At 62.0% G+C, this 56,093-nt stretch carries 56 protein-coding genes and 1 riboswitch (2 of these 57 cut by a window edge); of the genes, 17 read left to right on the top strand and 39 right to left on the bottom strand.

The window, feature by feature from the left end; genetic code table 11:
• Positions 1-218 carry the end of a DEAD/DEAH box helicase gene (locus QLG02_RS19080; RefSeq protein WP_282465905.1) on the top strand. 2,926 nt of this gene lie to the left of the window's left edge, so only the last 218 of its 3,144 coding nucleotides appear in the window; the start codon falls outside the window, past its left edge; the stop codon is at positions 216-218.
• Between the two features lie 41 nt (positions 219-259).
• Here QLG02_RS19080 and QLG02_RS19085 read toward each other — a convergent pair whose 3' ends face one another.
• The 4 genes from QLG02_RS19085 to QLG02_RS19100 form a co-directional block, all read right to left on the bottom strand.
• On the bottom strand, positions 260-847 hold the full coding sequence (locus tag QLG02_RS19085) for a histidine phosphatase family protein (RefSeq protein WP_282465906.1): 588 nt from the start codon (positions 845-847) through the stop codon (positions 260-262).
• Between the two features lie 141 nt (positions 848-988).
• Entirely contained in the window at positions 989-1,642 is a 654-nt protein-coding gene (locus tag QLG02_RS19090) for a PAS domain-containing protein (RefSeq protein ID WP_005299461.1), read from the bottom strand.
• Positions 1,643-1,700: 58 nt separating this feature from the next.
• On the bottom strand, positions 1,701-2,990 hold the full coding sequence (locus tag QLG02_RS19095) for an L-serine ammonia-lyase, iron-sulfur-dependent, subunit alpha (RefSeq protein ID WP_135320131.1): 1,290 nt from the start codon (positions 2,988-2,990) through the stop codon (positions 1,701-1,703).
• 22 nt (positions 2,991-3,012) lie between these two features.
• Positions 3,013-3,396, bottom strand: a complete 384-nt coding sequence (locus tag QLG02_RS19100) for a Rid family detoxifying hydrolase (protein ID WP_005299455.1) — start codon at positions 3,394-3,396, stop codon at positions 3,013-3,015.
• A gap of 248 nt (positions 3,397-3,644) precedes the next feature.
• Here QLG02_RS19100 and QLG02_RS19105 point away from each other — a divergent pair, with 248 nt between their 5' ends.
• The 3 genes from QLG02_RS19105 (at position 3,645) to QLG02_RS19115 (ending at position 7,707) form a co-directional block, all read left to right on the top strand.
• The gene (locus QLG02_RS19105; protein WP_041218311.1) at positions 3,645-4,940 is read left to right on the top strand and encodes an amino acid permease; all 1,296 of its coding nucleotides are present in this window, start codon (positions 3,645-3,647) and stop codon (positions 4,938-4,940) included.
• Positions 4,941-5,128: 188 nt separating this feature from the next.
• Complete coding sequence (locus tag QLG02_RS19110; protein WP_282465907.1) at positions 5,129-7,135, top strand: methyl-accepting chemotaxis protein; 2,007 nt, start codon at positions 5,129-5,131, stop codon at positions 7,133-7,135.
• 281 nt (positions 7,136-7,416) lie between these two features.
• A complete protein-coding gene (locus tag QLG02_RS19115; RefSeq protein WP_282465908.1) occupies positions 7,417-7,707 on the top strand; it encodes a hypothetical protein in 291 nt (96 codons plus the stop codon).
• A 74-nt stretch (positions 7,708-7,781) separates the two neighbouring features.
• On the opposite strand, the gene QLG02_RS19120 is transcribed toward QLG02_RS19115, so the two are convergent.
• Together QLG02_RS19120 and speA are read right to left on the bottom strand one after the other, a co-directional pair.
• Positions 7,782-7,970, bottom strand: coding sequence for a hypothetical protein (locus QLG02_RS19120; RefSeq protein WP_042065358.1), 189 nt, complete (start codon positions 7,968-7,970; stop codon positions 7,782-7,784).
• A gap of 285 nt (positions 7,971-8,255) precedes the next feature.
• Complete coding sequence (speA, locus tag QLG02_RS19125; RefSeq protein ID WP_017409891.1) at positions 8,256-10,157, bottom strand: biosynthetic arginine decarboxylase; 1,902 nt, start codon at positions 10,155-10,157, stop codon at positions 8,256-8,258.
• A gap of 27 nt (positions 10,158-10,184) precedes the next feature.
• Here speA and QLG02_RS19130 point away from each other — a divergent pair, with 27 nt between their 5' ends.
• From QLG02_RS19130 to QLG02_RS19140, 3 genes are all read left to right on the top strand, one after another.
• Positions 10,185-10,442, top strand: a complete 258-nt coding sequence (locus QLG02_RS19130) for a hypothetical protein (RefSeq protein ID WP_043160732.1) — start codon at positions 10,185-10,187, stop codon at positions 10,440-10,442.
• Positions 10,443-11,224: 782 nt separating this feature from the next.
• Positions 11,225-12,448, top strand: a complete 1,224-nt coding sequence (gene pepT / locus QLG02_RS19135) for a peptidase T (RefSeq protein WP_282465909.1) — start codon at positions 11,225-11,227, stop codon at positions 12,446-12,448.
• Positions 12,449-12,589: 141 nt separating this feature from the next.
• Positions 12,590-14,290 (top strand): lysophospholipid acyltransferase family protein, encoded by a 1,701-nt coding sequence (locus QLG02_RS19140; RefSeq protein ID WP_282465910.1) that lies wholly within the window; start codon positions 12,590-12,592, stop codon positions 14,288-14,290.
• Positions 14,291-14,376: 86 nt separating this feature from the next.
• On the opposite strand, the gene QLG02_RS19145 is transcribed toward QLG02_RS19140, so the two are convergent.
• From QLG02_RS19145 to QLG02_RS19160, 4 genes are all read right to left on the bottom strand, one after another.
• Positions 14,377-14,688, bottom strand: coding sequence for a SelT/SelW/SelH family protein (locus QLG02_RS19145; RefSeq protein ID WP_029303416.1), 312 nt, complete (start codon positions 14,686-14,688; stop codon positions 14,377-14,379).
• A gap of 37 nt (positions 14,689-14,725) precedes the next feature.
• The gene (locus QLG02_RS19150) at positions 14,726-15,847 is read right to left on the bottom strand and encodes an adenosylhomocysteinase (protein ID WP_077095545.1); all 1,122 of its coding nucleotides are present in this window, start codon (positions 15,845-15,847) and stop codon (positions 14,726-14,728) included.
• 186 nt (positions 15,848-16,033) lie between these two features.
• Positions 16,034-16,771 carry a hypothetical protein gene (locus tag QLG02_RS19155; RefSeq protein ID WP_282465911.1) on the bottom strand — a complete coding sequence of 246 codons (738 nt, stop codon included), beginning with the start codon at positions 16,769-16,771 and terminating at the stop codon, positions 16,034-16,036.
• On the bottom strand, positions 16,771-17,331 hold the full coding sequence (locus tag QLG02_RS19160) for a YceI family protein (protein ID WP_011705502.1): 561 nt from the start codon (positions 17,329-17,331) through the stop codon (positions 16,771-16,773). The genes QLG02_RS19155 and QLG02_RS19160 overlap by 1 nt, the downstream gene beginning before the upstream one ends.
• Before the next feature lie 110 nt (positions 17,332-17,441).
• Between QLG02_RS19160 and QLG02_RS19165 the strand changes: the two genes are divergently transcribed.
• Complete coding sequence (locus QLG02_RS19165; RefSeq protein ID WP_017409884.1) at positions 17,442-18,344, top strand: LysR family transcriptional regulator; 903 nt, start codon at positions 17,442-17,444, stop codon at positions 18,342-18,344.
• A gap of 31 nt (positions 18,345-18,375) precedes the next feature.
• Here the strand turns inward: QLG02_RS19165 and QLG02_RS19170 are convergent, their stop codons facing one another.
• Positions 18,376-18,792, bottom strand: coding sequence for a hypothetical protein (locus QLG02_RS19170; protein WP_282465912.1), 417 nt, complete (start codon positions 18,790-18,792; stop codon positions 18,376-18,378).
• A 66-nt stretch (positions 18,793-18,858) separates the two neighbouring features.
• On the opposite strand from QLG02_RS19170, the gene QLG02_RS19175 reads away from it, so the two are divergent.
• Positions 18,859-20,589 (top strand): formate--tetrahydrofolate ligase, encoded by a 1,731-nt coding sequence (locus QLG02_RS19175; RefSeq protein ID WP_282465913.1) that lies wholly within the window; start codon positions 18,859-18,861, stop codon positions 20,587-20,589.
• 132 nt (positions 20,590-20,721) lie between these two features.
• Here the strand turns inward: QLG02_RS19175 and QLG02_RS19180 are convergent, their stop codons facing one another.
• Positions 20,722-22,377, bottom strand: a complete 1,656-nt coding sequence (locus tag QLG02_RS19180; protein WP_029301350.1) for a methyl-accepting chemotaxis protein — start codon at positions 22,375-22,377, stop codon at positions 20,722-20,724.
• 411 nt (positions 22,378-22,788) lie between these two features.
• Entirely contained in the window at positions 22,789-23,445 is a 657-nt protein-coding gene (gene folE, locus QLG02_RS19185; protein WP_011705496.1) for a GTP cyclohydrolase I FolE, read from the bottom strand.
• Between the two features lie 305 nt (positions 23,446-23,750).
• Here folE and moeA point away from each other — a divergent pair, with 305 nt between their 5' ends.
• Positions 23,751-24,977, top strand: coding sequence for a molybdopterin molybdotransferase MoeA (gene moeA / locus QLG02_RS19190; RefSeq protein WP_282465914.1), 1,227 nt, complete (start codon positions 23,751-23,753; stop codon positions 24,975-24,977).
• A complete protein-coding gene (locus QLG02_RS19195) occupies positions 24,974-25,729 on the top strand; it encodes a molybdopterin-synthase adenylyltransferase MoeB (protein ID WP_252376868.1) in 756 nt (251 codons plus the stop codon). The genes moeA and QLG02_RS19195 overlap by 4 nt, the downstream gene beginning before the upstream one ends.
• A 76-nt stretch (positions 25,730-25,805) precedes the next feature.
• Here QLG02_RS19195 and QLG02_RS19200 read toward each other — a convergent pair whose 3' ends face one another.
• The 20 genes from QLG02_RS19200 to moaA all read right to left on the bottom strand — a co-directional run bounded on the left by QLG02_RS19200 (position 25,806) and on the right by moaA (position 41,591).
• A complete protein-coding gene (locus QLG02_RS19200; protein ID WP_017410450.1) occupies positions 25,806-26,096 on the bottom strand; it encodes a Bor family protein in 291 nt (96 codons plus the stop codon).
• A 174-nt stretch (positions 26,097-26,270) separates the two neighbouring features.
• Complete coding sequence (locus QLG02_RS19205; protein ID WP_017410449.1) at positions 26,271-26,564, bottom strand: Bor family protein; 294 nt, start codon at positions 26,562-26,564, stop codon at positions 26,271-26,273.
• Positions 26,565-26,597: 33 nt separating this feature from the next.
• Positions 26,598-27,416 (bottom strand): hypothetical protein, encoded by an 819-nt coding sequence (locus tag QLG02_RS19210; RefSeq protein WP_282465915.1) that lies wholly within the window; start codon positions 27,414-27,416, stop codon positions 26,598-26,600.
• Positions 27,409-28,452, bottom strand: a complete 1,044-nt coding sequence (gene parM, locus QLG02_RS19215) for a plasmid segregation protein ParM domain-containing protein (protein ID WP_175393749.1) — start codon at positions 28,450-28,452, stop codon at positions 27,409-27,411. The genes QLG02_RS19210 and parM overlap by 8 nt, the downstream gene beginning before the upstream one ends.
• Positions 28,453-28,555: 103 nt before the next feature.
• Positions 28,556-29,332 carry an alpha/beta fold hydrolase gene (locus tag QLG02_RS19220; protein WP_017781785.1) on the bottom strand — a complete coding sequence of 259 codons (777 nt, stop codon included), beginning with the start codon at positions 29,330-29,332 and terminating at the stop codon, positions 28,556-28,558.
• A gap of 64 nt (positions 29,333-29,396) precedes the next feature.
• Entirely contained in the window at positions 29,397-30,473 is a 1,077-nt protein-coding gene (gene modC, locus QLG02_RS19225) for a molybdenum ABC transporter ATP-binding protein (protein WP_282465916.1), read from the bottom strand.
• Positions 30,470-31,150, bottom strand: a complete 681-nt coding sequence (gene modB, locus QLG02_RS19230; protein ID WP_203092068.1) for a molybdate ABC transporter permease subunit — start codon at positions 31,148-31,150, stop codon at positions 30,470-30,472. The genes modC and modB overlap by 4 nt, the downstream gene beginning before the upstream one ends.
• A 223-nt stretch (positions 31,151-31,373) precedes the next feature.
• Positions 31,374-32,102 carry a molybdate ABC transporter substrate-binding protein gene (modA, locus tag QLG02_RS19235; protein WP_282465917.1) on the bottom strand — a complete coding sequence of 243 codons (729 nt, stop codon included), beginning with the start codon at positions 32,100-32,102 and terminating at the stop codon, positions 31,374-31,376.
• 103 nt (positions 32,103-32,205) lie between these two features.
• Positions 32,206-32,679, bottom strand: a complete 474-nt coding sequence (gene moaE, locus QLG02_RS19240) for a molybdopterin synthase catalytic subunit MoaE (RefSeq protein WP_043118877.1) — start codon at positions 32,677-32,679, stop codon at positions 32,206-32,208.
• A gap of 2 nt (positions 32,680-32,681) precedes the next feature.
• Complete coding sequence (moaD, locus tag QLG02_RS19245) at positions 32,682-32,927, bottom strand: molybdopterin synthase sulfur carrier subunit (protein WP_016350256.1); 246 nt, start codon at positions 32,925-32,927, stop codon at positions 32,682-32,684.
• Positions 32,924-33,448 carry a cyclic pyranopterin monophosphate synthase MoaC gene (gene moaC, locus QLG02_RS19250; RefSeq protein WP_016350255.1) on the bottom strand — a complete coding sequence of 175 codons (525 nt, stop codon included), beginning with the start codon at positions 33,446-33,448 and terminating at the stop codon, positions 32,924-32,926. Before moaC ends, moaD begins: the two co-directional genes overlap by 4 nt.
• 9 nt (positions 33,449-33,457) lie before the next feature.
• Positions 33,458-33,964 (bottom strand): molybdenum cofactor biosynthesis protein B, encoded by a 507-nt coding sequence (gene moaB / locus QLG02_RS19255; protein ID WP_011705486.1) that lies wholly within the window; start codon positions 33,962-33,964, stop codon positions 33,458-33,460.
• Between the two features lie 262 nt (positions 33,965-34,226).
• Positions 34,227-34,817: a cytochrome c3 family protein gene (locus tag QLG02_RS19260; RefSeq protein ID WP_011705485.1), complete on the bottom strand. Its 591-nt coding sequence runs from the start codon at positions 34,815-34,817 to the stop codon at positions 34,227-34,229.
• Positions 34,818-34,828: 11 nt separating this feature from the next.
• Positions 34,829-35,284, bottom strand: a complete 456-nt coding sequence (locus QLG02_RS19265) for a nitrate reductase cytochrome c-type subunit (RefSeq protein ID WP_005299342.1) — start codon at positions 35,282-35,284, stop codon at positions 34,829-34,831.
• Entirely contained in the window at positions 35,284-36,159 is an 876-nt protein-coding gene (gene napH / locus QLG02_RS19270; RefSeq protein ID WP_011705483.1) for a quinol dehydrogenase ferredoxin subunit NapH, read from the bottom strand. The genes QLG02_RS19265 and napH overlap by 1 nt, the downstream gene beginning before the upstream one ends.
• Entirely contained in the window at positions 36,156-36,890 is a 735-nt protein-coding gene (napG, locus tag QLG02_RS19275; protein ID WP_282465918.1) for a ferredoxin-type protein NapG, read from the bottom strand. Before napG ends, napH begins: the two co-directional genes overlap by 4 nt.
• 16 nt (positions 36,891-36,906) lie before the next feature.
• Entirely contained in the window at positions 36,907-39,396 is a 2,490-nt protein-coding gene (napA, locus tag QLG02_RS19280; protein ID WP_282465919.1) for a nitrate reductase catalytic subunit NapA, read from the bottom strand.
• A gap of 148 nt (positions 39,397-39,544) precedes the next feature.
• Positions 39,545-39,808: a chaperone NapD gene (locus tag QLG02_RS19285; RefSeq protein WP_024943776.1), complete on the bottom strand. Its 264-nt coding sequence runs from the start codon at positions 39,806-39,808 to the stop codon at positions 39,545-39,547.
• A 13-nt stretch (positions 39,809-39,821) separates the two neighbouring features.
• The gene (napF, locus tag QLG02_RS19290) at positions 39,822-40,346 is read right to left on the bottom strand and encodes a ferredoxin-type protein NapF (protein WP_282465920.1); all 525 of its coding nucleotides are present in this window, start codon (positions 40,344-40,346) and stop codon (positions 39,822-39,824) included.
• Between the two features lie 249 nt (positions 40,347-40,595).
• Positions 40,596-41,591 (bottom strand): GTP 3',8-cyclase MoaA, encoded by a 996-nt coding sequence (gene moaA / locus QLG02_RS19295; RefSeq protein ID WP_282465921.1) that lies wholly within the window; start codon positions 41,589-41,591, stop codon positions 40,596-40,598.
• Positions 41,579-41,718, bottom strand: a riboswitch (molybdenum cofactor riboswitch). Its footprint overlaps the gene before it by 13 nt.
• Positions 41,719-41,797: 79 nt before the next feature.
• Between moaA and narQ the strand changes: the two genes are divergently transcribed.
• The 3 genes from narQ (at position 41,798) to QLG02_RS19310 (ending at position 44,828) form a co-directional block, all read left to right on the top strand.
• Positions 41,798-43,510, top strand: coding sequence for a nitrate/nitrite two-component system sensor histidine kinase NarQ (gene narQ, locus QLG02_RS19300; RefSeq protein ID WP_016350249.1), 1,713 nt, complete (start codon positions 41,798-41,800; stop codon positions 43,508-43,510).
• Positions 43,510-44,148 (top strand): two-component system response regulator NarL, encoded by a 639-nt coding sequence (gene narL, locus QLG02_RS19305; RefSeq protein WP_011705476.1) that lies wholly within the window; start codon positions 43,510-43,512, stop codon positions 44,146-44,148. Before narQ ends, narL begins: the two co-directional genes overlap by 1 nt.
• A gap of 104 nt (positions 44,149-44,252) precedes the next feature.
• Positions 44,253-44,828: an LON peptidase substrate-binding domain-containing protein gene (locus tag QLG02_RS19310; protein ID WP_011705475.1), complete on the top strand. Its 576-nt coding sequence runs from the start codon at positions 44,253-44,255 to the stop codon at positions 44,826-44,828.
• A gap of 227 nt (positions 44,829-45,055) precedes the next feature.
• Here QLG02_RS19310 and QLG02_RS19315 read toward each other — a convergent pair whose 3' ends face one another.
• Positions 45,056-47,152: an ATP-binding protein gene (locus QLG02_RS19315; RefSeq protein ID WP_282465922.1), complete on the bottom strand. Its 2,097-nt coding sequence runs from the start codon at positions 47,150-47,152 to the stop codon at positions 45,056-45,058.
• Between the two features lie 18 nt (positions 47,153-47,170).
• Positions 47,171-48,355 carry an FIST N-terminal domain-containing protein gene (locus QLG02_RS19320; protein ID WP_065476784.1) on the bottom strand — a complete coding sequence of 395 codons (1,185 nt, stop codon included), beginning with the start codon at positions 48,353-48,355 and terminating at the stop codon, positions 47,171-47,173.
• A 113-nt stretch (positions 48,356-48,468) separates the two neighbouring features.
• On the opposite strand from QLG02_RS19320, the gene yvcK reads away from it, so the two are divergent.
• Positions 48,469-49,380: a uridine diphosphate-N-acetylglucosamine-binding protein YvcK gene (gene yvcK / locus QLG02_RS19325; protein ID WP_282465923.1), complete on the top strand. Its 912-nt coding sequence runs from the start codon at positions 48,469-48,471 to the stop codon at positions 49,378-49,380.
• 51 nt (positions 49,381-49,431) lie between these two features.
• On the opposite strand, the gene QLG02_RS19330 is transcribed toward yvcK, so the two are convergent.
• From QLG02_RS19330 to lpcA, 3 genes are all read right to left on the bottom strand, one after another.
• The gene (locus QLG02_RS19330) at positions 49,432-49,767 is read right to left on the bottom strand and encodes an Hpt domain-containing protein (RefSeq protein WP_282465924.1); all 336 of its coding nucleotides are present in this window, start codon (positions 49,765-49,767) and stop codon (positions 49,432-49,434) included.
• 321 nt (positions 49,768-50,088) lie between these two features.
• Positions 50,089-50,868, bottom strand: coding sequence for a class II glutamine amidotransferase (locus QLG02_RS19335; RefSeq protein WP_029301368.1), 780 nt, complete (start codon positions 50,866-50,868; stop codon positions 50,089-50,091).
• Between the two features lie 139 nt (positions 50,869-51,007).
• Positions 51,008-51,586 carry a D-sedoheptulose 7-phosphate isomerase gene (gene lpcA, locus QLG02_RS19340; RefSeq protein WP_011705469.1) on the bottom strand — a complete coding sequence of 193 codons (579 nt, stop codon included), beginning with the start codon at positions 51,584-51,586 and terminating at the stop codon, positions 51,008-51,010.
• A 244-nt stretch (positions 51,587-51,830) separates the two neighbouring features.
• Here lpcA and fadE point away from each other — a divergent pair, with 244 nt between their 5' ends.
• On the top strand, positions 51,831-54,287 hold the full coding sequence (gene fadE / locus QLG02_RS19345) for an acyl-CoA dehydrogenase FadE (protein ID WP_282465925.1): 2,457 nt from the start codon (positions 51,831-51,833) through the stop codon (positions 54,285-54,287).
• A 166-nt stretch (positions 54,288-54,453) separates the two neighbouring features.
• A complete protein-coding gene (locus QLG02_RS19350) occupies positions 54,454-55,971 on the top strand; it encodes an HD domain-containing phosphohydrolase (RefSeq protein WP_201354359.1) in 1,518 nt (505 codons plus the stop codon).
• Between the two features lie 81 nt (positions 55,972-56,052).
• Here QLG02_RS19350 and QLG02_RS19355 read toward each other — a convergent pair whose 3' ends face one another.
• Positions 56,053-56,093: the 3' end of a TIGR03503 family protein gene (locus QLG02_RS19355; RefSeq protein WP_259241855.1), read on the bottom strand. The gene runs 1,225 nt beyond the window's last position; only the last 41 of its 1,266 coding nucleotides appear in the window; its start codon lies beyond the right edge, outside the window; the stop codon is at positions 56,053-56,055.

The raw sequence follows: 56,093 nt of genomic DNA on the forward strand, positions 1-56,093 counted from the left end.
TGAGTTACATAAACCACAGGGCAGAGGGTAAGCGCGTGTTTCTGTTCGTTCGTGAACAGAGCAAAGATGAATTTGGCCGCACCCTCGGCTTTGTGAACTTTGGTGAGGTGGAGTACGTATCCCACACTGGCAGCCAACCGATGAACATTAAATGGCGTCTCAGTACTCCGATGCCGCCATTTATGTGGAAGGATGCAGCAAAATTGGCCGTTGGCTAAACAACAAACGGCTCGCCAATGGCGAGCCGTTTTGGTTGGGGTCAGCAGGGGATCCGCTCGATGCGGCCGCCGCTCAGTTTGAAGAAGGCATCTTGCGGCAGCTCCTGCAGCCAGGTGGTGGTGTAATCCAAGTCCGCATAGGCGCCGCGCAGCATGGCGCCGAACAGGCCGTGGGAGACCACGATGGCCCGCTCGGCGATACGCTCATCCTGCAGCCAGCTCAGGGCCCGGCCTCGAATGCTCTGAAAACTCTCCCCCTCGGGGGCTTGCAGATACCAGTCTGGCTGCTCCAGATCCAGCTCGGGGTGGGCCGCCAGCAGCTCGGGCACCCGGCGACTCTCCCACTCCCCCATCCCCAGCTCCACCAGCCGCTTGTCCCAGACGATACGCGCTTGGTCCAGGCCAAGCTGCTGGCACACCCGCTCCGCCGTCTGGCGCGCCCGGCCGAGGGGGCTGGCGTAAAGGGTCCAGTCGGCAGGCTCGGCCAGGAGCTTGGCCAGGCGGGAGCCCATGGCGAGGGCCTGGGCTTCCCCCTTGGCGGTCAGTTCGGAGTTGCAGCGCCCCTGCAGCCGCAGTTCGGCGTTGTAACGGGTCTGGCCGTGGCGCAGCAGATAGAGGGTACGGGACATGGTTTCTCCAGCAGGCTCAATGAGATAACAAAAACTGAAGAGGCATGATAACAGATGCGCCGGGGCAGCCAAGACGCAGGCGGGGGGCGGAAAAAACAAAACGGGTCAATGCTGACCCGTTAATGCTGGCTGGCGCCGTGCTCAGCCCTTCTTGATCTCCCGCAGATAGCGGTAGATGGAGTGAACCGAGATGCCGAGCTGGCGGGCCGCTATCTGGGCGCTGTCCTTGAGCTCGAAGATGCCGAGCTCGTGCAGCTGGTTGACCATGACCCGGGTCTTCTGGGATGGGGGCACCGCCTCGTTGCCGCGCACCTCGGCACTGACGGTGTCGATGGTGCTGTTGAGGGCCTCGTCGATGTTGCGGGCAAACACCTCCGGGGTGGCATGACCATCGTGGCCGTGCAGGCACTCCGGCATCATGGTGCGCAGCACGGATTGCAGCGGGGCATCCATGTCGGTGTTGATGCAGAGCAGACCGATGGCCTGCCCCTCGCCATTGCGAATGACGGTGGTAAGCGAGCGCAGCGTCTTGCCGGTGGCGCACTTGGTCATGTAGGGGCTGGAGATATCCTGCCCGCTCTTGAGTTTCATCATCGCCAGGTTGGTGATGGGGGCACCGACGCTGCGCCCCGTGATATGGCCGTTGGCAATCTTGATGATCGACGGATTGCGCGCATCCAGGCTGTGCAGCAGCACCTCGGTGTGCTGACCATACATGGCGGCGATGCCGTCCACGATGATCTCCATCGCCTTGAGGATCTCGAAATCGGTCTGACTCAGCTCTTGCAGCTTCACATTGAAACCTTATAAAAGGGCCGCCGACCCGGACAAGGGCGGCAGCCGACAGGGACACTCAGGCGGACATGATATCAATAATGGTGCTGTCTGTGGCAGACATGCCGTCTTTGACCATCTGGCCCACGTTGCGAATGGTCTGCTCCACGTTGCCCGCCACGATCCCCTGCCCCGACACTGCATGGCTGTTGAGCGCCATCAGGAAGCCGCGCACCGCCGCCCCGGAGGAGGTGCTCACCTTCATGGCGCAGGAGGCCTTGGCGCCGTCGCACACCATGCCGGCGCTGTCGCTCAGCACGTTCTGGATGGCGTGGCAGGATTGCTCGAAACTGCCGCCCGCCAGATAGACCATGGCCATGGCCGCCGCCGCGCTGGTGACCGTGTTGCCGCAAAAGGCCGACAGCGGCGGATAGTGGGACTTGATGTAGATGGCCCCCAGGTGGCTCATGATGAGGGCGCGGGCCAGCTGCTCTTCGCTGGCACCGAAGCGCTCGGCGATGACCACCACCGGGATGGTGGCGGCGATGCCCTGGTTGCCGCTGCCGAAGTTGCTCATGGCCGGCAGGCTGGCGCCCCCCATGCGGGCATCGGAGGCCGCCGCGGTGCGCATCACGATGCGGTTCATCACATCCTCGCCGATGAGACCGGCCTGGATGTTCTGCTGCATGGTGCGGCCGATCTCGAGGCCGTAGGGGTTGTTCATCCCCTCGTCGGAGAGTTTGCCGTTGAGCTCGGAGGCCTGCAGGATAAAGCGGATCTGCTCGAACTCCACCTGGGTGGCGAACTCATGAATGGCGGCGATGCTGATGTCAACCCCATCGCAGATGGCGCCGGTGGCGCCACCCTGGCCTTGCTCGGCCGTGAAGGTCACTTCATCATTGCGGCGCTGCTCGACGATGCGGGTATGGCCACCGCACAGGGTCACCTCGGCGCTGTGCTCGGTGCCCTCTGCATCAAGGCCCAGCAAGCGGACCCGGCAATAGATGAACTCGGGGGCCGAGGTGCGGCTCACCTGCACCTGGCCTGCATCGATCAGCTCCTGCGCCTCTGCGACCTGGGCCGGCGTGATGGCGGCCAGCACCTCCAGTCCGACCTCGGCGTTGCCGCCGATGGCGCCGGCGGCAGCGGCAATGGCCAGCCCAATCTTGCCGGTACCCGGCACATAGACTCCCATGGAGTTTTTGTAGAGGTTGTCCGACACCACCACCTCCAGCCGGACGGGCTTGCAGCCCAGTTGCCGGGCGGCGACGGCGGCGGCATAAGCGGCGGCGATGGGCTCGGTACAACCCAGCGCCGGTTTGACAACCTGTTGAATAATCTGCAGATACTGCTGCCACGCTTGCTTCATCAGAACACCCTTTCTATCAACATTAACCAGCGATGTGAGCGATCGCTTCCACTTCCACCCTGACACCCATCGGCAGATCCTTCACGGCAAAGCAGCTGCGGGCCGGGCAATCTTTCAGGAAATAGCGTTTATAAACCTCGTTGAACGCGGCAAAATCACTGATCTCGGCGAGATAACAGGTGGTCTTGAGCACGGTATCCAGGTTGCCGCCGGCGGCCTCCAAGACATGCTTGAGGTTCTCCAGCGCCTGACGGCTCTGGGCTTCGATTCCCCCTTCCACCACGCCGCCCTGCTGTTTGCACACCGGCAGCTGGCCGGAGGTAAAGATGAGGTCGCCATAGGCAGTGCCATGACTGTAGGGACCGATGGCATCGGGTGCGGCATCCGCCACGATGATCTTTTTCATATCGCCACTCCTTAAAATGCAATTATTTTTGCAATCAATAGTCTCGTCTTGTTCAACATTATTTGCTTATTAGGCATTCCGTTCAACTAAAACCTGCAAAAACAGCGATAAATTCGGTAGCAGGCGCAAATTGAAAGCGTGATCTGTCTCCCTCTTTAGGTAGAAGAGCGATAAAAAGCATTGTTTTGCCGCTTTTTATTCAACTATATTTGCGCCTGATTTTTACCCCTACAAAAACAAGGTATTTTATGGACGCGCACAGTACGACACTCACCCGGCCCGTGATGGGCACGCTGGAATGGAAAGAAGCGGTTCGTTTTGACAGCACCGACTGGGGCTGGGTCATCATGAGCATCGGCATGGCCATCGGGGCGGGGATCGTCTTCCTGCCGGTACAGGTTGGACTGATGGGGCTGTGGGTGTTTCTGTTGTCGGCGGTGATCGGCTACCCGGCCATGTACATGTTCCAGCGCCTCTTCATCAATACCCTGGCCACCTCGCCCGAGTGCAAGGACTACCCCAGCGTCATCAGCGGCTACCTCGGCAAGAACTGGGGCGTGCTGCTTGGTGCCCTCTACTTCGTGATGCTGGTGATCTGGGTGTTCGTCTACTCCACCGCCATCACCAATGACAGCGCCTCCTTCCTGCAAAGCTTCGGGGTCACCCAGCAACTGCTCTCCGAGAATCCCTTCTACGGGCTGGTGCTGATCTGCGCCCTGGTGGCGCTGGCCTCGCGCGGCGAAAACCTCTTGTTCAAGATCTCCACCTTCATGGTGCTGACCAAGATCAGCGTGGTGGCGGTGCTCGGCCTGATGATGGTGGGCAAGTGGGATGCCGCCAACATCACCGCCATGCCGGCCAGCGGTGACTGGCTGAAGGATGCCATCGTCATGCTCCCCTTCACCCTCACCTCCATTCTTTTCATCCAGAGCCTGAGCCCCATGGTGATCTCCTACCGCTCGCGGGAAAAGTCCCTGGAAGTGGCCCGCTTCAAGGCGATGCGCGCCATGAACATCGCCTTCGGCATCCTGTTCGTGGTGGTGTTCTTCTACGCCGTCTCCTTCACCCTCGCCATGGGCCACGAGCAGGCGGTCAAGGCCTCCGAGGAGAACATCTCGGCGCTGGCCATGGTGGCCCAGGGCATGCCGGGCCAGACCCTCAAGCTGCTCAGCCTCACCCTCAACATCTTCGCGGTGATGACCGCCTACTTCGGCGTCTATCTGGGCTTTCGTGAAGCCTGCCAGGGGCTGGCGATGAACCTGCTGCGCCGGGTGATGCCGGAAGATCGCATCAACAAGGGGCTGGTGGGCAAGGGCATCATGCTGTTCACCGTGCTGCTCTCCTGGGGGGCCATCGTGCTCAACGCCCCGGTACTGAGCTTCACCTCCATCTGCAGCCCCATCTTCGGCATGGTGGGGTGCCTCATCCCGGCCTACCTGGTCTATCAGGTGCCGGCGCTGCACAAGTACAAGGGAGTCTCCCTCTACATCATCATCGTCACCGGCCTGCTGCTCTGCGTCTCGCCCTTCCTGGCATTCAACTGAGCCGCGACCTTCTCCCATCGGCAACGGGCCACCCTCAGGGTGGCCCGTTTTTCTGACCCATTCAGCCCCTTCTCCGCGTGAAAAAGCCAAGGGGATCACAACTTCCACCCCGCCCCCAGCCGAGCCACCCGGCGAGGAGTAATATCCAGCCATCCCGCTACACGCCCCGTCGGGGCCCGAGGCTTCATATGAAATGGATATTCACGCCCGCCATCCGGCTCGGCAATCAGCTCTCCTTCAAATACAAGTTTTTGCTCTGGTCCTGCCTGATGCTGCTGCCGCTCGCCTACAGCATGACCAACCTGCTGGGTCGGCTGCAGGATGACAACGCCCAGGCCCGCAAGGAGCTGGCCGGCGTGGTCAAGCTGGCGCCGCTGCCCGCCATCGAGCAGGCCCTGCTGACCCATAGCAACCTGGTCACCCGGCACGGCTATGAGCAAAACCCGGTCGGCGAAGAGGAGGTCAAGGCCGCGGCCCGGGCCGTCGATGCGAGCCTGGCCGCCTTCGCAGCCACCAAACAGCAAAACCCCACCTTCGATACCCTCGCCCAGGAGTGGTCCAGCCTGCAAAGCGAGGCGCTCGGGGTCGAGGTGGATCAGAGCAACCTGCGCCACGACAAGCTGCTGACCGAGGTGCGCCACCTCTACAAGAGCATCACCGCCGCCAGCAGCCTGGTGCAGGATCCCGCGCTCGGCACCTACTACATGGTGGTGCTCGCCAGCGAACGGCTACCGCAACTGCGCGACCTGCTGGCTCAGGTGCGGGATCGCGCCGCCACCATCGCCGACTTCGGCCTGTTTCAGGCCCAAGGGTATAGCGCCCTGCGCTTTCGCCTCGACCTCATCAACGCCACCCTGCAGGAGCTGGAAGCCGACCTGACCCTGCTCTATGAGATGGCGCCCGCCTATCGCAGCGAACTGGGCCAGCAGACCGACGCCCTGTTGCAGCAGGCCCATCAGGGGGTCGTCACCCTGGAAAACAAGATGATGAAGGATCAGCAGGTGCAGCTCTCCAGCAAGGAGGTGCTGGCGCTGGGGGATGGGCTGGATGCCGCCATCACGACGCTGGCCGGTCAGGTGCGCCAGCGGCTGGAGGCGGATCTGCACCAGCGCATGGCCGCCAACCAGAGCCACTTCTGGTGGGTCACGGCGCCGCTGACCGCCATCCTGCTGGTCTATCTCTACCTGATGATCGGCGCCTATCTCTCCTTGCGTGGCACCGTGGGCCGGGTGCGGGAGATCGCCGCCCGGGTCAACGCCCAGGATCTCAGCCAACAGATCGAGATCGTCGGCCAGGATGAGCTGGCGGCCATCAGCCGGGATTACAACGTGACCCTGCAGACCCTGCGCACCCTGATGCTGCGGGTGCGGGAGAACGGCGTCAGCGTGGTGGAGAGCGCCACCGAAATCGAAGCACGGACCTGCCGCTCCCAGGAGGTGATCGCCGATCAGCAAGGGGAGACCCATCAGGTGGCCACCGCCATCAAGGAGCTGGCCGCCACCTCCCACGACATGGCGGGCAACGCCCAGCAGGCCGCCCGCATGACCCAGGAGGCGCAGGCCGTGGTGGGTCAGGGCGAGGCGGTGGTCGAGCGTACCATCAAGGCCATCGACCACATCAACCGCGAGGTGCTGCGCACCGCCGAGACCATCGGCCAGCTGGAGCAGCAGTGCAGCCAGATTGGTGGCGTCATCGGGGTGATCCGCGGCATCGCCGAGCAGACCAACCTGCTGGCGCTCAACGCCGCCATCGAGGCGGCCCGCGCCGGTGAGCAGGGGCGCGGCTTCGCGGTGGTAGCCGACGAGGTGCGCTCGCTGGCCAACCGCACCCAGGGGGCCACGGTCGAGATCCAGCAGATGATCGAGCAGCTGCAAACCGGTGCCCGCGCCTCGGTCAACGCCATGTCCGCCGCCAGCCGCGAGGCACAGGAGGGGGTCGGTCTGGCCCAGGAGGCCCAGCAGGCCTTTGGCGCCATCACCGAGCGGGTGGGCAGCATGGTCGACACCAACTCGGTGATCGCCAGCGCCATCGAGCAGCAGGGGGCCGTGGTCAACGAGATAGAGCGCAACGTGGTGCGCATCTCCGATGGCAGCGACGAGGCGCTGCAGGTGGCCAACGCCGCCCGCGACGCCGCCCGCCAGATCCACCAGCTCACCGAGCAGCTGCGTGCCATGGTGCAAAGCTTCGTGCTCTGAGCCGGCGCCAATCACCCACGCCAGCCCCCTTGCCGGGGCTGGCTTTTTTTGCCAATCCAGACCGTCGGGCCGCATTGTTTTTCTTGGCGAAAAAAGTATCGGCTACCCATTGTGCGATGAGGATAAAGCGGGGTAATCTTCAGCCACAACAAGATTCGAACGTTACCTTTATTGCCTGCAACAGGCCCGGGGATCAATTCGACGCCCGAGAAACAGTTCGACGAAAGTCCGGCGAGAGGAAGCTCGCATCACGACACAACCGTTCAGGCGAGGTATCGCAAATGGCGAAGTACCAGTTTTTCTCTATCCCGGCCTCCAACCGGCAGCAGTACACCTTTATCGACATGGCCTCCCCCACCTTCCTGCCCGAGAAAGAGGCGCTGCTGACGCAGGGGTTCGAGGTGGAAGAGGATTTCATCGACGCGGCCAACCCGCGTGAGGCGGTGGAGAAGTATCGCTCCAACTTCCTCTATGTAGCCGATGAGATAGGCAAGTCGGACACCGGTTACGCCGCGGCCATTGCCGTGCAGGCGCTCGGCAAGACACTGCTGGGGCAAAACCGAGACAATTGAGCAGATAAATGAAGCGCGGCCAGCGGCAAGCTGCCGATGGCCGCAGGCAATGCTGGCAATGCTGGCAATGTAGTTCAGCAGCGGGCGAGCTGGCGGAGCATCTCGATAAGCTCCTCCTCGCTGCTGGGCTCATAAGCGAGCTGCAGGCAGGGCGCTGCGCCCCCCATCAACATGTAGACGTGGGTGCTGCAGTGATCGTAGTGATACCACTTACCGTCGATACAGACGTCGGTGTAGCATCTCGGGTCCCTTTCAAGTTCCATACGCACATCCTTTGTTACATCCCTTCAACATCACTCTGACCGTAAGATAACCCGGCCGCTGCAAACTTGATGCAGATCAAGGGAAGCGACGGCCGACGCGGATATCTGCCGGATCTGCGGCCCATGGGGCCCAACACCGACATCCATCAGCCGTACCCAACCCAAGACTCACCCCGCCGGCGCATACTGCGGTGGATCGTGCACAACAAAAACGGCGCCCGCAGGCGCCGTTTTTTTTATCTCCGCGCCACGTGGTCTCGCGGTGCGGGTGAACAAGCCTCGGGCTTATTCGTCTTCCAGGTAGGCGTAGCCTTGCAGACCCAGCTCCAGCTCGTCGAGCAGGGCCTTGCGGGTCGCGTCGTCCAGCGCCGGGTGGGAGACGATGCGCTGGTAGTTCTCGCGGATGACGGACGGGTCGATGTTGACGTAACGCAGCAGCTGGTCGACGGTGTCGCCGCGCACCACGTTGCGAATGTCCATCTTGCCTTCGTCATCGAGCCACACTTCCGCGCAGTGGGTGTCACCGAACAGGTTGTGCAGATCCCCCAGGATCTCCTGGTAGGCACCGACCAGGAAGAAGCCGACGTGGCACTCTTCGTTCTCGCCGTAGACCGGCATCGGCAGGGTGCTCTCGACCCCCAGACCGTCGACGTAGTGCTCGACCTGACCGTCGGAGTCACAGGTGATGTCCATCAGGATGCCGCGGCGGGTGAGCGGGCGCTCGAGGCCGGCCAGCGGCATCACCGGGAACACCTGACCGATACCCCAGGCATCCGGCAGGGACTGGAACAGGGAGAAGTTGGCAAAACACTTGTCAGCCAGTTTCTCAGAGAGCTCGTCAGCCAGCGCACGGTGGTTGCGGTTGACCGGGTTGAGCAGCTCTTTGAGCGCCAGACAGGTGTTCTGGTGCAGCATCTCGGCCCAGGCGCGTTGCTCCAGGTTCAAGAGACCCATGGTGTACTGGGTATTGACGTCACCGAGGTCTGCCACCGAGTCGTGGAAGATCTCCAGCAGGGAGGGATCTTCGCTGCGCAGGTCCAGCCAGCCTTTCCACATGTTCTGCAGAATGGTGGGCGCATCCTCGTCCGGTGCGCTGATGTCGTTCATCTCCACCCCTTCGGCACCAATGATGTTGGTGACCAGCACGGCGTGGTGAGCGGTCAGGGCACGGCCGGACTCGCTGATGATGGTCGGGTGCGGCAGGTCGAACTCGCGGCAGACATCGCCGATGCCCCACACCACGTTGTTGGCGTACTCGGAGAGGCTGTAGTTGGCGGAGCAGTGGCTCTGGGAACGGGTTCCCTCGTAGTCCACCCCCAGGCCGCCACCGACGTCAACCACTTCGATGTTGGCACCGAGGCGACGCAGTTCGGCGTAGAAACGGCCGCACTCGCGGATGCCGCCCTGGATGTCGCGGATGTTGGCGATCTGGGAACCCAGGTGGAAGTGCAGCAGTTGCAGGCAGTCCAGTTTGCCCAGCCCACGCAGACGCTCGATCAGCGCCAGGATCTGGGAGGCGGACAGACCGAATTTGGACATGGAGCCGCCGCTCGATTCCCACATGCCGGAGCCGGTGGAAGCGAGCTTGGCACGCACCCCGATGTTGGGCTTGATGTTGAGACGAGCTGACTCGTCCAGCACCATTTCCAGCTCGGAGGGCTTCTCCACCACGATGTAGACCTTGTGGCCCATCAGGTTGCCCAAGAGGGCGTGGCGGATATATTCGCGGTCTTTGTAACCGTTGCAGACGATCACCGAGCCTTGCTCATGGTGATGGGACAGCACGGCCAGCAGTTCCGGTTTGGAACCAGCTTCCAGGCCAAGCCGGGGCTTGTCGCTGTAGGACTGGCTGATGGTCTCGATGACGCGACGCTGCTGGTTTACCTTGATCGGGTAAACACACAGGTAGTCCCCTTCATAGCCTGACTTCTCGATGGCCTGACCGAAGGCGTTGAACAGCGCATCGACCCGACTCTTGAGGATGTCGGGGAAACGCAGCAGTACCGGAGTGGTCAGCCCGGATTGACGCAACTGTTCGATGGCGTCGGAGAGCACTATCTGTGCATCAGGGCGTGATTTGTCGGGAGCGACGGTCACATGACCGGCGTCATTGATGTTGAAAAAACCCGCACCCCAGTAGGGAACGTTGTAGACCTTCAAGGAGTCCTTGCTGGACCAGTTAGTCATGGGCTATGCCTCGCAAATGAGCGGCCGGTGGCCGCCTTCGTTACCCTCAATCACATCCAGACCATCGATGACAAGGTGCGGCGCGCCGAGGCGGCCTGCCGGCTCGGGAAGGGCGACTCCTGCAACCTGCGCGCACTACGCGGCGGGTTGACCCGGGCCCTTCCGTCACATCCCTTGCACATCGCGGCAAGCCTAGGCTGCCTGGTGGATCTTGGGGAAGTAACGAGTCTTGATGTGGGGCTGGTGGCTTTACATCAAGCTCAACGGTATGCGGTGCTGTGCTAACAGCGCCGCGGTACTTTGATGACGGACAGCATCAGCCACGCGGTCCGTTCATCATTCGGCAGCCATCACGACAGCAAGGGAAGGTTTCAAGGAAGAGAAGCGAAGGCGTCAGCACGCGTGCGTGTTGATAGACGACAACAACCACAGCCAGCTCAGCACCAGTGACCGCCCATGACAAGGGAAGATGATGAGCCGTTGGCTCACTCGGTCAGCTGGACATTGAGTGTCCGTTGTTCTCCCTGATACCGGAGCCTAACCGGTATTAAAGAAACCATACCCTAGCAGTGTCTGTCGTTGCTGCGTGCCTCGCCCTATAGGCGTCTGATCTTCCGGGAGTCTGGCGGCCTCTGCCTGCTCAGGGTTACCCTTGGATCGGCGCGGAGTGTACACACTTACCGCCAGCGGTGACAATAAAAAATAGTGTTCAAAAACTGCTTTTAATAAGGCGATCAAATCTTGCCGCCAGCAGGCCTGGCACGCGGGGGAAGAAGTCCGTCCACCCCCTCTTTTCCACCCTGAAAATAACGCCGGTTTGCGCCATCCGTTGTCGCCCCCGACACCCTCAGTGCTGAGCGCCTGCCTGGCCACATCACAAGCCGCTTAAAAATGTCAGCAATTGGATATTTTATGCTGCGCTTGATATCAACAACCACAGCCTGAACCACCTTACACGTTTACAGCCAGATCTTCGCCAAAAAATGCGGCAAAAACTGCGCTGACGCAAAAAGCCGCGCCGCCAGATTGGCCACAATGGCCCCTCCCCACCGGTACGAGGCTTGCCAATGGATACCTTGCTTGAGCGTTTTCTGCGTTACGTGACTTTTCATACCCGCTCCGATGCGACCAATCCCGCCTGTCCCAGCAGCGAGGGACAGCTCGTCTTCGCCCGCGCCCTGTGCGACGAGATGCAGCAGATGGGACTGAGCCGGGTCACCCTGGACCAATACGGCTACCTCACCGCCTGCCTGCCGGGCAACCAGCCGGACGCGCCGGCCATCGGCCTCATCGCCCACATGGATACCGCCGACTACGAGGCGGCGCACGTGGTGCCCCAGATCATCGAAAACTATCAGGGCGGCGACATCTGTCTGGGCAAGGGGGACGAGGTGCTGGCCATCCGCGATTACCGCTTCCTGAAAAACTATCTGGGACAGGATCTCATCACCACCGACGGCAGCACCCTGCTGGGGGCCGATGACAAGGCGGGCATCGCCGAGATCCTCACCGCCATCGACCACCTGCTGGCCCACCCCGAGATCCCCCGTGGCGATGTCTGGCTCGGCTTTACCCCGGACGAGGAGATAGGCCGCGGCGCCGACCGCTTCCCGCTGGACCGCTTCCCGGCCAAATGGGCCTATACGGTAGACGGCGGCGAACTGGGCGAGCTCGAATACGAGAACTTCAACGCTGCCGGTGCCACCGTGCGTTTTATCGGCAACAACGTGCACCCCGGCACCGCCAAGGGCAGCATGATCAACAGCCAGACCCTGGCTGCCCGCTTCCACGCCGCCATGCCCGCCGAGCAGACCCCGGAGTGCACCGACGGCTATCAGGGCTTCTTCCACCTGGCCCAGATGAACGGCACAGTGGAAGAGACCAGCCTGCACTACATCATCCGCGACTTCGACGACGAGGGCTTCGCCGCCCGCAAGGCCCAGCTCAAGGAGCGGGTCGCCTCGCTGCAGCTGGAGGCGCCCAGGGCGCGCATCGAGCTCACCCTGACCGACAGCTATCGCAACATGCGCAGCCAGATCGAGCCGCACATGCACATCGTCGAGCTGGCCAAGGCCGCCATGCTGGCCGCCGACGTCACCCCGAGGATCAAACCCATTCGCGGCGGTACCGACGGGGCGCGGCTCTCCTTTATGGGGCTACCCTGCCCCAACCTGTTTACCGGCGGCCACAACTTCCACGGCAAGCACGAGTTCATCCCGCTGCAATCCATGGAGAAAGCGGTCACCACCCTGGTGGAGCTGGTGCGCCTGACTTCGGCCTGGCGCGGCTAAACCGGCCATCGTCACCGCCATAACCAAAGAGGGGAGCCGGTTAACCGGCTCCCCTCTTTGCCATCAAACTGTCATCCCGCTGCCATGGGGCGGGAACAGAAGGGCGTCACGCTAGGGCAACGACTCATCGGAGCCCAGCCCATGTTCAGTGTCGATGCCCTGCTACAACAACACCTGCCCCGCCTCTCGGCCCACAGCCTGCTGCGCCCCCTGCTCCGGCAGGGGCTGCGCTGGCTGCTGCACGAGCAGGCGTTTCAACGCTTTGCCACGAGTCATCCCCACCTGCGCGGACTCGACTTCGTCGAGCAGGCACTGGCCGAGCTCGACTTCGACTACCGGGTGAGCGAGGCCCAGCTCGAGCACATTCCGGCCAGCGGCCGGGTCATCATCGTCGCCAACCATCCCATCGGCTCCCTCGACGGGCTGGCTCTGCTGCGCCTGCTTGGCCGCATCCGGCCGGACGTCAAGATAGTGGCCAATCAGCTGCTGGCCCAGCTGACGCCGCTGCGCCCCCTGCTGCTGCCGGTGGACAACCTGGGCGGCAAGACCGACCGGCGCGCCATCCTGGCGATGGGGGAGCACCTGGCAAGCGAAGGGGCGCTGGTGATCTTTCCCGCCGGCGAGGTGTCGCGCCTCGGTCCCAAGGGAGTCAAGGACGGCCCCTGGCAGGCGGGCTTCATCAAGCTGGCCCAGCGCACCCGCACCCCGCTGGTGCCCATCCACCTGGACGGGCGCAACGGTCTCTCCTTCTATCTCGCCGCCTGGCTCCACAACGACTGGGCGGGGCTGTTGCTGGTCAAGCAGCTGTTTCGCCAGCAAGGAAAGCGCATCGGCGTCACCATCGGCGCCCGCATCCCGGCCAGCGGGGTGCAGGAGCTGCCCGCCAAGAGCGCGGCCCGGCTGGTGCGCAGCCACCTCTACCGAGTCGGGCGCGGCAAGCGGGGTTTGCTGGCCACCGAGGCCCCCATCGCCCTGCCGGAGGAGCGCCGTCAGCTCAAGCAGGCCATCGACGCCTGCGAGGCGCTCGGCCATACCCCGGATGGCCAGGGGATCTACCTCTACCGGCGCCACGAGCTGAGCCATTCGGTGATCCTGCGCGAACTGGGGCGCCTGCGGGAAATCGCCTTTCGGGCGGTGGGGGAAGGCTCCGGCAGGCGGCGGGATCTCGACGCCTTCGACGATGACTACCACCACCTCATTCTCTGGGATCCAGCCCGGCTCGAGATCATCGGTGCCTACCGTTTCGCGCCGGTGGCCGAACTGCTGGCCAGCAAGGGGCTTGGCGGCCTCTACAGCCACACCCTGTTCGGCTTTGAAGAGAAATTGCTGCCCAGGCTGGCGCTTGCCATCGAGCTTGGCCGCAGCTTCATCCAGCCCGCCTACTGGGGCAAGCGGGGGCTCGATTATCTCTGGTTCGGCATCGGCGCCTATCTGGCGCGCTATCCCCGCTATCGCTACCTGTTTGGCCCGGTGTCGCTCTCCGGCAGCCTGCCGGCGGCGGCCAAGGATCTGCTGGTGAGCTTCTATCGCCAGCACTTTGCCCCCGAGCTCGCGCTCGCCCCGTCGCGCCGCCCCTACCCCGCCACGCCGCCGCTGTTTACCGGGCTGGATTACGGCGCCGATCTCAAGGAGCTCAAGGCCCGCCTCGACAACCTGGGTTGCGCCATTCCCACCCTCTACAAGCAGTACTCCGAGCTGTGCGAGCCGGGCGGCGTGCAGTTCATGGATTTTGGCATCGACCCCGACTTCAACCACTGCATCGACGGCCTGGTGTGGGTGGATGTGAGCCGCCTCAAGCCCCACAAGCGGGCCCGCTATATCGGCCTTCCCGCAGAGGAATAGCCGGGCACAACTGCCGACCGTTGACCGGACGCCACAACGAGAGAGGGAGGCCTGCGCCTCCCTCTCTTTGTCATTGATGCTGTGGCCTACTCGGCGGCCGGCTTGCGATCGGCGTGGCCCAGGTCGCGCTCGGGGGCGATGACATCGCGCACCCGCTGCTTGATCTCCTTGGCCTCGGGGAAGCCATCGTCGGCCACCCGATCCCACACCAGCACCCCGTCCACCAGGATGCGAAACTCCCCCTTGCTGGCCGGCACCAGCGCCACCTCGCCCAGATCGCTGTCGAAGGTAGAGAGCAGCTCCTGGGCCAGCCAGGCGGCGCGCAGCATCCAGCGACAGAGGGTACAGTAGCGGATCTCGATGCGGGGTTTGGGGGTGGGCAGCGTCGTGTCGCTCATGTCGTCACTCCATCAATAGCGGCTAAGAAAAAGGCACTCACTGGGCGACCCCGTGGAAGTCGGCCAGCCAGTGGCGGGCAATGGTGCGCATTGTCGATTGCGGCAGGTCGAACAGGCCGGGGGCCAGCGGCTGCAACGCCAGCTGACGCACCCCTTCGATGATCTCCGCCAGCACCAGATAGACATATTCGCCGATGACGGCGCCGTGGACGAAGTTGACCGCCTCGCCCCGGTTGAGCAGGAAGATGGTGCTGCCATCGGGGCGGGTCAGTGCCAGCACGTGGGGGCACACCTCCTCGCTCGGCCAGGGCAGCTGGGCGAGGCAGAACGCGAATTCGTCGTCCGCCGAGGTGACCGAGGCGACCATGGTGCCGGGGCGCAGCTGCTGCAGATCCGCCAAGTCCAGCGCGCCGTTGCCGGTGGAGCAGATCACCAGCTCGGCCCGACCGAGGGCTTCGGCCTTGCCCACCAGCTTGAAGCCGTGGGAGAGCGCCTCCACCTGGCGCAACACGTCGGTCTCCACCAGCTCCAGATGCAGGTTGCGGCACCTGAGTTCACGGGCGATGCTGCGGCCCACCTTGCCGTAGCCGAACAGGGCGGCCTGGCAGACATTGAAGGTGCGGTTGAGGGTGCGGGCCAGGGATTCGGCGGAGTAGACCACGCTCAGGCCAATCTGGATATCCTCGGCCTGCTTGAGGGGGCTGCGCGCCACCGAGATGACCGGGGTGGCCAGCATCTCCTGCTCGTAGCGCTGATGGCCGTTTTCGGTCATCTCCACCACCCCGAGGAAACGGGGGCCGAAATACTCGCTGAGGGTGACCTGGGTTCTGGCGAAATAGCCCCCGATATCGAGGATGATCAGCCGCTCATGGGGCGCCACCAGCGGGGCTATGTGCTCGATCACTCCCTGCGGGGTGTTGGTCCACTGGCGATTGAGGGGCAGTACCGGATAGTGTTGCTGGGCCCAGGTCAGGGTCGGTCCATGCACTGACTTGGGTTTGGGCAGGATGGCGCCGATCCGCCCGATCTGATCGAGGGCCTGAATAAACTGGGGGCGATCGGGAAGCAGATGGGTAACCAGCAGGATGCAGAGCCCGTCGAGACGTCCCTGCTCGGTAAAATGGCGAAAAAACAGATGCTCAGATCCTTGACTGCGCAACTGTGGCCTCCTTAGCGCGCCGCAAACAAGCAGGCAAACAGAACCCGGTCAGACCGGGTTCTGTGTGTATCCAGATAATTGAAAAACCTTTTTATCTGAAAGCACTATGGGGCTCAATCTTTATCTGTGCAGACTATGACACAGCCGTCAACTTTCGGGTTAATTGACTGTTTTTTATGCTAAAAATCAGTACAACGAGGCTTCAGGCCACACCTTCCAAAGGCTGAGTCCGGCTCCTATCCCCGCCAGCAGGATCAGCAGGGCCCAGCGCTGGATCCAGGGCTTGCTGCGCAAGGTCCACTCCAACAGGGGCAACAGCCAGACCGGCAGCAGCACCAGCAGCGGCACTTCCACGTATTGCCAGGCGAGCATCTGGACAAAGGCCAGCGCCAACCCGAGCGCCGCGGGCGCCACCTGGCGGCCGGCAAAGGCCCCGAGCAGGGCGCGGAAACCGGCGAACGCCGCCAGCGCGCCGGCCAGCTGGGCAATCAGCAGGCTGCCGTCGATACCGATCACCAGCGCCAGCCAGATGAAGCCGAGGGCAAAGCCGAGCCCCTCGCGGCTGTCACCGCGCAGCCCGGTCCATCCCAGCCAGGCGATGGCAGGCAGCAACGCCAGCCAGATGGCAGGCTCGCTCGCCAGCACAGAGGCCAGCCCCTGCCACCACACCAGCGCCCCCAGAGCGGCAAACAGCGCAAGCGCGGCCCGCTGGTCGGCCAGTTGCGCCGCCAGGGCGGGCACCAGCAGAGTCAGCGGCAGCCACTGCCACGCCTTGACCGGCAGCCCGTAGGCTCCGCCCAGCAGACAGCCCACCAACCAGAGCGCCAGGGCGCCCCACAGATACCCCAGCCGCGGCCAGCGCCACGACAGCAAAGCGGCTCCCAAAGGAGCCGCCAGGGTTTGCAGCAGGAGTGCCGCGCCCATTACTTGCGCACGCCTTCGACGAACAGATTGATGCTCATCTCGTCGGGGATGTTCGGCACCATGTAGTTCACGCCAAAGTCGCTGCGCTTGATGGTGGTGGTGGCGTTGAAGCCGCTGCGGTAGCCACCCCAGGGATCCTTGCCTTCACCGATGTGGACCAGATCGAAGGCCACTTCCTTGGAGACGCCGTGCAGGGTCAGGGTACCTTTCAGTACGCCCTTATCCTTGGTGCCCTCATAGCCGGAGCTGACGAAGGTCATCTTGGGGAACTGCTTCACGTCGAGGAAATCAGGGCTGCGCAGGTGTTTGTCGCGCGGCTCGTGGTTGGAGTCCACGCTGGCGGCATCGATCTCGAAGCTCGCCTTGGCCGCCGCCGGGTTGGCGTCGTCCATGCTGAAGGTGCCGCTGAAGGTATTGAAACGGCCCACCAGCTCGGAGAAGCCGAGGTGACCCACCTTGAACTGCACCGTGGTGTGCGCCGCATCGACGTCGTAATCGGCTGCCATCAGGGGAGCCGCCATAAACAGGCAGGAGGCCAGCAGGGCCTTGGTCATTTTCATCCGTTCGTTCCTTCATATTGGGGGTTCACAACAACAGCCAAGATGCTAACCTCCATATCGGAATAGATAATCAGCGATTTATTAAAATAATTATCAACTGAGAGTGAAAGATGGATCAGATAGCCGCCATGCGCACCTTCATCAAGGTGGTGGAGTGTCAAAGTTTTACCAAGGCCGCCAACCAGCTCGGCATCTCGGTCGCCATGACCTCCAAGCTGATGCAGCAGCTGGAGGAGTCGCTCTCCACCCGGCTGCTGTCGCGCACCACCCGCCAGGTCAACCCCACCGAGGCCGGCCAGTTCTACTACCAGCGCTCCCAGGCGCTGCTGGCGGAACTCGAAGAGACCCACAGCCAGCTCACCCGCAACAACCAGCAGCCCCAGGGCACCCTCAAGCTGTCGGTGCCGATGGATTTCGGCTACCTGCACCTCTCCCCCGCCCTGCCGCTGTTTCGCGAACGCTACCCTGATCTGAAGCTGGAGATAGAGTACAGCGACCGGCGGGTGGCGCTGGTGGAAGAGGGGTTCGATCTGGCGCTGCGCATCGGCAACCTGCCGGACTCCTCCCTGGTGGCCAAGCCGCTGGCCATGATGCGGCTGGAAGTGTGCGCCAGCCCGGCCTATCTGGCCCGTCGTGGCACACCGAGCACCCCGGAGGATCTCAAGCAGCACGACTGCCTGCTCTACACCCTGACCCAGCCGGACTGGGTGTTCAAACGGGATGGCGAGCAGCTGAGCGTGCGCCCGCAGGGGCCGCTGCGGGCCAACAACGGGGTGGCCCTGACCAGGGCGGCCTGCGACGATCAGGGCATCATATTGCAGCCCACCTTCATCGTCGGCGATGCGCTGCGCTCCGGCGCCCTGGTGTCACTGCTGCCGGAGTGGGAGAAGGGGCAGGTGGGGCTCTATGCCCTCTATCCGCACCGCCGTTTCGTCTCGGCCAAGGTGCGCTGTTTCATCGAATTCGTGCAGGAGCGCTATCTCGCCCCCCACTACTGGGATCGCAAGGCTTAAGACCTTTGCAGCGACCGCGGTGACGGGATGGCTAAGAGGCGGCGCTATCGGCAGGCAGCGGCAGCTCGGCCACCAGCAGCAAGTCGCGCAGGCTCAGCTGCCAGCGCGGCAAGCGCTGGCGCAGGGTCGCCAGCTGCGCTTCATCAAATGCATAAGGCAAGGTGACGTGCAGACAGTGGCAGTCGAGCATGCCGGCCAGCTGCAGGGTCAGGATGAGATTGGCCTCGTCGGTCTTGTGCTTGTTGATGCGCTTGCCCAGTTCGTGGCGAAAGTGGGTCTCGGGATCCTGGGTCATCGCCTGCCAGCCATAACCAAACAGCGGAATGAAGGCGCTGACGACCCCCAGCGCGGTCAACGGCTGTTTGGGCGGGTGATAGAGGGCGTTGAGATCCAGCTCGATGGGCGTTAGATGCAGCTCACGATTGCCGGACAAAATAGTATTACTCATTGGATAACCCTGTTGATTCCACTAGACTGCGCCGCATATTTGACCTGACATGCCAACGAGGTGCTGATGCTAAGCGATATCGAGATCTCCCGCCAGTCCCCCCGTCTCCCCATTCACGCGCTGGCCGAACGCCTCGCCATCCCTTCGCACCAGCTCCATCCTTACGGTCACTACAAGGGCAAACTCAGCCTCGAGCTGCTCAAGTCTCTCCCCAAACCGGCGGGCAAGCTGGTGCTGGTGAGCGCCATCACCCCCACCCCGCTTGGCGAGGGCAAGACGGTGACCACCCTCGGCCTCTCCATGGGGCTCAACCATATCGGCCAGCCCAGCATCGCCACCATCCGCCAGCCGAGCCTGGGCCCGGTGTTCGGGGTCAAGGGGGGCGCCGCCGGTGGCGGTCACGCCCAGGTGGTGCCGATGGAGGAGATGAACCTGCACCTCACCGGCGACTTTCACGCCCTCACCGCCGCCCACAACCTGGCGGCGGCAGCCCTCGATGCCCGCCTGTTCCATGAGCGCAAGCTCGGCGACCAGTTCAGCGCCAGAACCGGCCTGCAGCGCCTCGATATCGATGCAGACAACATCCTCTGGCCGCGCACCCTCGACATGAACGACCGCGCCCTGCGTCACCTCACGATTGGACAGGGAAGCGCCGCCGATGGCGTCGAGCGCCAGGATCGCTTCGTCATCACCGCTGCCTCCGAGCTGATGGCCATTCTTGCACTGGCGAGCGATCTGAAAGACCTGCGCCAGCGCATCGGCCGCATCCAGCTGGCCCGCGACCTGCACGGCAAGCCCATCACCGCCGAGCAGCTGGAAGTGGCGGGTGCCATGACGGTGCTGCTCAAAGAGGCCCTGCAGCCGACCCTGATGCAGACCACCGAGCAGACCCCGGTGCTGGTTCACGCCGGCCCCTTTGCCAACATCGCCCACGGCAACTCCTCGGTGATCGCCGATCGCATGGCCCTCGGCCTCACCGATTACGTGGTGACCGAGGCAGGCTTTGGCTCCGACATGGGGCTGGAGAAGTTCTTCAACATCAAGCACCGCCAGTCCGGCATCACGCCGGCCTGCGTGGTGCTGGTGGCGACGGTGCGCGGCCTCAAGGCCAACAGTGGCCTGCTCGACATTAGACCGGGTCAGCCGCTGCCGGAAAGCCTGCTGGGGGAAGACTTGCCGACTCTCGAGCAGGGCTGCGCCAACCTCGGCTGGCACATCGCCAATGCCCGTCGTTATGGCGTGCCCGTGGTGGTCGCCATCAACCGCTTCCCCACCGACAGCGAGGCCGAGCTGGCCTTGCTGGCCCGCGCGGCGCTGCAGGCCGGCGCTTGTGGCAGCGCCATCTCCAGCGCCTTTGCCCAGGGCGGGGCCGGTGCCAGCGAGCTGGCCCAGGCGGTGGTGGCCGCCTGTGAGCAACCGGGCAAGGTCAAACTGCTCTACCCCGACCAGGCGAGCCTGGACGCCAAGCTGGCGACCCTGGTGGAGTGCGGTTATGGCGGGCGCGGCGTGCAACTCTCTGAGCGCGCGCGCCGCCAGTTGGCGCAACTCTCTGCCGAAGGATGGGATCACTTGCCGGTCTGCGTGGCCAAGACGCCGCTCTCCATCAGCCATGACCCGGCCCTCAAGGGGGTGCCGACGGACTTCGAGGTGCCCATCGAGGAGGTGAAGCTGTGCGCCGGCGCCGGTTTCGTCTATGCCCTGGCGGGCCCCATCATGACCATGCCGGGCCTTGGCAGCCTGCCGGCCTACCGTCATATCGACATCGACGATAACGGCGAGATAGTCGGCCTGAGCTAAATGGTCGGATAAAGGGTCTGGCGCCGGCCGACGGCGCTGCGCTCATCGACCCTGCGATCAGCAAACCTGCCAAAACAACAAGGCCCCGCCGATTGGCGGGGCCTTCTGTTATTTGCCTGGTGGCAGCAAGATTTAGAGGGTGAAACGCTGGGTCATATGGTGCAGCGTATTGGCCAGCTTGCTCAGCTCGACACAGGCCTGGGCGGTCTGCTGGGCCCCCAGGGCGTTCTCGTCGGCCGCATTGTGGATGTTGACGATGCTGCGGTTGAGCTCCTCCGTCACCGCGTTCTGCTCCTCGGTGGCGGTGGCGATCAGGGTGTTCATGTCGGTGATCTGGGTGACGGCACCGTTGATAGTGTCGATGCTGCTACCCGCTTCCCGGGCCAGCCCCACGCTCTCCTGCATCTGCTGGCGACTCAGCTGCATGGCGCTGCCCGCCTCGGCGGTACGCTCCTGCAACACCTCGATCATCTTGCTGATCTCGGCGGTGGAGTTCTGGGTACGCTGGGCCAGGGAGCGCACCTCATCGGCAACGACCGCGAAGCCACGACCCTGCTCGCCAGCACGGGCCGCCTCGATGGCCGCGTTGAGGGCCAGCAGGTTGGTCTGTTCGGCGATACCGCGAATGACGTCCAGCACCATGCTGATGTTGTTGCTGTCCTGCTCCAGCTGCTGCACTACGGCGCCCGCCTGCTCAATCTTGACCGACACCTCCTCGATGCTGCTGATGGCGCTGCGCACCACCTGGTTGCCCTGGGTCGAGGTGCGGGAGGCATCCTTGGCGGCGCTCATGGCGTCCGTGGTGTTGCGGGCCACCTCGTTCACCGTGGACTGCATCTCGTTCATGGCGGTGGCGACCTGGGAAACCTCGCTCTGCTGGCGAGCCATGCCGGTGGCGGATTGCTCGGAGATGGCGCTCACCTCCTCCACCGCGCTGCTGAGCTGGCTCACCGAGCCGGCGATCTCGCTCACCAGATCCGCAAGCGAACCCTGCATGCGATCGATGGCGGCGCCGAGCTGGCCCAGCTCGTCACGCTTGAAGCGACTGCCGCGGATCCACTCCTGCAGTTCGCCCTTGCCCAGATCACCGCTCGCGATGCGCTGCGCCTGACGGGCCAGCATCACCAAGGGATCGCGGATCTGGCGGGTCAACACGGTGGAGAGCACGGCCGCCAACCCCAGTCCCAGCAGCAGGGCGATGATGATGCTCAGCTTGGCGCTGTCAAACGCCTCCACCACCTGGGCACGGGAGCCCACGGAGTAGCCGTGGTTGATGCGGATCAGATCCGCCACCGACTTGGCCAGATTGGTATAGAGGGTGATCCCCTCGCTCATGAACAGCTGCTGGGCCTCGGCCAGCTGGCCGCCATCCTGCATCAGTCGCACCCGCTGGTGCAGGGCAACGTACTTGTCCCAATCCTGCTTGACGATATCGAAGGTGCGACGCTCCTCCACATCCTCTGCCCAGATGGTGGCATCGTGGGCTTTTACCTGCCGGGCAACCTCTTGCAGGCTCTGCTCGCTGAGATCCCGATAGTGGGCCCGCTGCTGCGGATCGGCCGCCACCAGAAACACATCCAGTTCATAGCGGCGCAGGGTGTTGATGGTCTCACCCAGGGTGCTGGTGCGCACCACGGCGGGCAGTATGCTGTCGGTAAAGCCGATGGCCGCCCGGTTCATGTTGCCGAACTGCAGCAACGAGAAACCGCCGATGAAGGCCATCATCAGGCCGAGCACGGCAAAGCCGGCGGTGAGTTTCTTGCCAATGGTCATGGTACTGGTATTCATGGCGTGTCCTGGATATGAGTGAACAGATAACGCTCGTCTGGACCGTAGCGATACGATCCGCAGTCACCGCCTCCATGGCGGCTCATCCAGCCTTGATGAATCTATGTCCTTGCATGAACGAGGCGAACAGTGTTGCCAAAGTGCCGATCTGCCCAAGCGCCGAGCCCAAGCCGCAATGGCGCATGGCAGGGAAACGGCAGCAAGAACCCGGTCGAGAGAGCCGCCGGAACAGGCACCTTGCCGGCTTGCCTGCACTCCCAAAGAGCGCACCCAAGCCATGAAACGATATATCGACCGGGCCTGCCAATCCCTTGAGGAAAATCGTCGGGTGACCGGCGAGCAGCCAGGGGAAGGAAAAAGGAGGGGAAAAACGAGGAGACATGCCGCAGCGGCGGCACGTCTCCAAGTAGATCAGCGCTTCAGGCCGGCCAGGAATTCGGCGCGGGTATCGGGCTGGGTCTTGAACACCCCACCGAGGGAGGTGGTGGTGGTGTAGGAGGTGGAGTCCATCACGCCGCGGGCCTTCACGCAGAAGTGGGTCGCCTTGATGCTGATGGCCACATCCTTGGTGCCGAGCAGGGTCTGCAGCGCCAGCAGGATCTGCTGGGTGAGCCGCTCCTGCACCTGGGGACGGCGGGCAAAGAACTGCACGATGCGGTTGATCTTGGAGAGCCCGATCACCTTGCCACGGGGGATGTAAGCCACATGGGCCAGCCCGTCGATGGTGACGAAGTGGTGCTCGCAGGTGCTGGTGAGGCTGATGTCCCGCACCATGATCATCTCGTCCACCTTCATCTTGTTCTCGATCACCGTCACCTTGGGGAAGGTGGCGTAATCGAGGCCGGAGAAGATCTCGTTGACGTACATCTTGGCGATGCGGTGCGGCGTCTCCGCCAGACTGTCATCGGCCAGATCCAGCCCCAGCGTCTCCATGATGGCGCGCATGTGGCCTTCGATCTTCTCCCGCTTCTGCTGACCGTCCAGTGCATTGGCCACCAGAGGTGTTTCAAGGCCCTCGGCCTCGAGGGCGGCCCTGACCAACAGGGCTTCCCGACTTAAGCTCGTCATCTTGTTCCTCTCCCACGCTCAGGGACTGTGATGGCCGCCTTGTCTATGACGGCATTCTGTTTTGGCGCAATAGTAAACGGCGATTATTGTCATAATTCAAGCTAACTCAAGCCCGTTCCCTGACTTTATGCCAATCCGGCGAATTTTACCCCGCCGGCGCTCCCCATACGGGGGTACCCTTTCGCTCCGGTCGCTGCCTATCTGTGCAGCCAGTCGGTTTTATCCCGCGGCAACCTGCCCATCCAGCGGGATTTTTGGGATAATCCGCCCTCTACTCCCCCTCCATCACACAATGAGGTCATGACATGGGATTTGATACCAGCGGACTACTCCCCCTGAGCGACGCCCTGCAGGGCATGCTGGCACAGCTTGACGGCTGCTGCGACAGCGAACAGCTGCCCCTGCCAGAGGCCCTTGGCCGGGTACTCGCCATGGATATCGCCTCCCCTCTCTCCGTGCCCCCGTTCGACAACTCCGCCATGGATGGTTATGCGGTGCGGCTGGCGGATCTCGCCGGCGGCGCTCCCCTCATCATGGTGGGCAAGGCCTTTGCCGGTCAGCCTTATCAGGGTGAGTGGCCCGCCGGCCACTGCGTGCGCATCATGACTGGCGCCCCGGTGCCGGCCGGGACGGATGCGGTGGTGATGCAGGAAGAAACGCAGGCCGACGGCGACAGGATCACCTTTTTGACCACGCCGGTGCCCAGCCAGAACATTCGCCGCCGCGGTGAAGACATCCGCGAGGGCGCCAGCGTGCTCGCTGCCGGTACTCGTATCACCGCCCGGGAGATGCCGCTGCTGGCCTCCCTCGGCATTGCCAGCGTGCCGGTACGTCGGCCGCTCAAAGTGGCCATCTTCAGTACTGGTGACGAGCTCAAGCCAATCGGTACCCCCCTCGCCCACGGCGACATCTACGACTCCAACCGCTACGGCGTGCGGGCCATGCTGGATCGCATGGGCTGCGATTGCCTCGACCTTGGCATCATCCCGGACGATCCGGCCCAGCTGCGCGCCGCCTTTCAAAAGGCCGATCGCGAGGCCGACGCCCTCATCACCACCGGCGGCGTCTCGGTGGGGGAAGCGGACTTCACCAAACAGCTGCTGGAGGAGCTCGGCGAGATCGGCTTCTGGAAGCTGGCCATCAAGCCAGGCAAGCCGTTCGCCTTCGGTCGCCTGCCCCATTCCTGGTTCTTCGGCCTGCCGGGCAACCCGGTCTCCGCCATGGTCACCTTCGATCAGCTGGTGCAACCGGCGCTGGCCAAGCTGGCCGGCCAACGCTTCGAGCGCCCGCTTCAGCTGCCAGCCATTGCCGCTGAGCCGCTCAAGAAGGCACCGGGCCGGCTCGACTTCCAGCGCGGCATCCTGACTCAGGGGCCAAACGGCCTAGAGGTGCGCAGCACCGGCTCGCAGGACTCCGCCGTGTTCAGCTCCCTGTCGCGCGCCAACTGCTACATCGTCCTTGAGCGCGAGCGGGGGCGTGTCGCGGCAGGCGAGACGGTCACCGTCGAACCGTTCGGGGGATTGCTGCTGTGAGCGAGATCCTGAGCGACGCCGAGCTGTTGCGCTACAACCGCCAGATCATCCTCAAGTCCTTCGACTTCGAGGGGCAGGAGGCGCTCAAGCAGGCTCATGTGCTGGTGATCGGCGCCGGCGGCCTCGGCTGCGCCGCCAGCCAGTATCTGGCGGTGGCCGGGGTCGGCCAGCTCACCCTGGTCGATTTCGATCGGGTAGAGCTCTCCAACCTGCAGCGCCAGGTGCTGCACACCGATGAGCGCATCGGCCACTACAAGGTGGACTCCGCTGCCCAGTCCCTGCGCGCCCTCAACCCCTGGCTCAACGTGGAGACCCACGCCGCCGTGGCCGACGAGGCGCTGCTCGATACCCTGTTGCCCCGCCACCAGCTGGTATTGGATTGCACCGACAACCTGGCCATTCGCAACCTGCTCAACCAAAAGGCCCGCCAGCACGGCGTGCTGCTGGTCAGCGGCGCCGCCATCCGGCTCGAGGGACAAGTCTGCAGCTTCACCTGGCAGGAGGGGGAACCCTGCTACGCCTGCCTCAGCGCCCTGTTTGGCGAGCAGGCGCTCACCTGCGTCGAGGCGGGGGTGCTGGCACCTGTGGTGGGACTGGTGGGCAGCCTGCAGGCGCTCGAAGCCATCAAGCTCTTGGCAGGGATGGGCCGCAGTTACAGCGGCCGCCTGCTGATGATCGACGGCCTTGGCGGCACCTTTCGCGAAATGAAGCTGCCCAAACGCCCCGACTGCCCGGTCTGCTCGCACGGGTGACTCCCCAGCCAGCCTTTTCGCCAACAAAAAAGCCGACCCATGAGGTCGGCTTTTTGCAGCATGCGTACGGCGGGGATTAACCAGCGCAGTAAACGCGCGCCTCGCGCGGGGTGTAAACACCGAAGGTCACTGCACCCAGCAGACCATTGAGGAAGGTATGCTGCGCTTCAACACGCACTACCTTGTCAGCACCGTTGCAAACGGCGGCGGCATCAATGGTTTTGCTCTGGCCCAGGCCGGAAATGAAGAAGTGGTGGGTCACTTCTTTGGTGGGTTTCACTGCATTACCGGAATGCACGGTAAAACCTTGCTGAGCACAGCCCGCCATCATCATTGCAACGGCTGCAGTCAATACCATTTTTTTCATTTTATTATCCCTGACAATATTATTTTTCCCGGCTATGCCGGTGCCACACAAAGAAACATTTCCGTTAATTATCAATTATATAAACAAAGAAATACTCCTGAGTGCGCGCACACTATCAAAATCCAGAAAGGGCAACAAGGCTTTATTTGAGACTTTACAATGTCAGTACAGAAATCACAGTCTGCAATAAACCCGAGCCGTCCTCGGGGTATATATTCCCAACGTCAAGACGGTCATCAAGGTATCCTGCGGGCTCTGTTGCATTTCTACTCGTACCACTTTCTGCGGATCATCATGGCAGGCCAGAGCTGCATCAACCATCTCACTCTGACCAATCCCCGCCAGTACGAAATCATGGCTCACTTCTCGGGTTGGCTGACCCGGGTTACCCTCGTGCACGAAAAAGGTTTGCTGGGCACACCCCGACAACAGCAAGGCGCCGCACGCCATCCATACTATTTTTTTCATCTCTCTTACTCTGGCGATGGTCAGTAGGAAGCCTTAGAAGATCCCTTTGGCCTTGACCTTTTTCATGTTGGCCACCTGGTTGGAGAGATCTTCCACCAGCGGCTCGGTGTCCCCCGCGGCCGTCATTTGGCGACCAGGGGCACTGGCCAGACGCTGGATCAGCCGATGCTGCTCACGAATAAGCCGAGACTGCTCTTCCAGTTGACGAGAGAGCTGTTGAATGCTGCTCTGCAGCGGCGCCAGGTCCTGCTCGCCGGCAGCAGATGGCAGCTTGCCCGCGATCGCCTCGGCCAGCTGTTCATGGTCAAGAGGAGCCGGCATTCCCTGCCGCAACTCATCCCACAGCTCGGTTGGTTGCTGCTCCCCAAGTCGGCTGACGATCTCTTCCACCAGACTGTCCGAAGAGGGCACAGCTGTTTGCTGACTCAGACGCTGAACGATTTCATCCACCAGCCCGCCGGTATCACCCTGGCCAAGCCGGGGGGACAATCTGGCCACTATCTGCTCGATCATGAGATCGGCAGCAGGCTGCGCCGACGCACTCCCCTCTCCCAGGTTGAAGCCACAACTGGCAAAGGCATGACGCAAGGTGGTCATACTTACCTGCTCGGGACCCAGCGCATTGGCAATGGCCTTGCAGAGGTTGGGCGCCAGCACATACATGAACATGCCGGAGAGATAGATATCCTTGTGGAAACGACTCTTGGAGAAGTCGAACTCCTCGCTGCCATCCTGGATCTTGCGGGCCCGTTGGTACCAGTTCTGCAATACCCCGACTGCGTAACGATCAGACTCCAGCGCACCCGGGTCCATATAGATGGAGAAGGTCATGCGCTTGAGTTGACTACTCATCACCAACCTCGGCCATCACGGCTGCTTCGCGGTACACTTCCTCTTCTTCGGTGGTGTAGAGGCAGATCTCGCGAGCCAGAGCTGACTGGGCATCGTCCAGAAGTTCGACCCTGTCACCCAGAGTCGGGTAAGCGTTCTTGATTGCTTCGTGGATAAGCGACGCCCCGCCCCCGACCAGGTAAACACGGTTCGGGTTCTTGGCAAACTTCTTCGCTTCATGCGCTACCTGGGAGCCCAGTTCGTCAATCTTGTTCTGCATCTTCTCGAGGATCTTGGGGATCTGACTCTCGTCGTTCACCACATCGCGCACGAAGCTCATGTCGTGGCGGCGCTTGATAAACTCGTTGGCCACCAGATAACTGGAATCGCTGTCCGCCGCCGCCAGTGCCTTGCGCACGGCATCGGTCACCATGGACACACCAATCTCGTTGTTGCCATAAACATCGGAGACATCGTCAAACTCGCCGACGATGATCCCCATATCGAGGGTGGTACCGCCACAATCGATCACCAGGGTCTTGGTGAACTCGTTGCAGCCCGAACCGATCAGACGGGAGAGCGCCGCAGGCAGGCTCTCCGGCATCACTTCCACACTGACTATGTTGAACAGCTCACCCTTGTTGAGGGAGATGGCCCGCATCAGGTTGCGACGCTTCTTCTCGATCTTATCCTCGTTGCGCTGACAATCGTCCGGGTTGTAGAACTCGGTGATGGGCAGGGTCACGGTGATGGCCACATCACAGGGGGTCACGCCGGTCTGCAGCAGGGCGTGATGCACGGAGAGCAGGTTCAGATCGTCGTACTGATACTCCACGTGGGTGGTCGCCAGCGACTTGTCGGACGTGGCGTCATAGGTGTACTTGGTGTTGCCTATCTCGTAGTTGTAGATCTTCTTGTCCTTGCGCAAGGCGGCGCTCTTCCAGTCCTTGCGAAAGGAGTTGGGAGAGATGATGGTCTTGAGCACCTTGTTCTCAATCCAGCTCACCTTGACGTTGGTTGAACCATCATCGATGGCCATTTTCATTACTTCAGACATGAGGAAATACCTGTTGATAGAGCAAAATGGGTCCGATTGCCTTGCCTTTTTGCGTGGCAAGGCGATCGGACCAATACATACACGGTATAAAAGGGCGACCAGTTTAATGAGTTTCTAAAATCCGGTGAAGCAAATGATTGAAGCCGGAGGGATCCTCCGCCGGCCAGGCGTGGTGGCCGTTGGGCGTGTGGATGGTGGCGTTGGGCAGGGAGGCGAACTGCTCCACCCGTTTGGCGAGCGGCAGATAGTCGTGACTGGTGGAGATGATGGCCACCGGCTGCCAGATGTTGCCAAGCCGGGCGCGCACCGACCAGCCGGGCAGCGCCTCCAGCAGCGCCTTGTAGGTTTTCTTCTTGTTGCGCACGAAACGCAGCCGGAAGGTGTGACGCACCTGGGCAAGGTCGGGGCCGGGAAAGAGCTCGCGGCCGAGCCACCAGGCGAGCGGTCGCAGGCCGAACCAGCGCAGCCACTTGAGGCGCTGGGCAAACCGCTCCTGCTCTTTTGGCGTCTCCAGCAGAAATTCGCTGAAGCCGTTGACCAGCACCAGCCCCTGCACCTTGTGCGGCAGTTGCAGCGCCAGCTCCAGCGCCACCATAGCCCCGAGCGACAACCCCACCACCCAGGCGGGCTCAGGCTGTTCATCGAGCCAGTTCACCACGTCCGCCGCCAGGGTCGCCACGTCGAACGGCCCCTCCTGCATGCTCTGGCCGTGACCGCGCAGATCCAGCGCCACCACCCGGTAGTGCTCGGAAAAGCGTTCGATCTGCGCCTGCCAGTCGAGACTGGAGGAGCCCAGCCCGTGCAGCAGCAACAACAAGGGGCCCTCCCCCGCGCTGCGCAGGGCAAGACCGTTGGATTTCATCACCTGATTGCGGCGCATCAGTTCATTGCCTCTCGACTCATCCGCTGAACCATCCTGATTTTCTGCCTCTTCTGCAACCTGCTCAACCCTCGCTGACCAGGCTCACCGCCTTGATGTAGGCGTAGATCTGCTGGTTCGGGGCGAGCGCCAGCCGTCTGGCGGAGCGGCTGGTGATCCGGGCCAGCAGTATCTGCTGGCCCAGCGCCAACTGCAACAGGGTCTGACCGGGTCGTACCTCGCATTCGGCCAGCAGTCGGGTGGTGAGGCAGTTGGAGAGGCTGGAGTGTTCGATGGGGGCGGTGGCGATCACCACGTCCCGCCCGGCCACCTTGATCTGCAAGGGGCCGCCATCGTCCGGCACCTGGGTCATGGTGACCCGCAACTGCTGTTCGCCGAGCTGCAGGGTCGCCATCTGCTCGTCGTCATCGTAGTGAGAGAGGGTCGCCGCCAGCATCACCCCGGCGTCGTCGCGACTGGCAAGCGACAAGTCGGTGCGGGCGAAGATCTCGCTCGGCCGACCTTGCGCCTCCACCCGGCCATCCGCCAGCAGCACCAGCTGATCGCACAGCAGGCTCACCTCCTCCATGGCGTGGCTGACAAAGATCATCGGAATGCCGCTCTCCTGCTGCAAGCCCTTGAGCACATGGGCCTGGTGGATGCGGCTGCGCCGGTCCAGCGCAGAAAAAGGCTCATCCAGCAGCAGCAGATCGGGCTCGGCCAACAGGGCCCGGGCCAATGCCACCCGCTGGCGCTGGCCGCCAGAGAGGCCGTGGGCCGGCTGGGGCAGCAGTTCGGCAAAGCCGAGCCGGGTCGCCAGCGCCTCGGGTTGCCAGCGCCCTCGCCCCTTGCGGGCCGCCAGTTGCAGGTTGCCGAGCACGCTCAGATGGGGGAAAAGACGCGAATCCTGAAACACCAGCCCGATGCGGCGCGCCTCGGGCAGCAGTTCGCTCAGCGCCCTGCCCTGCCAGTTCAGCTTGTCGCCCGGCGCCCTGTCCAGCCCGGCGATGATGCGCAGCAGGCTGCTCTTGCCGCAGCCGGAGGGGCCAAACAGACCGAGAATGCCCCCCAGCTCCAGCGCCAGTTCACAGTCGAGGGTAAAGGCGCCAAACGCCCGCTTCGCCTTGAGCAGCAAAGGTTGCGCCTTGCGGGTGTCGCTCATCCGAACAGCCTCCGTTGCCGGCGCTGCAGCACGCCATACACCAGCACCAGCATCACCAGCGAGAAGCCCATCAGGCCGCCCGCCAGCAGGTGGGCATTTTGATAGTCCATCGTCTCCACGTGATCAAACAGGGCGATGGAGAGTACCTGGGTTTCGCCCGGGATGTTGCCGCCAATCATCAGCACCACCCCGAACTCCCCCAGGGTGTGGGCAAAACCGAGCGCCGCCGCCATCACGAAGCTGGGCAGCGTCATCGGCAAGATGATGTGAAAGAAGCGCTCCACCGGTCCGAGCCCCAGGGTGGCGGCGGCCTCCAGCTCCTTGTTGCCCATGTTGACGAAGGCGGAGGTGAGCGGCTGCACCACGAAAGGGAGCGAGTAGAGGATGGAAGCGAGCAGCAGGCCGGTAAAACTGAACGCCAGCGGCGCCCCGAAGGTGTCGCGCCACCAGGCACCCAGGCCGTAGGAGGGGGAGAAGGCGAGCAGCAGATAGAAACCGAGCACCGTTGGCGGCAGCACCAGCGGCAGCGCCACCAGGGCCTCCACCACGGGTCTGAGCCTGTGCTGGCTGCGCGACAGCCACCAGGCCAACGGCGGTGAGAGCAGCAGCAGGATGGCGGTGGTGCTGGCTGCCAGCTTCAGGGTGAGCCAGACCGCCAGCAGATCCCCTTCACTCATCGAACTCACTCCCAACGGCAGCTCCAGCACCAGACACGGCGAATGAGCCGCACTCCCGGTAGCGCTGATCCCGAGTTAGACGAGTCATTGCCAGCAGATCTCTTTCAATACTCATCGCCCACCTCCCGGGTGAATTCGGGCAACGGCATGGTGCGCATCCTTATCGCAAAAGTGGGCCGACCCGAGGGTCGGCCACTCATCAGGCAGGTGTGTAGTTGCACCATCAGTGGGGCAGCGCATAGCCCGCAGCCTTGATCTGTGCCTGACCCGGCCCCTTGAGCCAGGCCACCAGCGCCTCGACCGCCGCCCCTTTCTTCAATACCAGACCCTGCTGCTCGATGGGCGGATAGAAGTCGGCCGGCACGGCCCAGGCTTCACCGGTCTTGCCCGCTTCCACCAGGTTGGCCCAGGCGACGAAGCCCAGTTCGGCGTTGCCGGTGTCGACAAACTGCCAGGTCTGGCCGATGTTGGTGCCGGTCAGCAGGCGGTACTGCTTGGGATCGATCTTGAGATGGTCGAGGGTCGCCATGGCAGCGGTACCGTAGGGAGCGGTTTTCGGGTTGGCAATGGCAAGGTTGCCCTTCCAGCTACGCAGGGTTGCCTCGTCAGGAGCAGGCCCGCCCTTCTGCCACAGACCCAGCTGGCCGATGGCGTAGGTGAAACGCTCGCTCCCCTTGCCCTCCTGCTCCAGCTTCTGCGGGGTTTTCACGTCGGCGGAGAGGAAGAGATCAAACGGCGCGCCGTGGCTGATCTGGGTGTAGAGCACCCCGGTCGCGGCAGAGGAGATGGCCAGGGTGTGGCCGGTCTTGGCGGTGAACTCCTTGCCGATGCGCTCTATGGTGCCCTTGAAGTTGGCGGCCACGGCCACCTTGACCTCATCGGCCTGCACGGCACCTGCCTGCAGCGCACTGGCGTAGACCCCGGCGATGACAACGGATAACAGCGGTTTCATTCCTTTACCTCCTGATTGGGGCCGCTTTTATGTATCCCCAGCCAAGGGGGCGGCCCCGAAAACAGGGGCCGCGGCTCCCGATGAGCCTGCCCCCTTGAACAGGTCAAGCTTGCCAGCGGGCGGCGGCAGTGTTGTCGCTCTCCTTGGCCTCGACCCAGCGTTGTACCCCTTCGGCGGTCAGCTCTTTTTTCCAGAACGGCGCCCGGGTTTTCAAGAAATCCATGATGAAGTGGCAGGCCTCGAAGGCTGCCTCGCGGTGGGCACTGCTCACCACCACCAGCACGATCTGATCGCCGAGCAGCAGCTCGCCGATGCGGTGGATCAGGGTGCACTCCTGCAGCGGCCAGCGGCTGCGGGCCTCGGCCACTATGTTCGTCAGCGCCTTCTCGGTCATGCCGGGGTAGTGCTCGAGGGCCAGCCCCTTCACCTGCTCCCCCTGATTGAAGTCGCGTACCTTGCCGACAAAGCTGACCACGGCGCCGGTATCCTGCCGAGCGGCGAGGCGGGCATATTCGTCGGCCAGCGAGAAGTCATCCCGCTGCACCAGAATGCGATCGGTCATGGTTGCCTCGCTCATCCTTAACCTCCGGTCACCGGCGGGAAGAAGGCGACCTCATCGCCGTCATGGAGAGGCGTGTCGAGCGGCACCAGGGTCTGGTTGACCGCCACCAGCAGCTTGCCAGCCTCCAGCGCCAGCGCCCACTTGTCGCCGCGCTCGCTCAAGGCGCTGCGCAACTGCTCGGCAGTCGCGTAGTCGCACGGCAGGCTCAGCTCGTCGCAGGCCACCAGCTCTCTTACCTGGGCAAAAAAGAGTACCTTGATCATGCTTGCTCTCCGTCAGTCACACCCAGCTGAAAATGGCCGGATTTGCCGCCCTTTTTCTCCACCAGCCGCACCTGTTCGATCACCATGTCCTTTTGCACCGCCTTGCACATGTCATAGATGGTCAGCGCCGCCACCGAGGCGGCGGTCAGTGCCTCCATCTCGACCCCGGTCTTGCCGGCCAGCTTGCAGAGGGTGCGAATGTGGACCCTATTTTGCTCCGCCTGGGGTTCTATCTCTACCTCCACCCGGGTAAGGGCCAGTGGATGGCAGAGGGGAATGAGATCCGAGGTCTTCTTGGCCGCCATGATGCCGGCAATACGGGCAGTGGCAAACACGTCCCCCTTGTGGTGCTGACCGCTCAGGATCAGGGCCAGGGTCGCGGGGGCCATGGCGACAAACGCCTCGGCGCGAGCCTCACGCTCGGTCACCTGCTTGTCGGTCACATCCACCATGTGGGCTTCGCCGCTCTGGTTGAGATGGGTCAGATTGGGCTGAGTCTGCTTGGGTTCAGTCGGGTTCATCACAGGCCCTCAAAGATGGGAGACAAAGTTGCACGGCTTGGTGCGGGCATCGAGCTGGTCTTGTACAAGCTTCTCCCAACCCAGCTGGCAAGCGCCGGGGGAGCCCGGCAGACAGCAGATCAGGGTGCGATTGGCGAGCCCCGCCAGCGCGCGGCTCTGCATGGCGGAGCCCTTGATTTCGGCAAAGGAGAGCTGGCGGAACAGTTCGCCAAAGCCCTGCACGGTGCGCTCGAACAGCACGCCGACCGCCTCGGGCACCCGGTTCTGTTCGTTGAAGCCGGTGCCGCCGTTGATGAGCACTACCTGTACCCCTTCATCGGCGATCCAGTCGCTCACCTGAGCGCGGATCCGAAACAGATTGTCGGGGCAGAGCGCCCGGTCGGCCAGCACGTGGCCGGCATCGGTCAGGGCAGAAACCAGATAGTCGCCCGCGCTGTCATCGGCGGCGGTACGGCTGTCGGAGACCGTCAGCACGGCGATCTTGAGGGGAATGAATGCGTTGTTTTTCTGTCCCATGGGCAGCTCCTGATGGCAAAGGACCGTGAGCAAAGAGAAGAAAAGTGGCCAGGATCCCGGCTGGCAGCGCTCGATTGCGAGGAGAGGCTCGTGTCCGTCAGGACCAAACCTTGACCAGTCGGTCACGCGCTGCGACTCACGGCGGGCCGATTCTACCAAAACTCGCGCCAGAGGGGGGATTAAAAGGGCGCACGGCGGCGCTTTTGCCCTGACCGGGCGGAATATGAACAGGCCGGGCGAACCCGGCCTGCATCAGGTGGGCTTAGAAGCCCTTCACGCCCGTCATGTCGGGCAGCTGGTGAGCGATACCCTTGTGACAGTCGATACAGGTGCTCTCGCCGCTGGCCAGACTGGTGGAGTGCATCTGGGCACCCCGCTTGCCTTGCAGGGAGAAGTCCATGTATTCGAAGTTATGGCAGTTGCGACACTCCCTCGAATCCGTGTCCTTCATCCGCTTCCACTCCCGCTCGGCCATCTCGCGCCGGTGCGATTCGAACTTCTCGCGGGTATCCACCTTGCCGGTCAGCATGCCCCACAGCTCCTTGGACGCCTGCACCTTGCGAATGATCTTGTAGGTCCATTCATGCGGCACGTGGCAGTCCGGGCAGCTGGCGCGCACGCCAGAACGGTTGGCGTAGTGGATGGTGTCGCGGTACTCCACGAACACGTTGTCCTTCATCTCGTGGCAACCGGTACAGAACTTCTCGGTGTTGGAGGCTTCCATGGCGGTGTTGAAACCACCCCAGAAGATGACCCCGCCGAAGAATCCCATCAACAGCAGCACCCAGAGGGCGGCCTTCGAGGGAGACTTGAAGGTGGTCCACAGACGCTGCACAAAACCGGGTAATTTCATCTATGGGCTCCTCAGTTCAGCGCTTCAACTGGTTTAAACGTGTTTTCCACCAGCGGCTTGGCATCCGCTTGCGGCACGTGGCACTGCAGGCAGAAGTAGCGACGCGGCGAGACCTCGCCCAGGGTCATGCCGTCACGGGTCTCGAAGTGAGTCGGGCTGATCTTGGGGGCCTTCATGGCGCTGGCGTTCTTGAAGCTGTGACAGGCCAGGCACTTGTTGACCTTGTTGTCCACTTCATAGTTGCGGGTGTCGTGGGGGATCAGCGGGGGCTGATGCATGTACTGACGATCGTAGAGGTCACCATCCTTGCGAAAGTTCTTCATGGGAGCCGCATCGGCATCCGTCACCAGATCCGTGCTCCCCCGCTCCGATTTGATGCCCCCCGTGCTGTTGGTGATCTCGGGGACTGCCGCCATCAAGGAACCTGCCATCAGACAGGCCAGCATTGCTCCAATCAGCTTCTTCATTATGTGTTCTCCGACGTTTTCTCTGCCTTGACGGCAAAACCTACAGTGATTTCAAAAACTTGCTCCGCGCAGACATCGATGCAACGGCCGCAGTTGGTACACTCCTGAGCCACAATCAAGGGCCCGTGACCACGCTTGGCACCGTGAACGGGGCCGCGCAGGATGGGACGTTCCGGGCAGACTGCATAACAATCCATGCAGTTGCTGCACCGCTCGCGCCCCTTGGCAGAAATCTTGATGAACCCGACCCGGTTGACCAGGGCATAGAAGGCCCCCACCGGACAGAGGTGACCGCACCAGCCCCGCTCCACCACAAAGAGGTCGAACAGGAACAGCACCGCCAGCAAGGCCCAGCCCGCCCCCATGCCAAACAACAGGCCGCGCAGGGTGAGCGACACCGGATTGACCAGCTCCCACACCAGCACGCCAGCGATAGCCGGTGCCACCAGCACCATGGCCAGCAGCCAGTAGCGGGTGGTGCGGCTGAACTGACCGTTGCCCTTGAGGCCAAGACGACCCCGCAACCAAGCGGCGGCATCGGTGACCAGGTTGACCGGACAGACCCAGGAGCAGAACACCCGCCCCCCGACCAGCCAGTAACCCAGCAGCACGATGACAGCCCCCAGCCAGAGGGTGGGGATGGGCCAATGGCCCGCCGCCAACGACTGCAGCAGGGTCAGCGGATCCGTGAGCGGCACCGTCTCCAGCAGCAGCGAGCTGGAGAGATTGCCCTTGAGGATCCAGATGCCCGCCAGCGGCCCCAGCAGGAACAGCGTGAGCACACCGAACTGGCAGAGCCGGCGCAGCAGCAGGAAGCGGTGTGACCGCCACCAGCCCAGCCTGGCCGTAGCCTCGGCTCCCGGATAACGACTCATAGCCCCTCCGGTTTGCGGGTCGGCAGGGTGAGCCTGTCGCCGATGAGCGATTTGCCCGCCTTCGCCTTCTCTTCCCAGCCGAGCCGGTAGTGGTGGCCAATCTCCCCCTTGGCGAGCTGGCGAGGCACCACCTTGATGGCCGCCTCCTCCAGCACGCAGGCATGCTCGCACTTGCCGCAACCGGTGCAGACATCGCTGTGCACCGTGGGCAGGAACATGGCGTGCTTGCCAGTGCGCTGGTTGTGCTGCAGCTCCAGGGTGATCGCCTTGTCGATCAGCGGACAGACCCGGTAGCAGACGTCGCAGCGCAGCCCCAGGTAGTTGAGGCAGGTCTCGTGATCGATGAGCACTGCCACTCCCATCCGCGCCTGATCGATGTCGGTCATGATCTGATCCAGCGCCCCGCTCGGGCAGGCCACCACGCAGGGGATGTCTTCACACATCTCGCACGGGACGGCGCGCGCCTTGAAGTAAGGGGTGCCGGTGGTCACGGGCTCAAACAGCCGAGCGAGCTTGAGAGTGTCGTAGGGGCAGGCCTCGACGCAGAGTCCACAGCGCACGCAAGCGCCGAGGAACTCAGCCTCGTCGAGGGCAGCCGGCGGGCGCAGCGCCTGGGCAGGCACAGCCTGCACCTGCTGGCGCGCCATGCCGCCGAGCCCCACGCCAAGCAGGCCCACACCGCAGGCCCCCTTGGCCATGTCGGCCAGAAACTGGCGCCGACTACGACTCATCTCGCGCTCCCCCGCCTTATGCCTTGACGACCTTGACGGCGCACTTCTTGTAATCCGTCTCTTTGGAGAGCGGATCGGTGGCGTCCAGGGTCAGCTTGTTGACCAGCTGGCTCGCGTCGAAGAAGGGCATGAACACCAGTCCCTTGGGCGGACGGTTGCGGCCGCGGGTCTCGACCCGGGTCTTCACCTCGCCCCGGCGGGAGGAGACGATCACCTCTTCACCACGGCGCACGCCACGGGCCTTGGCATCTTCCGGGTGCATGAACAGCACCGCATCCGGGAAGGCGCGATAGAGCTCGGGGACCCGACGGGTCATGGTGCCGGTGTGCCAATGCTCCAGCACGCGACCGGTGGAGAGCCACATGTCGTACTCTTTGTCCGGAGCTTCGGCGGCCGGCTCATAGGGCAGCGCGAAGATCACCGCCTTGCCGTCGGGTTTGCCGTAGAAACGCACCCCTTCGCCCGCTTTCACATAAGGGTCGAACCCTTCGCGGTAGCGCCACAGGGTCTCCTTGCCGTCCACCACCGGCCAGCGCAGGCCGCGGGCTTCGTGATACTGATCGAACGGCGCCAGATCGTGGCCATGGCCGCGACCGAAGGTGGCGTACTCTTCGAACAGCCCCTTCTGGACGTAGAAACCAAAGTGCTCGGCCTCGTCGTTCAGGGCCCCCTTGCTCTGCTCTTTCGGGAACTGGTTGACCTGGCCGTTGGCATAGAGCACGTCGAACAGGGTCTTGCCCTTCACTTCCGGCATCTTGGCGATGAGTTCCGCCGGCCACACCTCTTCCACCTTGAAGCGCTTGGAGAACTCCATCAGCTGCCACAGGTCGGACTTGGCCCCTTCCGGCGGCTTGACCTGCTGGTGCCAGAACTGGGTACGGCGCTCGGCGTTGCCGTAGGCCCCCTCTTTCTCCACCCACATGGCGGTGGGCAGGATGAGGTCAGCCGCCTGGGCGGTTACGGTCGGATAAGGGTCGGACACCACGATGAAGTTGGCCGGGTTGCGATAACCGGGCAGCCCCTCTTCGTTCATGTTCGGGCCGGCTTGCATGTTGTTGTTGCACATCACCCAGTAGGCGTTGAGCTTGCCGTCCTTGAGCATGCGGTTTTGCAGCACGGCGTGATAGCCCACCTGCTCCGGGATGGTGCCTTCCGGCAGCTTCCAGATCTTCTCGGCGATGGCGCGGTGCTTGGGTTCGGTCACCACCATGTCGGCAGGCAGACGGTGGGCGAAGGTACCCACTTCACGGGCGGTACCACAGGCGGAAGGCTGGCCGGTCAGGGAGAACGGACCCGAGCCCGGGGTGGAGATCTTGCCGGTCAGCAGGTGGATGTTGTAGCAGAGGTTGTTGGCCCAGACACCGCGGGTATGCTGGTTGAAGCCCATGGTCCAGTAGGAGACCACCTTCTTGTTCGGATCGGCATAGAGCTGGGCCAGCTTCTCGAGCTTGTCCTTCGGCACGCCGGAGAGCTTGGAAACGGACTCCAGATCATAATCCGCCACGAACTTGGCGAAGTCGTCGAAGCTCATCGGGGTGGAGTCACCGCTGTCCGGGTTCTTGGCCTTCTGCTGCAGCGGGTTGGTGGGACGCAGGCCGTAGCCGATGTCGGTCACCCCTTTGCGGAACTGGGTGTGCTTGTTGACGAACTCCCAGTTCACCTTGTCATTCTGGATGATGTAGTTGGCGATGTAGTTGAGGATCGCCAAATCGGTCTGTGGGGTGAACACCATGCCGTTGTCTGCCAGCTCGAAGCTGCGGTGCTCGAAGGTGGAGAGCACGTGCACCTGCACATCCTGGTGAGACAGACGGCGATCGGAGATGCGCGACCAGAGGATGGGGTGCATCTCGGCCATGTTGGAGCCCCACAGCACGAAGGCGTCGGCCTGCTCGATGTCGTCGTAGCAGCCCATGGGTTCATCCATGCCGAAGGTACGCATGAAGCCCACGACCGCGGAAGCCATGCAGTGACGGGCATTGGGATCCAGGTTGTTGGTACGCAGACCCGCCTTCATCAGCTTGGCGGCGGCATAGCCTTCCCATACGGTCCACTGGCCGGAGCCGAACATGCCGACGGCGGTCGGTCCCTTCTCTTTCAGGGTGGCCTTGAACTTCTCGGCCATGATGTCGAACGCCTGATCCCAGCTGATGGGAGCGAAGTTGCCGTTCTTGTCGAACTTGCCGTCCGTCATGCGCAGCATGGGCTGGGTCAGCCTGTCCTGGCCGTACATGATCTTGGACAGGAAGTAACCCTTGATGCAGTTAAGACCGCGGTTGACCGGTGCATCGGGATCGCCCTGGGTCGCCACGACGCGCCCATTCTGGGAACCCACCAGCACGGAACAGCCGGTACCGCAGAAACGGCACGGTGCCTTGTCCCAGGTGATGGCGGTCTTGTCGGTACTGGTGATCAGATTGGCCGCCAGCGTGGGGGCACTGACACCAGCAACGGCAGCGGCTGCCGCCACCGCGTTGGCCTTCATAAAGTCGCGTCGACTCAGCTTCATGGCATATCCTCACATTGCTTATCGCGTAAGTTGTCGAGTGTATCGAACTGGTTTTGGCTCAGGGCGGCGAACTCGTACCCCGGCATCGCTTTATCTTTGCATCCATGGCGGCCATTACGATGAGTCACGCAGGCTCGGCCTCATGGCGCTACTCCTTGCACTGGGCCTCGAGCTCATCAAACTGGTGGTAAATCAGGGCGGCGGACAATACGCCCGGCATCGCATTGATGGCGTCGATGGCCGCCATGATGGGACGCTGGCTCGGACCTTCCAGGGTCACCACCAGCTTGCCCTCATCACTGACGGCATGGATCTCGGCCCCCTCGAGGGTCGCGATCTCGTCTGCGAGCTGGTGACGCAAGGAGGGCTGGGTCAGCACCACCAGGCTCGATACATGGAACTCTTGTTTCATTGTGACTCCTGCTTCACACAGATCCTGCTTCATCTGGACTCCTCGCCAGCGGGTGTCCCACCCGGATGCTGCCCACCGGACAATCCATCACGCAGGCACCGCAACCGGTGCAGGCTGCCGCATCAATGCTGGGGGTCGGCACCCGGCCCAGCACGGGGGAGAAACGAATCGCCCTGGGTTCGCAGCTGTCCTGGCAGCGCTGGCAGAATACCTGGCCATGGGCCAGACAGTTGGCTTCAATATGGGCGATGTATTGCCAGGGGGCCTCCGTGGTCGGGCGAAATATCGGCACTTTGCAAGCGGCGACACATTCCCCGCAAAAAGTGCACTCGCCGCGCAGAAAATCCACGCTCGGAAAACCACCATCGCCCTTGATCAGGATCTGCTCCTGGCAAGCCGTGAGGCAGTCACCACAGCGGGTGCAATCGGCGGCAAAATCGGACCAGGCGACGGACCAGGGCAGTTGCACCCGAGGCTCATTCGATGTCAGACGACCCCGAAACAGACTGCGACGCGACAGGTTGACCCCATCCGGCATAACGGCTCCTTGCTGCTGGTAATGGCGCACGAGTGAGTCCCATGACAGGTATTTTCAATACCTATTATAAGAGTGGGTGTATATTGCGGCCCTGACAAGTTCAGGGATATACCACCAGGGAGATAATCAGGGGGGATTCTTGCGCTGGATCAAACCCTTGGCGCAATAAAGAACAATGGGGGCAAGGCAAAATACCCCCATTTGAGGATTGCTTATTAATCGATGGCTATTTTTGTCGGCTGCCGTGGATCAGCCGCCAATGGAGGCCAGATGCGGGGTCATGCCGGCATTGCCTTCGTGCAGTCGATGGGTCGCCGCCTTGCCGGCAAGGGCGCTGCGGATCCGCTGCTGCAATTCATCCTGCTGGCCGTCGACCGTCAACAGATCCCGCAGCTCCACCCCGTGATCGCCGAACAGACAGAGGTGCAGCTTGCCGAGGGAAGAGACCCGCAGCCGGTTGCAACCGGCACAGAAATCCTTGCTGTAGGGCATGATGAGCCCTACCCCGCCCATCGACTCCGGGTGCATGAACACCTGAGCGGGGCCATCGTCGGCACCGCGCAGCTGCTGCAGCCAGCCTGCATCGAGCAGACGCTGCTTGATGAGTGCCCCGCTGGCGTGATGATCGCGAAACAGGGTATCCATCTCACCGGTCTGCATCAGCTCGATGAAGCGCAGCTCGATGGGCTTGTGCCGGATCCAGGCCAGAAACGCATCCAGCTGATGATCGTTGAGTCCCTTGAGCAGCACGGCATTGATCTTGACCGACTTGAAGCCGGCGGCCAGCGCCGCTTCGATGCCATCCATCACCTCCGCCAGCTTGTTCTCACCGGTGATCTGGTGAAACTGGCGCGGATCCAGGCTGTCGACGCTGACGTTGAGGGCGGTCAAACCCGCATCAAACCACTCCTGGGCCCGCTCTTTCAAACGATAACCATTGGTGGTCATGGCCACCTTCTCGATGCCGGGGGTATTGGCCACCGTCTCGATGATGGCGGTGAAGTCCCGGCGCAGGGAGGGCTCCCCGCCGGTCAGACGCACCTTGCGGGTGCCCATGGCGGCAAATCCGGAGACGACGCGGCGGATCTCTTCCAGAGAGAGAAAGGGCTGACGCCCCGCCTTGCCACCGGCCGGTGGGCGGTAACCATCGGGCAGGCAGTAGGTACAGCGAAAATTGCACACGTCGGTGATCGACAGGCGCAAATAGTAGAAACGACGGGAAAAACCATCTTGCAGTGGCGACATAAACACCTTTCCAAATACGGGAGGCCAGGGCATTTCTTTCCTGACCCTTACAGCTCGAACATCGGCTGACGGCGGTTTCCCCCTATCATGAGGACTTAGGCAAAACCGCTCGGAGTTCATCTAGTTTTTCGATGCTAGCACAAGTTGGAGTACACTCCCATGCTACTTTGTGGGGTTATTGTCTGAAGTGAAGGAAGAGAGCCGGCATGGGAAAGTGGTTCAAGGTACATTCGGTCAGCAGCGCCATCGGGCGCTCCATGGTGCTCATTCTGTTCATGGCAAGCCTGATCGCCGTGGTGGCCATGGTGACCCTGTTTTATTCGGTGCCTGACGCCAAGGCGATCAACCTCTCCGGTTCCCTGCGGATGCAGGCCTACCGGATGGCCTACGAGATTGAACAGGGCCAGCAGGTGCTGAGCCGGCTCGATCAGTTCGAGCAGACCCTGCATGCCGCCGAGCTGCAGGAGACCCAGCGCTGGATCACTCCCGCCTCCCTGCGTCGCACCTATGGCGAGGTGCTGCAGCAGTGGCAGGTGATGCGCGAGCACATCGAGAACGCCACCCCGCGGCGCTACACCGACAACACCGAGCAGTTCGTCGCGGCCATCGACGACTTCGTCAACCAGATGCAGTACCACGTGGAGTTCAAGGTGCGCATGCTGGCGCTGGCCGAAGGGCTGGGGCTACTCTCCATCATCACCATCGCCTGGTTCACGGTGCGCTTTACCCGCCAGCAGGTGGTGGCTCCGCTCAACCAGCTGGTCTATTGCGCCCGCCAGATCCAGCGCCAGGAGTTCGACCTGACCCTGCCCCCCCACTGTGAAAACGAGCTGGGGGAGCTGTCGGGGGCTTTCGTCACCATGGCCGACGAACTCGGCAAGCTCTACCGGGAGCTGGAGAGCAAGGTCGAAGAGAAGACCGCCAAGCTGCAGCAGGCCAACGACACCCTCTCCTTCCTCTACAGTACCGCCCAGAAGCTGCACGCGGCACCGCTGAGCCGGCGCACCCTGCTCAAGCTGCTGGAGCGGGCGGCGGCCCACCAGCACATCGACTACATCCGGCTGACCCGCTTCGAGCACAATGCCATGCCGGACTACATCACCGGCCGCAAGGGCTGGCCCGGCGATCTGGATGCCGTGGTCAGCTTCTATCTGCAGATGGACGAGCAGGAGTATGGCCGGCTCGACGTCATCAGCAGCCACCCCATCGACGAGCGGCTGATGAAGAACTTCTCCATGCTGCTGGCTCAGGTCCTACATAAGGATCAGACCCTGCTGCAACACCAGCGCCTGCTGCTGATGGAAGAGCGGGCCGTCATCGCCCGCGAGCTGCACGACTCGCTGGCCCAGGCCCTCTCCTATCTCAAAATCCAGTCCACTCTGCTCAAGCGCTCCTTCGCCAAGGGGGATACGGTCAAAGCCGAAGCCGCCATGCAGCAGATCGACGAGGGGCTTGGCAGCGCCTATACCCAGTTGCGCGAGCTGCTCGGTACCTTCCGTCTCAGCATTGGCGACGCCAACCTCGGTGAAGCCATCAAGGTGATGCTGGAGCAGCTCAAGCCGCAGACCCAGGCCGACATCAGGCTCCATTACGGTCTGGCTGATACCGATCTCGAAGCCGGTCAACACATTCACATCTTGCAGCTGATCCGTGAGGCAGTGCTCAATGCCATCAAACATGCCAGTGCGCAAGTGATTGATGTTAGCTGTGAGACCCTCGCCGATGGTAACATCCAGGTTCAGATTTCAGATGATGGTGTCGGAATAGGGATCGCAAGCTCGGCGGTCAACCACTATGGCCTGAGCATCATGAACGAGCGTGCCAGCAAGCTGCATGGTCTGCTGACCATCAGCGAAAGGCCGCCCAGAGGCACCTGCGTACATCTGACCTTTCCCACCAGCCTAACAAGAGATGCCTGATGGACGAGATGAAATATAGTGTTCTGGTCGTGGATGACCATCCCCTCATGCGCAAAGGGATTGTGCAGCTGCTGGCCCTGGAGGAGAACATCGAAGTCGTCGGTGAAGCTTCCAACGGTACCGATGCCGTCGCCATGGCCAAGGAGTCCGAACCGGATCTGATCCTGCTCGACCTCAACATGAAAGGCCTCTCCGGTCTGGACACCCTCAAAGCGCTGCGCACCGAGGAAGTGACCTCCCGGGTGGTGATCCTGACCGTTTCCGACGCCCGTCAGGACGTAGTGGCGCTGCTCAAGGCCGGCGCCGATGGCTACCTGCTCAAGGATACCGAGCCAGAGATGCTGCTGGCCCAGCTGGCGGACGTGATGACCGGCAAACAGATCCTGAGCGAGCCGCTGCGTCCCTACCTCGAGAACATCTACGAGCTGGATCACCTGCAGCAGAAGCTGGAGAGCTTAACGCGTCGCGAAATGCAAATCCTGCGCGAAATTGCAAAGGGCCTCTCCAACAAACAGGTCGCCTCCGTGCTCCATATTTCCGAAGGCACGGTCAAGGTACACGTCAAGAGCCTGCTCAAGAAGCTCGAGGCGCAAAGCCGCGTGGAAGCTGCTGTCATGTACCTGGAGCAGCGCAACTAAACGCCCTCCCATCGAGCAAAAAGCCACCTTCCGGTGGCTTTTTTCATTCTCTGGCACAGTCGCTGCATTGTCCTGTTCAGCAACTACTCAATGGAGGATGGAACATGAAACTTCAACCCTTGGCACTGTTCCCCTTGCCTTCCCACATACTGCCTGGTGGCAAGCTTCCTCTGCGTTTGTTTGAACCGCGCCACCTGCAGATGCTCAAAGAGTCATTCATCGATGACCAGGGCTTCGGCATCGTGATGGAAGAGGCGACAACGACTGGCAAGTCCGGGCGGATCCTGCCAGTCGGCACCCGGGTCAAAGTCACCGACTTTTACACCCTGAATGACGGCCTGCTCGGCGTCACCGTACTCGGCATGGAACGTTTCTGCATCCACGAGATGGAAACGGACGAGCTGGGTCTGCGCCGTGCCAGAGTCGAAGCCCTGCCCAACTGGCCGAGCACCCATTCAGACTTCAGCGACAAACCGCTGGTGACCCGGCTGCGGGAAGTGTTTGAACAGTATCCGGAACTGGATGAACTTTATCCGGACAAGCAGTTTGACGATGCGGCCTGGCTCTGCCAACGCTGGCTCGAAATCCTGCCGATGCCGATCTATGAAAAGCAGATGTTGATTGCGAAACAAAATAGCGAAGCGGCCCGTCAATTCTTGCGCCGACTGATCGCACAGTGAGTCAGAAGTGTATTGCAAAATGCGAATATTCCGATAATGAAAACAAGGTTTTCGCGTTTTGCAAATAAAGCGCCCAATAAAAATCAATAACAGCGCTGCAAGCCGCATAAACTGGTTCTGAAAAGTTGGCACGACTTTTTCATATAGAATCGTACAACCCGATTTATCCCGTGCTCTCTTCAGTATTTGCTGAAGAATTGGTCAACCACCCAGGTTGACCATTTTTTTTAGCTGCGATCCGGCGCTGCGGGTTGAAAATGGCGTTGCAGACACTCTCGCAGCCGCATCAGACTTATCGGTTTGGCCAGAAAGTCATCCATCCCCTGGGCCAGGCAACGAGCCCTGTCTTCCGCCATGGCGTTGGCCGTCAGTGCCACGATGGGCACGCTACAACCCAGCTCTCGCAAACGCCGGGTCGCCTCCAGTCCATCCATCTGCGGCATCCGCATGTCCATCAGGATGAGATCCGGCCGTTGTTCCGCCACCTGGGCCAGCGCCTCCAGCCCGTTGGCTGCGACTCTGACCCGGCTCACCAGCTTTTGCAGCATGAGCGATACCACCAGCTGATTGACCGGACTGTCTTCCACCACCAGCACATCCAGATCCTGAATGGGCTGCTGATCCGGCTCGGGCCGGCTGCTGCATTCGCATGGCAGCGCCATGCCCGGCAAATCGAACCAGAAGCAGCTCCCCTCACCGGGGGCACTGCGCAACTGAATGCTGCCGCCCATCAACTCCACCAGCCGCTTGCTGATGGCCAGCCCCAGCCCGGTGCCCGAGAAGCGGCGGGTGGCCGAACTGTCGACCTGAGAGAAGGGTTCGAACAGCAGCGCCTGATCCTCGGCCGAGATACCTATCCCGCTGTCGGTCACCGAGACCCTCAACTGCTGTTCATGCCAGCTCAGTTGCAGTAACACGCTGCCCTGACTGGTGAATTTCACCGCGTTGCCGAGCAAATTGCTGATCACCTGGGAGAGGCGCACCGGATCCCCCTGCAACTGGGCTGGTACGGCGTCGTCCACCCGCCAATCAAGGTCGATACCCTTGCTGCCCGCCTGCGCCAGCAGCGGTTCAATGAGGGACTGGCAGAGCTGGGCCGGCTGCAGCGTCTCGCAGTGAAACTCCAGGGTATGGGATTCAATCTTCGAGAAATCGAGCACGTCGTCGATGATGGTCTGCAGCAGACGAGCCGCATGGGTGGCGTGGCCCAGCAGCGTCTGTTGCTGGGGTTCAAGCTGGGCGTGTTGCAGCAGGTCCAGCATGCCCAGCACCGCGTTCATGGGAGAGCGGATCTCGTGGGTCATCATGGCCAGGAACTGCGACTTGGCGCGGTTGGCCGCTTCCGCTTCGTCCCGCGCCCTGGCCAGCTCCTGCTCACGGCGGATCTGGTTGCCCACGTCCCGCGCCGTGCCGCGATAACCGATGAAGACGCCGGCCGCATCGAAACAGGGCTCGGCGTTGATCTCCATCCAGCGTGGCCCCTTTGCCAGGCTGACCTGGGCCCGCACCGCCCGCACCGGCAGGTGCAGACCGATGAGCCGGCGATACTTGCCCCATTCGGGGTCGCGCCTGTCATGGGCGTAATCATAGAGGCTCTGGCCGGGTTGATGCACCAGCATGTCCCCCTGCTGGCCGGGGGCCGATACATAGCTCAGCCGGTGCTCGGTATCCGTCTCCCAGAACCAGTCGGACGCCATGCCGGCAAAGCTGCGAAAACGCTGTTCGCCCGCTTGCAGCGCCAGTGTTTTCAGCTCGACCTGTTCCTGTAGACGGGCTCGATAGGCGATGTTGACCAGCGCCTGGGAGATGAGCGGACGGCAGCGCTGCATGGCCGCCTTGCTCTTGAGATCGAAGGTCCCCATCACGGCGTGACGGCAGATGAGTACGCCGGAAAAACCGGGAGCGCGCAAGCCCGTCATCATCACGCTGGCCCAGCCCTCAACATCGGCCAACGGCGCCAGTTCGGGCAACTGGGTCGGATCATAGATGACAAGGGTCTCTCCCTCGATGGCGCGAGAGAACAGCGGGGTCAGCTGCCAGCTGCGCCCCACTTCGCCATCCTGGGTGCTGAGGTGGGTGATGCCACCCTCTCCCTCCCAGGCCACCACATCCGCATGTTCGAAGCCGATGAAGGGTTTGAGCACCTGAATGAGGCTGTCCAGCACCTGTTCCAGCGTCTGGGCATCGGCCAGCGTCGCCACCCCGCACAACAGGGTTTGCGACTCCTGCCGGTATTTGGCCTCGCGTTCCCGGCAACGCACCAGCTCCACCAAGGTGGTCTGCAGCTTGTCGCCGAGGGCTTCCAGTTCCGTGTTACCTATCATCTTGTTTCCAGCGCAATGTCAGCTGTCGAGGAAGATCACGCTCGAGACCATCAGGTTGCCGTGCGCCAGCTCACCATGAGGCAGGCGGCCCTGCTCGCCGAAGGTGAACGGGGTGATGAAGGGGATGTCCCCCAGCCGGGTATGAAATTGATCGACAAATTGGCATAAGCTATCACCAAGAGCCAAGCGACAACCAGCACAAAAAATCACAAGGGCGCCAAACGGCTGCATCTCGGTGGCCATGCCGTACTCGGGTTCGATGCGGGTTGCATTCAGACTGCGTTGCAGCAAGCCCTCCTGACTGCTGTACATCAGCAGCAACCGCTCCCCGACCTGAGTATCGGTAAAGAGGCGCAATCCGCCACCTTCTGTCACGGCTTCCGGGTGGGAGAGCTTGTAATAGGGCATGTCATCCAGGGTGCCCACCTGTCTGGCCAGCGGCGACAGGGTGGTCTCCCGCAGGATGGGACCCACCGGCCAGGGGGTTGTCCGTCCGCTCCAGCGAGCGTAGACCTCGGCTGCCGGCTCATGATCGATGGTGAGGATCTCCCGTCCCGACAGGGCCGTGATGGTGCCGCGATATTCGGTGGGGACATAGCCGGAGTGAAACTGGAACGCCAGCTGGCAATCGGGATAGAGCACGGCCAGTGCGACGCCCTCGCGGGTACTGCCCTCATCCCAGCACAGCTGCCAGTCACCGCTGACGCTGTTGTCGGCGGCGGAGCCCCCGACGACCGGGACCGTCGTGCCCAGCTCGGCCTCGATGCTCTCCAGCATCGCCTCCTCCTGGCCCGGGCTTGCATGCAGCAAGATGAGTTGTGGCAGCTCGCCGGGGCGCCCCCCGTCGGCGATGGCACTGCGCAGCAGCTGGCGCACATCCACCGCATCCCCCGCCTGGCCCGCCACGCCGTAGGCTCCCTTGTCATCGTAGATGGCCGCAACTGCCAGACCGATCCCCTGACGGGCATGATGGCCGGTCTGGGTCATGACCCCGCCACATGAGCTGCAACCGATCATCCGAGACGACGGGAACTGCTGTTTGAAGTGATGGCGCAGTTCCTCGGCATCGTGAGCCTGAGTAAAATAGACCAGTAACAGCGAAGGGGAATGAGGTGCTTGAGCGAGCAGCCGCTCACAGACCTGCCGGGCAGCCAGCAGGGAGGTCTCTTCAAGAGAGTGAGCCGTCAGGAAGTTCAACACCATCTCCTAGTTGTTCATGATGCTGGGGGTAAGCAAAAATCATACCTTAATCAAACAATTATCCCGTCATATCGACTAAAATCACACTCAATTGAGCCCAACCACAGGAAAACGGCATGTGGCAGAAGAACATCAATGATTTTGACCGGGTCGTCGCCATCGGTGGCGGCCACGGCATGGGCCGCGTGCTCTCTTCACTCTCGTTTCTGGGAGCGCGCCTGACCGGCATCGTCACCACCACCGATGATGGCGGCTCTACCGGACGACTGCGCAAGAGCCAGGAGTGTATCGCCTGGGGGGATCTGCGCAACTGCCTTAATCAACTGGTGACCGATCCCAGTATCGGCAGCCTGCTGTTCGAATATCGGTTCGCCGGTCGCGGTGAACTGGCGGGCCACAACCTCGGCAATCTGATGCTGCTGGCGCTCGACAACCTCTGCGTGCGCCCTCTTGATGCTATCAAGCTCATCAGCGACATGCTGAAAATAGAGTCACAATTGTTACCCATGTCTGAATTTCCCACCGACCTGTGCGCCCACACGGCCTGTGGCAACCAGATCCTGGGGGAAGTCTCCATCGATCAGCTCGACACCCCGCCGCTCTCCCTCAGCCTGAGCCCGGAGGTACCGGCCACCCGCGAGGCGGTGCAGGCATTGGCACAGGCCGACATGATCATCCTCGGCCCCGGCAGCTTTCTTACCTCCATCATGCCGCCCCTGCTGCTGGCTGAGGTGGCCCAGGCCATCAACGAGAGCGATGCCATGCTGGTGTTCATCTGCAATCTGGTCGCCGAAAACGGCCCTGCCAGCCAGCTCAGCCTGCACAATCAATGGCGCTGGCTGGAGTCACGGGTCGGAGCGGGTCGGGTCGATGCCATTCTGGCCCCGGCGGGGGAATACCCGGCAGAGCTGGCTGGCCGATTGATCCTGGCCGAGCTGGGTGAGGCCGCCCTTCCCCATCGGCACGATCGCCTGAAATTGAAGCTGGCACTGGACAGGGTTATCCAGCAACTGGTCAATCAACGCTAATCGGCGGGTAGAGGATGGCAAGTCCGGCGCCGATGCGCCGGCTGCAGGGGCTCAGTGATAGTTGGCGAGGTGGGAGAGCACCTGGGGCAGGGATTGCTCCAGCTCGGCCAGCAAACGGGCGACTTGCTCGCCATCTTCATGTTTGCAGGCTTGTTCCAGCGCCACCACCTGTTGGTAGCTGAGCTGGGCGCCATAGCTGCCGCAGGAGGACTTCATGCTATGGGCAAGCCGGGCCAGTGCGGGCCAGTCCTGCCGTTCATAGAGCGGGCGCAGCTGGGCAAGCTGTTCCCCCACCTCTTCGATGAAGACCGAGATCACCACCGGCATCATCTCCTGGCCGATATCTTCCGCCAGCTGTCGCAACACCTTCTGATCCAGCCACTCCATTCCGTCATCCTCCTGATGGTATTCAAACAGACCATACTATAGATGCCCGGCACGACTCAGTCACGTCTCATCGCCGTCAGAAAATCGAACTCAAACGGGACTTGCATGAGAAAAGCGTGATCAGGATCGCCTAACCAGACAATAGATGGCCAAGTTGCAACATAAATGTTGCCATTAAATTAACAATTAAATAACAATGGCAGCCGTGAGAATGATGCGACTCAGCAACACCTCTCTCATCCCTTTTGCCTGTATGGCTGCTGCGAAGAACCAGGGTAGGATTCTACCCTGGTATTTTTTTATCTCTGGATCAGCTGATTATCACAGCTGATTGGCACCCACCCGCTCACCCAGTCGAAACAGACTGAACTCGCCTGGCGCCATTTTTACCCAGTCTTCATTACCGGTCAGCGGCCGGGTCGCAATCAGGGTTACCACATCGTCCGGTGTCGTCTCGCTCTGAAAGTCGATGGCGACATCTTCATCCAGCAGACGGGCCTCTCCGAACGGAGCTCGCCGGGTCAGCCAGTAGAGGTTGTTGCTGCAGTAGGTCATCACGAACTCCCCATCCGACAGCAGCATGTTGAATACCCCCAGACCGCGCAGCTCGTCGCACAGGGTCGCCAGGTAGCGAAACATGGCGGGGAAGTTGGCAGGGCGTCGGGGATATTTCTGTTCCAGCCGATCGAGCAGCCAGCAGAAGGCGTGCTCGCTGTCGGTGTCGCCCACCGGTCGATGGCGGCCGGTGGCCAACCCTTTGTAACCCGTCAACTGGCCATTGTGGGCAAAGGTCCAGTAACGGCCCCACAGCTCGCGGGTAAAGGGATGGGTATTCTCCAGCGAGACGCAGCCGCGGTTGGCCTGCCGAATATGGCTGACCACGGCGCGGCTCTTGATGGGCAGCGCCTGCACCAGCCTGGCAATCGGCGACTGGGCGCTGGGCTCGGGATCCTTGAAGGTACGAAAGCCTTTCCCTTCGTAAAAGGTGATGCCCCAGCCATCCTTGTGAGGCCCGGTCTTGCCGCCGCGCAGCATCAGGCCGGTGAAGCTGAAGCAGATATCGGTCGGCACATTGGCACTCATGCCGAGCAGTTCGCACATAGGCTGTGGGCTCCTTGCTGACTTGACCATCTCATTGCCAATCGGCCGGCTCAGCCTGCGCTGACACCGGCCGCGTGCGCAAGATCCCGCCGGGACACGGCCAGACAAGGCACGACTATCCCGGCTCGAGATCCCTGCCTTACTTGGCCATCTCTTTTTCGACCAGCTGGATCAGGATGTGGATCACCTTGATGTGCACTTCCTGAATGCGGTCGGCGTAACCAAAGTGTGGCACCCGGATCTCGACATCGGCCAGGCCAGCCATCTTGCCGCCGTCCTTGCCGGTCAGCGCAATCACCTTCATGCCTTTGGCATGGGCAGCCTCGATGGCTTTCAGGATATTGCCGGAGTTGCCGCTGGTGGAGATGCCAAGCAGCACGTCACCACGACGGCCGACTGCTTCCACGTAGCGGGAGAAGACGTAGTCATAGCCAAAGTCGTTGGACACACAGGAGAGGTGGCTGGGATCGGAGATGGCGATACCGGCATAACCGGGGCGGTTCTCGCGATAACGGCCGGTCAGCTCTTCGGCAAAGTGCATGGCGTCGCAGTGGGAGCCACCGTTGCCACAGGAGAGTACCTTGCCTTCCTGCTTGAAGGAGTCAGCGAGCAGCTTGGCGGCCGCTTCGATGTCCTTGAGATTTTGCTCATCTGCCAGGAACGCCTGGAGCACGCTGGCAGCTTCGGTCAATTCATTGCGGATCAGTTCTTGGTACATGATGTCTCTTCCAAAATATGGGCCGCGCCATTGTCGCACAAGCCAATCCCGGAGTCGCCCCCTGCCCGTCAAGCGCCCCTCTGCAGGACGTTATGCCGATCACAGAGCCAAGGTAACAAGCTTGTAAACAGCTTGATAAGTTTGTGCGTATGAATTACAACAGGGACCATATCCAACAGGTCAGACCTCTGGATCAGTTCAACCATATTCACCCAACTTCGGCAACTCATGCAAGGAGCGAAAAATGACGACGACCCTCACTCTGCTCGGAGTGATCCTGGTGATCGGCGCCATGGCTTATCGCCGGGCGTCTCTGTTCACCTCCACGCTTGCCACGGCGGCAGCCCTGATTGTCGGCACCCTCTATGGCCACGTTCCCCTGCTGGTCTGGGCGCTGTTTGCCGTGATCGCCATCCCCCTCAACCTGGTGGATTTTCGTCGCAACCAGCTGACCAAACCGCTGTTCAAACTCTACAAATCCATCATGCCGGAGATGTCCCGCACCGAGAAAGAGGCTATTGAAGCGGGCACAACCTGGTGGGAAGCAGACCTGTTTGCCGGCAACCCGAACTGGAAGAAGCTGCACGCCATTCCGGTCAGCACGCTGTCTGCCGAAGAGCAGGCGTTTATGGACGGTCCGGTTGAAGAAGTGTGCCGCATGGTCAACGACTGGGAAGTGACCCACGAGCGGGCCGACCTCTCTCCCGAAGTGTGGCAATACCTGAAGGACCACAAGTTCTTCGCCATGATCATCAAGAAGAAATATGGCGGGCTGGAATTCTCCGCCTATGCCCAATCCTGCGTGCTGCAAAAACTGTGCGGCGCCAGCGCCGTGCTCGCCTCCACCGTTGGCGTACCCAACTCGCTGGGCCCGGGCGAGCTGCTGCAACACTATGGCACCGACGAACAGAAAGATTACTACCTGCCCCGTCTGGCAGTCGGCAAGGAGATCCCCTGCTTCGCCCTGACCAGTCCGGAAGCGGGTTCCGACGCCGGCTCCATCCCCGACTTCGGCATCATCGCCAAGGGTGAATGGGAAGGAGAAGAAGTGCTCGGCATGCGCCTCACCTGGAACAAGCGCTACATCACCCTGGCCCCCATCGCGACCGTGCTGGGTCTGGCCTTCAAACTGCGCGACCCGGATCACCTGCTGGGTGACGAAGAAGAGCTTGGCATCACCTGCGCCCTCATTCCGACCCACATCAAGGGGGTCGAAATCGGCCGCCGCCACTTCCCGCTCAACGTGCCGTTCCAGAACGGTCCGACCCGCGGCAAGGACGTGTTCGTCCCGCTCGACTTCATCATCGGCGGCCCGGCCATGGCTGGCCAGGGCTGGCGCATGCTGGTGGAGTGTCTGTCGGTAGGACGCGGCATCACCCTGCCCTCCAACAGCACCGGCGGCGTCAAGATGCTGGCCCTGGCGACCGGCGCCTACAGCCGTATCCGTCGCCAGTTCAAGCTGCCCATCGGCAAAATGGAAGGGATTGAAGAGCCGCTGGCCCGTCTCGGTGGCAACGCCTACATCATGGGGGCCGCCGCCAACCTGACCGTGACCGGCATCGACCTGGGCGAGAAACCCTCGGTCATCTCCGCCATCGTCAAATATCACCTCACCGACCGCGCCCAGAAGTGCATCATCGATGCCATGGACATCCACGGCGGCAAGGCCATCTGCATGGGCCCCAACAACTATCTGGCCCGCGGCTATCAGGGTGCCCCCATCGCCGTCACGGTGGAAGGGGCCAACATCCTGACCCGCAGCATGATCATCTACGGTCAGGGCGCCATCCGCTGCCACCCGTACGTGCTGCCGGAGATGCTGGCCGCCAGCCACCCGGATCAGGAACAGGCCCTCAAGGACTTTGACAAGGCGATGTTCAGCCACGTCGGCTTTGCCATCAGCAATCTGGTGCGCAGCTTCTGGTTAGGGTTAACCGGTGCCCGCTTCGCCGCCGCGCCGTTCAAGGATCAGACCAAGGGCTACTACCAGCAGCTCTCCCGCCTCTCTGCCAACCTGGCCTTCCTGTCAGACATGGCGATGGGTACCCTGGGTGGCGAGCTCAAGCGCAAGGAGCGGGTCTCTGCTCGTCTTGGCGATGTACTGAGCCAGCTCTATCTGGCCTCCAGCGCCCTCAAGCGCTATCAGGATGAGGGTCGTCAACACGCCGATCTGCCGCTGCTGCACTGGGCGCTGCAAGATGTCCTGTTCAAGGCGCAGGAAGCCATCGACGAATTGCTGCGCAACTTCCCGAATCGCTGGATTGGCTTGGCTCTGCGCGTCATCGTGCTGCCGCTGGGTCGCGACCTGAAGCGCCCGAGCGACAAGCTGGACAGCCAGGTCGCCCGCCTGTTGCAGACCCCGAGCGAAACCCGCAGCCGTCTGGCCCAGGGTCAGTATCTCACCCGCGAAGAGGGCAACCCTTTCGGTCTGCTGGAGCAGGCACTGGACGACGTGCTCTCTGCCGAACCGCTGTTTGAGAAAGTATGCAAGGCTGACGGCATCAAGCGTCCGTTTATGCAACTGGACAAGGTGGCAGAGATCGGCCTGGCGCAGGGAGTACTCAACCAGACCGAAGCGGACCTGCTGCGCCGCGCCGAAGAGAGCCGCCTGCGCACCATCAACGTCGATGATTTTGATCCCATCGACCTGGTGGCCAACAAGGCGCTGTTCGAGCCATCGGCCTATCACAGAGCCGCCTGACAGACACATTGATAGTCAAACGCCTCCCAAGTGGAGGCGTTTTTTTATGGGGCCGGAACAGGATGACGACAAAGAGATTTCACAGATCAAATTTTATTTCTCAATAAGTTTCCTATCCTTAGTGAAGCAGTTAATGTAAGCACAGGATCCCAAACAGGATTGCATGATGGATGACCAAATCCTGATTATTGACGATGATGATCTGCCCCTTCTCGATGACCAGCAGGCTGGATGGAAGGTGATGATTGTGGACGATGAACCCGAGGTTCATCGCATCACCAAGATCACCCTGAGCAAGTTTGAATTCGATAATAGACCCATTGAATTTTTGCATGCTTATTCAGCCGCCCAGGCCAGGGAGCTGCTCGCCAAGACCCCGGACGTAGCACTGCTGCTGCTGGACGTGGTCATGGAGGTCGATCACGCCGGCCTTGATGTGGTCAAATTCGTGCGTGAGGATCTGCAAAACAAGATGGTGCGCATCGTGCTGCGTACCGGCCAACCCGGTCAGGCCCCGGAAGATGACGTGGTCACCAACTACGACATCAACGACTACAAGGACAAGACCGAGCTCACCTCCCAGAAGCTGCGCACCCTGCTGCGGGCCAGCCTGCGTTCATACCGCGACATCCGCACGCTGGAGAGCAATCGCCAGGGGCTGGAAAAAGTCATTGAGGCCTCCAAGGGGATCTTCGAGAAACGGGCCCTGCGCCAGTTTGTCGAAGGGGCTCAGGAACAGCTCGGGGCCCTGCTCAGTCTGGAAGAGTCGCAAATCTACGACGTGAAGCAGTTCGCCTACGAAGTACGGGATCAAATTCTGGAGCCCCTGCTGCCGGGCCACCCGTCACTGCGACTGGCAGATGCACCCTCCATTCTGCGCCAGGCCATGGCCAATCGTGCCAACGTCTATGATGGCAACCAGATGGTGCTCTACTGCCAGAACCCCCGTCATCACCTGCTGTTTCATATCGAGACCACTCGCCAGCTCAGCCAGATGGACATGGGGCTGCTCAGCCTGTTTACCGAAAACATCATAGTGGCGCTGGAGAACATCCGGCTCAACGAGGTCATCGCCGACAACCAGCGCGAGATCATCTATCGGATCGGCGAGCTGGTTGAGACCCGCTCCAAGGAGTCCGGCCTGCACGTGAAACGGGTCGCCCTCTACACCGAGCTGTTCTGCCAGTTGCTTGGCATGAGCGAGGAACAGAGCGAGCTCATCAAGCGCGCCTCCCCGCTGCACGACATAGGCAAGGTGGGCATCCCGGATGCCATCCTTCACAAACCGGGCAAATTGACCCCCGAGGAGTGGGAGATCATGAAGACCCACGCCCAACTGGGGCAGGACATGCTCTCCGGCAGCGATCTCGCGCTGTTCCAGATTGGCGCCACCATCGCCGGTAACCACCATGAAAAGTGGAATGGCAGCGGCTATCCCCGTGGCCTCAAGGGTGATGCCATTCCGTTGGAAGGGCGGGTGGTGGCGCTGGCCGACGTGTTTGATGCGCTCGGCTCGGATCGCTGCTACAAGAAGGCCTGGCCGCTGGACAAGGTGCTGGCGCTGATCCAGGAGGAGAAAGGTCAGCACTTCGATCCCCAGTTGGTAGACCTGATGCTGGCCAACCTCGACAAGTTCCTCGAGATCCGCGATCAACACAAAGACATCTACGTCGGGGAACATTGATGCTGAAGGGTTGCAGCTAACCCGCTCCCCCACAAATAACAAAGCCGCCTCGATGGGCGGCTTTTTCATGCGGTTACCCGGTTATTGTTCGGGTAGGTTCAGATCCAGTTTGGCTTCCGGCT

The sequence above is a fragment of the Aeromonas sp. V90_14 genome, from assembly GCF_029967615.1.
GTDB classification, from domain to species: domain Bacteria; phylum Pseudomonadota; class Gammaproteobacteria; order Enterobacterales; family Aeromonadaceae; genus Aeromonas; species Aeromonas hydrophila.

Bases quoted from the DNA above. Each gene is read 5' to 3' on its own strand.
- QLG02_RS19085 (WP_282465906.1), bottom strand. From the start codon at position 847: ATGTCCCGTACCCTCTATCTGCTGCGCCACGGCCAGACCCGTTACAAC.
- QLG02_RS19095 (WP_135320131.1), bottom strand. From the start codon at position 2,990: ATGAAGCAAGCGTGGCAGCAGTATCTGCAGATTATTCAACAGGTTGTC.
- QLG02_RS19100 (WP_005299455.1), bottom strand. From the start codon at position 3,396: ATGAAAAAGATCATCGTGGCGGATGCCGCACCCGATGCCATCGGTCCC.
- QLG02_RS19105 (WP_041218311.1), top strand. From the start codon at position 3,645: ATGGACGCGCACAGTACGACACTCACCCGGCCCGTGATGGGCACGCTG.
- QLG02_RS19110 (WP_282465907.1), top strand. From the start codon at position 5,129: ATGAAATGGATATTCACGCCCGCCATCCGGCTCGGCAATCAGCTCTCC.
- QLG02_RS19115 (WP_282465908.1), top strand. From the start codon at position 7,417: ATGGCGAAGTACCAGTTTTTCTCTATCCCGGCCTCCAACCGGCAGCAG.
- QLG02_RS19120 (WP_042065358.1), bottom strand. From the start codon at position 7,970: ATGGAACTTGAAAGGGACCCGAGATGCTACACCGACGTCTGTATCGAC.
- speA (WP_017409891.1), bottom strand. From the start codon at position 10,157: ATGACTAACTGGTCCAGCAAGGACTCCTTGAAGGTCTACAACGTTCCC.
- pepT (WP_282465909.1), top strand. From the start codon at position 11,225: ATGGATACCTTGCTTGAGCGTTTTCTGCGTTACGTGACTTTTCATACC.
- QLG02_RS19140 (WP_282465910.1), top strand. From the start codon at position 12,590: ATGTTCAGTGTCGATGCCCTGCTACAACAACACCTGCCCCGCCTCTCG.
- QLG02_RS19145 (WP_029303416.1), bottom strand. From the start codon at position 14,688: ATGAGCGACACGACGCTGCCCACCCCCAAACCCCGCATCGAGATCCGC.
- QLG02_RS19155 (WP_282465911.1), bottom strand. From the start codon at position 16,771: ATGGGCGCGGCACTCCTGCTGCAAACCCTGGCGGCTCCTTTGGGAGCC.
- QLG02_RS19160 (WP_011705502.1), bottom strand. From the start codon at position 17,331: ATGAAAATGACCAAGGCCCTGCTGGCCTCCTGCCTGTTTATGGCGGCT.
- QLG02_RS19165 (WP_017409884.1), top strand. From the start codon at position 17,442: ATGGATCAGATAGCCGCCATGCGCACCTTCATCAAGGTGGTGGAGTGT.
- QLG02_RS19170 (WP_282465912.1), bottom strand. From the start codon at position 18,792: ATGAGTAATACTATTTTGTCCGGCAATCGTGAGCTGCATCTAACGCCC.
- QLG02_RS19175 (WP_282465913.1), top strand. From the start codon at position 18,859: ATGCTAAGCGATATCGAGATCTCCCGCCAGTCCCCCCGTCTCCCCATT.
- QLG02_RS19180 (WP_029301350.1), bottom strand. From the start codon at position 22,377: ATGAATACCAGTACCATGACCATTGGCAAGAAACTCACCGCCGGCTTT.
- folE (WP_011705496.1), bottom strand. From the start codon at position 23,445: ATGACGAGCTTAAGTCGGGAAGCCCTGTTGGTCAGGGCCGCCCTCGAG.
- moeA (WP_282465914.1), top strand. From the start codon at position 23,751: ATGGGATTTGATACCAGCGGACTACTCCCCCTGAGCGACGCCCTGCAG.
- QLG02_RS19200 (WP_017410450.1), bottom strand. From the start codon at position 26,096: ATGAAAAAAATGGTATTGACTGCAGCCGTTGCAATGATGATGGCGGGC.
- QLG02_RS19205 (WP_017410449.1), bottom strand. From the start codon at position 26,564: ATGAAAAAAATAGTATGGATGGCGTGCGGCGCCTTGCTGTTGTCGGGG.
- QLG02_RS19210 (WP_282465915.1), bottom strand. From the start codon at position 27,416: ATGAGTAGTCAACTCAAGCGCATGACCTTCTCCATCTATATGGACCCG.
- parM (WP_175393749.1), bottom strand. From the start codon at position 28,452: ATGTCTGAAGTAATGAAAATGGCCATCGATGATGGTTCAACCAACGTC.
- QLG02_RS19220 (WP_017781785.1), bottom strand. From the start codon at position 29,332: ATGCGCCGCAATCAGGTGATGAAATCCAACGGTCTTGCCCTGCGCAGC.
- modC (WP_282465916.1), bottom strand. From the start codon at position 30,473: ATGAGCGACACCCGCAAGGCGCAACCTTTGCTGCTCAAGGCGAAGCGG.
- modB (WP_203092068.1), bottom strand. From the start codon at position 31,150: ATGAGTGAAGGGGATCTGCTGGCGGTCTGGCTCACCCTGAAGCTGGCA.
- modA (WP_282465917.1), bottom strand. From the start codon at position 32,102: ATGAAACCGCTGTTATCCGTTGTCATCGCCGGGGTCTACGCCAGTGCG.
- moaE (WP_043118877.1), bottom strand. From the start codon at position 32,679: ATGAGCGAGGCAACCATGACCGATCGCATTCTGGTGCAGCGGGATGAC.
- moaD (WP_016350256.1), bottom strand. From the start codon at position 32,927: ATGATCAAGGTACTCTTTTTTGCCCAGGTAAGAGAGCTGGTGGCCTGC.
- moaC (WP_016350255.1), bottom strand. From the start codon at position 33,448: ATGAACCCGACTGAACCCAAGCAGACTCAGCCCAATCTGACCCATCTC.
- moaB (WP_011705486.1), bottom strand. From the start codon at position 33,964: ATGGGACAGAAAAACAACGCATTCATTCCCCTCAAGATCGCCGTGCTG.
- QLG02_RS19260 (WP_011705485.1), bottom strand. From the start codon at position 34,817: ATGAAATTACCCGGTTTTGTGCAGCGTCTGTGGACCACCTTCAAGTCT.
- QLG02_RS19265 (WP_005299342.1), bottom strand. From the start codon at position 35,284: ATGAAGAAGCTGATTGGAGCAATGCTGGCCTGTCTGATGGCAGGTTCC.
- napH (WP_011705483.1), bottom strand. From the start codon at position 36,159: ATGAGTCGTTATCCGGGAGCCGAGGCTACGGCCAGGCTGGGCTGGTGG.
- napG (WP_282465918.1), bottom strand. From the start codon at position 36,890: ATGAGTCGTAGTCGGCGCCAGTTTCTGGCCGACATGGCCAAGGGGGCC.
- napA (WP_282465919.1), bottom strand. From the start codon at position 39,396: ATGAAGCTGAGTCGACGCGACTTTATGAAGGCCAACGCGGTGGCGGCA.
- QLG02_RS19285 (WP_024943776.1), bottom strand. From the start codon at position 39,808: ATGAAACAAGAGTTCCATGTATCGAGCCTGGTGGTGCTGACCCAGCCC.
- napF (WP_282465920.1), bottom strand. From the start codon at position 40,346: ATGCCGGATGGGGTCAACCTGTCGCGTCGCAGTCTGTTTCGGGGTCGT.
- moaA (WP_282465921.1), bottom strand. From the start codon at position 41,591: ATGTCGCCACTGCAAGATGGTTTTTCCCGTCGTTTCTACTATTTGCGC.
- narQ (WP_016350249.1), top strand. From the start codon at position 41,798: ATGGGAAAGTGGTTCAAGGTACATTCGGTCAGCAGCGCCATCGGGCGC.
- narL (WP_011705476.1), top strand. From the start codon at position 43,510: ATGGACGAGATGAAATATAGTGTTCTGGTCGTGGATGACCATCCCCTC.
- QLG02_RS19310 (WP_011705475.1), top strand. From the start codon at position 44,253: ATGAAACTTCAACCCTTGGCACTGTTCCCCTTGCCTTCCCACATACTG.
- QLG02_RS19315 (WP_282465922.1), bottom strand. From the start codon at position 47,152: ATGATAGGTAACACGGAACTGGAAGCCCTCGGCGACAAGCTGCAGACC.
- QLG02_RS19320 (WP_065476784.1), bottom strand. From the start codon at position 48,355: ATGGTGTTGAACTTCCTGACGGCTCACTCTCTTGAAGAGACCTCCCTG.
- yvcK (WP_282465923.1), top strand. From the start codon at position 48,469: ATGTGGCAGAAGAACATCAATGATTTTGACCGGGTCGTCGCCATCGGT.
- QLG02_RS19330 (WP_282465924.1), bottom strand. From the start codon at position 49,767: ATGGAGTGGCTGGATCAGAAGGTGTTGCGACAGCTGGCGGAAGATATC.
- QLG02_RS19335 (WP_029301368.1), bottom strand. From the start codon at position 50,868: ATGTGCGAACTGCTCGGCATGAGTGCCAATGTGCCGACCGATATCTGC.
- lpcA (WP_011705469.1), bottom strand. From the start codon at position 51,586: ATGTACCAAGAACTGATCCGCAATGAATTGACCGAAGCTGCCAGCGTG.
- fadE (WP_282465925.1), top strand. From the start codon at position 51,831: ATGACGACGACCCTCACTCTGCTCGGAGTGATCCTGGTGATCGGCGCC.
- QLG02_RS19350 (WP_201354359.1), top strand. From the start codon at position 54,454: ATGGATGACCAAATCCTGATTATTGACGATGATGATCTGCCCCTTCTC.